At 63.8% G+C, this 50,425-nt stretch carries 42 protein-coding genes and 2 pseudogenes; 22 read left to right on the top strand and 22 right to left on the bottom strand.

Annotation, left to right across the window (positions count from 1 at the left end):
* The first annotated feature begins 151 nt into the window (after nucleotides 1-151).
* The 6 genes from recC to B4L76_RS01030 all read left to right on the top strand — a co-directional run bounded on the left by recC (nucleotide 152) and on the right by B4L76_RS01030 (nucleotide 11,774).
* Nucleotides 152-3,634, top strand: a complete 3,483-nt coding sequence (recC, locus tag B4L76_RS01055) for an exodeoxyribonuclease V subunit gamma (protein WP_296229890.1) — start codon at nucleotides 152-154, stop codon at nucleotides 3,632-3,634.
* Nucleotides 3,631-7,308, top strand: coding sequence for an exodeoxyribonuclease V subunit beta (recB, locus tag B4L76_RS01050; protein ID WP_296229889.1), 3,678 nt, complete (start codon nucleotides 3,631-3,633; stop codon nucleotides 7,306-7,308). The genes recC and recB overlap by 4 nt, the downstream gene beginning before the upstream one ends.
* Complete coding sequence (gene recD / locus B4L76_RS01045; protein WP_296229887.1) at nucleotides 7,305-9,380, top strand: exodeoxyribonuclease V subunit alpha; 2,076 nt, start codon at nucleotides 7,305-7,307, stop codon at nucleotides 9,378-9,380. The genes recB and recD overlap by 4 nt, the downstream gene beginning before the upstream one ends.
* Nucleotides 9,381-9,457: 77 nt before the next feature.
* Nucleotides 9,458-10,024, top strand: a complete 567-nt coding sequence (locus tag B4L76_RS01040; protein ID WP_296229886.1) for a YfiR family protein — start codon at nucleotides 9,458-9,460, stop codon at nucleotides 10,022-10,024.
* Nucleotides 10,021-11,286, top strand: coding sequence for a diguanylate cyclase domain-containing protein (locus B4L76_RS01035; RefSeq protein ID WP_296229885.1), 1,266 nt, complete (start codon nucleotides 10,021-10,023; stop codon nucleotides 11,284-11,286). The genes B4L76_RS01040 and B4L76_RS01035 overlap by 4 nt, the downstream gene beginning before the upstream one ends.
* Nucleotides 11,283-11,774, top strand: coding sequence for an OmpA family protein (locus B4L76_RS01030; RefSeq protein ID WP_296229883.1), 492 nt, complete (start codon nucleotides 11,283-11,285; stop codon nucleotides 11,772-11,774). The genes B4L76_RS01035 and B4L76_RS01030 overlap by 4 nt, the downstream gene beginning before the upstream one ends.
* Before the next feature lie 47 nt (nucleotides 11,775-11,821).
* On the opposite strand, the gene B4L76_RS01025 is transcribed toward B4L76_RS01030, so the two are convergent.
* Complete coding sequence (locus B4L76_RS01025) at nucleotides 11,822-12,772, bottom strand: LysR family transcriptional regulator (protein WP_296229882.1); 951 nt, start codon at nucleotides 12,770-12,772, stop codon at nucleotides 11,822-11,824.
* A gap of 132 nt (nucleotides 12,773-12,904) precedes the next feature.
* Between B4L76_RS01025 and B4L76_RS01020 the strand changes: the two genes are divergently transcribed.
* Together B4L76_RS01020 and mmsB are read left to right on the top strand one after the other, a co-directional pair.
* Nucleotides 12,905-14,431, top strand: coding sequence for a CoA-acylating methylmalonate-semialdehyde dehydrogenase (locus tag B4L76_RS01020; protein WP_296229880.1), 1,527 nt, complete (start codon nucleotides 12,905-12,907; stop codon nucleotides 14,429-14,431).
* Nucleotides 14,432-14,459: 28 nt separating this feature from the next.
* Complete coding sequence (mmsB, locus tag B4L76_RS01015) at nucleotides 14,460-15,347, top strand: 3-hydroxyisobutyrate dehydrogenase (protein ID WP_296229879.1); 888 nt, start codon at nucleotides 14,460-14,462, stop codon at nucleotides 15,345-15,347.
* 213 nt (nucleotides 15,348-15,560) lie between these two features.
* Here mmsB and B4L76_RS01010 read toward each other — a convergent pair whose 3' ends face one another.
* A complete protein-coding gene (locus B4L76_RS01010; protein ID WP_003258412.1) occupies nucleotides 15,561-15,905 on the bottom strand; it encodes a cupin domain-containing protein in 345 nt (114 codons plus the stop codon).
* Nucleotides 15,906-16,001: 96 nt separating this feature from the next.
* A complete protein-coding gene (gene dmeF, locus B4L76_RS01005) occupies nucleotides 16,002-16,937 on the bottom strand; it encodes a CDF family Co(II)/Ni(II) efflux transporter DmeF (RefSeq protein WP_296229874.1) in 936 nt (311 codons plus the stop codon).
* 70 nt (nucleotides 16,938-17,007) lie between these two features.
* Between dmeF and B4L76_RS01000 the strand changes: the two genes are divergently transcribed.
* A complete protein-coding gene (locus tag B4L76_RS01000; protein WP_225779277.1) occupies nucleotides 17,008-17,283 on the top strand; it encodes a metal/formaldehyde-sensitive transcriptional repressor in 276 nt (91 codons plus the stop codon).
* A 203-nt stretch (nucleotides 17,284-17,486) separates the two neighbouring features.
* On the opposite strand, the gene B4L76_RS00995 is transcribed toward B4L76_RS01000, so the two are convergent.
* The 7 genes from B4L76_RS00995 to B4L76_RS00965 form a co-directional block, all read right to left on the bottom strand.
* Nucleotides 17,487-18,419 carry a phosphatidate cytidylyltransferase gene (locus B4L76_RS00995; protein WP_296229873.1) on the bottom strand — a complete coding sequence of 311 codons (933 nt, stop codon included), beginning with the start codon at nucleotides 18,417-18,419 and terminating at the stop codon, nucleotides 17,487-17,489.
* 1 nt (nucleotide 18,420) lies between these two features.
* Nucleotides 18,421-19,044, bottom strand: a complete 624-nt coding sequence (locus B4L76_RS00990) for a lysophospholipid acyltransferase family protein (protein ID WP_296229872.1) — start codon at nucleotides 19,042-19,044, stop codon at nucleotides 18,421-18,423.
* Nucleotides 19,045-19,054: 10 nt separating this feature from the next.
* Nucleotides 19,055-19,486 (bottom strand): hypothetical protein, encoded by a 432-nt coding sequence (locus B4L76_RS00985; protein ID WP_296229871.1) that lies wholly within the window; start codon nucleotides 19,484-19,486, stop codon nucleotides 19,055-19,057.
* Nucleotides 19,483-20,790 carry a phosphatase PAP2/dual specificity phosphatase family protein gene (locus tag B4L76_RS00980; protein ID WP_296229869.1) on the bottom strand — a complete coding sequence of 436 codons (1,308 nt, stop codon included), beginning with the start codon at nucleotides 20,788-20,790 and terminating at the stop codon, nucleotides 19,483-19,485. The genes B4L76_RS00985 and B4L76_RS00980 overlap by 4 nt, the downstream gene beginning before the upstream one ends.
* Nucleotides 20,791-22,545 (bottom strand): bifunctional alpha/beta hydrolase/class I SAM-dependent methyltransferase, encoded by a 1,755-nt coding sequence (locus B4L76_RS00975; RefSeq protein WP_296229868.1) that lies wholly within the window; start codon nucleotides 22,543-22,545, stop codon nucleotides 20,791-20,793. It abuts the gene before it with no gap.
* A 30-nt stretch (nucleotides 22,546-22,575) separates the two neighbouring features.
* Nucleotides 22,576-23,181: a CDP-alcohol phosphatidyltransferase family protein gene (locus B4L76_RS00970; protein ID WP_296229894.1), complete on the bottom strand. Its 606-nt coding sequence runs from the start codon at nucleotides 23,179-23,181 to the stop codon at nucleotides 22,576-22,578.
* Between the two features lie 330 nt (nucleotides 23,182-23,511).
* On the bottom strand, nucleotides 23,512-24,387 hold the full coding sequence (locus B4L76_RS00965; RefSeq protein ID WP_296229866.1) for a LysR family transcriptional regulator: 876 nt from the start codon (nucleotides 24,385-24,387) through the stop codon (nucleotides 23,512-23,514).
* A 77-nt stretch (nucleotides 24,388-24,464) separates the two neighbouring features.
* On the opposite strand from B4L76_RS00965, the gene B4L76_RS00960 reads away from it, so the two are divergent.
* On the top strand, nucleotides 24,465-25,229 hold the full coding sequence (locus tag B4L76_RS00960) for a sulfite exporter TauE/SafE family protein (RefSeq protein ID WP_296229892.1): 765 nt from the start codon (nucleotides 24,465-24,467) through the stop codon (nucleotides 25,227-25,229).
* Here the strand turns inward: B4L76_RS00960 and B4L76_RS00955 are convergent.
* Entirely contained in the window at nucleotides 25,219-25,533 is a 315-nt protein-coding gene (locus B4L76_RS00955; RefSeq protein ID WP_225779269.1) for a putative quinol monooxygenase, read from the bottom strand. The two genes, B4L76_RS00960 and B4L76_RS00955, sit on opposite strands and share 11 nt — an antisense overlap.
* Before the next feature lie 154 nt (nucleotides 25,534-25,687).
* Here B4L76_RS00955 and B4L76_RS00950 point away from each other — a divergent pair, with 154 nt between their 5' ends.
* From B4L76_RS00950 to ggt, 3 genes are all read left to right on the top strand, one after another.
* Nucleotides 25,688-26,278, top strand: coding sequence for an NAD(P)H-dependent oxidoreductase (locus B4L76_RS00950; RefSeq protein WP_296229864.1), 591 nt, complete (start codon nucleotides 25,688-25,690; stop codon nucleotides 26,276-26,278).
* A 120-nt stretch (nucleotides 26,279-26,398) separates the two neighbouring features.
* A complete protein-coding gene (locus tag B4L76_RS00945; RefSeq protein ID WP_296229862.1) occupies nucleotides 26,399-27,295 on the top strand; it encodes a LysR family transcriptional regulator in 897 nt (298 codons plus the stop codon).
* Nucleotides 27,296-27,412: 117 nt separating this feature from the next.
* Nucleotides 27,413-29,080 (top strand): gamma-glutamyltransferase, encoded by a 1,668-nt coding sequence (ggt, locus tag B4L76_RS00940; protein WP_296229860.1) that lies wholly within the window; start codon nucleotides 27,413-27,415, stop codon nucleotides 29,078-29,080.
* 127 nt (nucleotides 29,081-29,207) lie between these two features.
* Here the strand turns inward: ggt and B4L76_RS24260 are convergent.
* The 3 genes and pseudogenes from B4L76_RS24260 to ypfJ all read right to left on the bottom strand — a co-directional run.
* Nucleotides 29,208-29,807: pseudogene (locus B4L76_RS24260) on the bottom strand (methyl-accepting chemotaxis protein); the annotation flags it as partial.
* Between the two features lie 303 nt (nucleotides 29,808-30,110).
* Nucleotides 30,111-30,992 (bottom strand): annotated as a pseudogene (locus B4L76_RS24255) (methyl-accepting chemotaxis protein); the annotation flags it as partial.
* A gap of 434 nt (nucleotides 30,993-31,426) precedes the next feature.
* Entirely contained in the window at nucleotides 31,427-32,311 is an 885-nt protein-coding gene (gene ypfJ / locus B4L76_RS00930) for a KPN_02809 family neutral zinc metallopeptidase (RefSeq protein ID WP_296229856.1), read from the bottom strand.
* Between the two features lie 201 nt (nucleotides 32,312-32,512).
* On the opposite strand from ypfJ, the gene pcaH reads away from it, so the two are divergent.
* On the top strand, nucleotides 32,513-33,232 hold the full coding sequence (gene pcaH, locus B4L76_RS00925; protein WP_186685470.1) for a protocatechuate 3,4-dioxygenase subunit beta: 720 nt from the start codon (nucleotides 32,513-32,515) through the stop codon (nucleotides 33,230-33,232).
* Nucleotides 33,233-33,242: 10 nt separating this feature from the next.
* Nucleotides 33,243-33,848, top strand: coding sequence for a protocatechuate 3,4-dioxygenase subunit alpha (gene pcaG / locus B4L76_RS00920; RefSeq protein ID WP_296229853.1), 606 nt, complete (start codon nucleotides 33,243-33,245; stop codon nucleotides 33,846-33,848).
* 42 nt (nucleotides 33,849-33,890) lie between these two features.
* On the opposite strand, the gene trmA is transcribed toward pcaG, so the two are convergent.
* The 3 genes from trmA to B4L76_RS00905 all read right to left on the bottom strand — a co-directional run bounded on the left by trmA (nucleotide 33,891) and on the right by B4L76_RS00905 (nucleotide 37,688).
* Nucleotides 33,891-34,976: a tRNA (uridine(54)-C5)-methyltransferase TrmA gene (gene trmA / locus B4L76_RS00915; RefSeq protein WP_296229852.1), complete on the bottom strand. Its 1,086-nt coding sequence runs from the start codon at nucleotides 34,974-34,976 to the stop codon at nucleotides 33,891-33,893.
* A complete protein-coding gene (locus B4L76_RS00910; protein WP_225779262.1) occupies nucleotides 34,973-36,268 on the bottom strand; it encodes an NCS2 family permease in 1,296 nt (431 codons plus the stop codon). Before B4L76_RS00910 ends, trmA begins: the two co-directional genes overlap by 4 nt.
* A 199-nt stretch (nucleotides 36,269-36,467) precedes the next feature.
* Entirely contained in the window at nucleotides 36,468-37,688 is a 1,221-nt protein-coding gene (locus B4L76_RS00905; RefSeq protein ID WP_296229851.1) for an MFS transporter, read from the bottom strand.
* Nucleotides 37,689-38,044: 356 nt separating this feature from the next.
* On the opposite strand from B4L76_RS00905, the gene B4L76_RS00900 reads away from it, so the two are divergent.
* Genes B4L76_RS00900 through B4L76_RS00890 form a run of 3 tightly spaced genes read left to right on the top strand, consistent with a single transcriptional unit; the run spans nucleotide 38,045 to nucleotide 40,657 of the window.
* Complete coding sequence (locus B4L76_RS00900) at nucleotides 38,045-39,481, top strand: cytochrome ubiquinol oxidase subunit I (protein ID WP_296229850.1); 1,437 nt, start codon at nucleotides 38,045-38,047, stop codon at nucleotides 39,479-39,481.
* 3 nt (nucleotides 39,482-39,484) lie between these two features.
* Entirely contained in the window at nucleotides 39,485-40,492 is a 1,008-nt protein-coding gene (cydB, locus tag B4L76_RS00895; protein ID WP_225779259.1) for a cytochrome d ubiquinol oxidase subunit II, read from the top strand.
* Nucleotides 40,493-40,501: 9 nt separating this feature from the next.
* The gene (locus tag B4L76_RS00890; RefSeq protein WP_016713451.1) at nucleotides 40,502-40,657 is read left to right on the top strand and encodes a DUF2474 domain-containing protein; all 156 of its coding nucleotides are present in this window, start codon (nucleotides 40,502-40,504) and stop codon (nucleotides 40,655-40,657) included.
* 127 nt (nucleotides 40,658-40,784) lie between these two features.
* Here the strand turns inward: B4L76_RS00890 and B4L76_RS00885 are convergent, their stop codons facing one another.
* Entirely contained in the window at nucleotides 40,785-41,909 is a 1,125-nt protein-coding gene (locus B4L76_RS00885; RefSeq protein ID WP_296229844.1) for a methyltransferase, read from the bottom strand.
* 96 nt (nucleotides 41,910-42,005) lie between these two features.
* Nucleotides 42,006-42,713, bottom strand: coding sequence for an autoinducer binding domain-containing protein (locus B4L76_RS00880; protein WP_296229843.1), 708 nt, complete (start codon nucleotides 42,711-42,713; stop codon nucleotides 42,006-42,008).
* 213 nt (nucleotides 42,714-42,926) lie between these two features.
* On the opposite strand from B4L76_RS00880, the gene B4L76_RS00875 reads away from it, so the two are divergent.
* Nucleotides 42,927-43,703 (top strand): ferredoxin--NADP reductase, encoded by a 777-nt coding sequence (locus B4L76_RS00875; protein ID WP_296229842.1) that lies wholly within the window; start codon nucleotides 42,927-42,929, stop codon nucleotides 43,701-43,703.
* Between the two features lie 33 nt (nucleotides 43,704-43,736).
* Here the strand turns inward: B4L76_RS00875 and mscL are convergent, their stop codons facing one another.
* Nucleotides 43,737-44,156, bottom strand: coding sequence for a large-conductance mechanosensitive channel protein MscL (gene mscL, locus B4L76_RS00870; RefSeq protein WP_296229840.1), 420 nt, complete (start codon nucleotides 44,154-44,156; stop codon nucleotides 43,737-43,739).
* Nucleotides 44,157-44,332: 176 nt separating this feature from the next.
* Between mscL and radA the strand changes: the two genes are divergently transcribed.
* The gene (gene radA / locus B4L76_RS00865) at nucleotides 44,333-45,703 is read left to right on the top strand and encodes a DNA repair protein RadA (RefSeq protein WP_186675249.1); all 1,371 of its coding nucleotides are present in this window, start codon (nucleotides 44,333-44,335) and stop codon (nucleotides 45,701-45,703) included.
* Nucleotides 45,704-45,797: 94 nt separating this feature from the next.
* Here the strand turns inward: radA and B4L76_RS00860 are convergent, their stop codons facing one another.
* Together B4L76_RS00860 and B4L76_RS00855 are read right to left on the bottom strand one after the other, a co-directional pair.
* Nucleotides 45,798-47,315: a nucleobase:cation symporter-2 family protein gene (locus tag B4L76_RS00860; RefSeq protein ID WP_296229839.1), complete on the bottom strand. Its 1,518-nt coding sequence runs from the start codon at nucleotides 47,313-47,315 to the stop codon at nucleotides 45,798-45,800.
* A 263-nt stretch (nucleotides 47,316-47,578) separates the two neighbouring features.
* Entirely contained in the window at nucleotides 47,579-47,941 is a 363-nt protein-coding gene (locus tag B4L76_RS00855) for a PilZ domain-containing protein (RefSeq protein WP_296229838.1), read from the bottom strand.
* Nucleotides 47,942-48,106: 165 nt separating this feature from the next.
* Here B4L76_RS00855 and B4L76_RS00850 point away from each other — a divergent pair, with 165 nt between their 5' ends.
* Nucleotides 48,107-50,173, top strand: a complete 2,067-nt coding sequence (locus B4L76_RS00850) for a carbon starvation CstA family protein (RefSeq protein ID WP_296229836.1) — start codon at nucleotides 48,107-48,109, stop codon at nucleotides 50,171-50,173.
* Nucleotides 50,174-50,186: 13 nt separating this feature from the next.
* Complete coding sequence (locus B4L76_RS00845) at nucleotides 50,187-50,384, top strand: YbdD/YjiX family protein (RefSeq protein WP_029614786.1); 198 nt, start codon at nucleotides 50,187-50,189, stop codon at nucleotides 50,382-50,384.
* Nucleotides 50,385-50,425 lie beyond the last annotated feature (41 nt).

The raw sequence follows: 50,425 nt of genomic DNA, 5'->3' as shown, positions 1-50,425 counted from the left end.
TTGTCTTTGTGGCGCAAAAAACTTCCGCGGTATGCGCTGTTCCTGTGGGAGCGGGCGCGGATGCTCCCATACCGGTCGCGACACCAGGCCACTTTTCTGTTCGCGTGATATCGTTCCCCCTCAGCCACCAGCGCCTTGCAGAGACCTGTCGATGCCCAGCACCAAGCACCTCCATCCCGGCTTCATGATCGTCCATGGCAACCGCCTCGACGACCTGCGTAGCCTGGTGGTGAGCTGGATGCGTCGCTATCCCCTGGCGCCGCTGGAAAATGAAATCGCCCTGGTACAAAGCAATGGCATCGCCCAATGGCTCAAACTGGCCTTGGCTGAAGACCCATTGGAAGACGACCTTGGCGGCTGCGGCATCGCTGCCGCAATCGACGTACAACTGCCAGGCAGTTTCATGTGGCAGCTGTACCGGAGCGTGCTGGGGCGCGACGAGATTCCCCAGGTTTCGCTGCTCGACAAGGCACCGCTGACTTGGCGCCTGATGCGCCTGCTGCCGGCCTTGATCGAACGTCCCCACTTCGAGCCGCTGCGGCGCTTCCTTGTCGACGACAGCGACCTGCGCAAGCGCTACCAACTTGCCGAACGCCTGGCCGACCTGTTCGACCAATACCAGGTCTACCGCGCTGACTGGCTTAAGGACTGGGCTGCCGGTGAGCACATCCTCAACACCGCCCGTGGCGAGCGCAAACCGTTGCCCCCGGGGAACCGCTGGCAAGCCGAGTTATGGCGGGCATTGCTTGAAGATGTCGGCGAGCAGGGCATGGCGCAGAGCCGAGCCGGCGTCCATCAGCGCTTCCTCGAACGCATCAACGGCCTGGAGCAGGCACCGCCAGGGTTACCGCCCCGGGTGATCGTGTTCGGCATCTCCTCGTTGCCAGCCCAGGCCCTGGAGGCACTGGCCGGCCTGGCACGCTTCAGCCAAGTGTTGCTGTGCGTGCACAACCCATGTCGCCACCACTGGGCCGATATTGTTGCCGACAAGGACCTGCTGCGGCATCAGTACAAGCGTCAGCAGCGCAAGCAAGGCATGCCCCTGCAACTGGACGACCAGTCGCTGCATCAACATGCCCACCCTCTGCTGGCTGCCTGGGGCAAACAGGGCCGCGACTATATCAACTTGCTCGACAGTTACGATGACCCTGCCAGTTACCTGGGTGTGTTCAGCGATGGCCGCATCGACCTGTTCAGCGACGGCTCGCCTGCAACGCTGCTCAACCAGTTGCAGGACGACATCCTCGAACTGCGCCCGCTCACCGAAACCCGAGACTTGTGGCCGGCAGTCGACCCAGTACAGGATCGCTCGATCCGCTTCCACATTGCCCACAGCCCGCAACGGGAAGTGGAGATACTCCATGATCAGTTGCTGGCCCGCTTCAGTGCCGATCCTACCCTGCGCCCTCGTGACGTCATCGTCATGTTGCCGGCCATCGATACCTACGCGCCGCACATACGCGCCGTTTTCGGCCAGTTGCAGCGCAACGACCCGCGGTATATCCCGTTCACCCTGACCGACCAGGGGCAACGCGGCCGCGAGCCGTTGCTGATTGCGCTCGAACACCTGCTCAAGCTGCCCGACAGCCGTTTCGCGGTCAGCGAAGTGCTGGACCTGTTGGACGTGCCGGCCGTCCGCGCCCGTTTCGGTATCCGCGAAAGCGACCTGCCCACGCTGCACCGCTGGATCGAAGGCGCCGGCATCCGCTGGGGCCTCGATGCCGAGCAGCGGGCCAGCCTCGGGTTACCCGCCGGGCTGGAACAGAACAGTTGGCGGTTCGGCCTGCGGCGGATGCTGCTGGGTTACGCAGTAGGCGTGGGGGAAGCCTGCGACGACATCGAACCCTACGATGAAATCGGTGGGCTGGATGCAGCACTGATAGGCCCGCTGGCCGCCTTGCTCGAGGCCCTCGATGTGGCCTGCCAGGCCTTGTCCGAACCTGCCACGGTCAGTCAGTGGGGAGAGCGCCTGCATGCCCTGTTGCAGGTATTCTTCCTGGCCGAGGGCGAGCGTGACGAGTTTCTGCTGATGCAATTGCAGGATCTGCGCGATAGCTGGCTTGAGGTATGCCAGGCCGTTGGCCTGCAAGACCCGCTGCCGTTGACTGTCGTACGCGAAGCCTGGCTGTCGGGCCTTGACCAGGGCAAGTTGTCCCAGCGCTTCCTCGCCGGTTCGGTGAACTTCTGCACCCTGATGCCGATGCGCGCCATCCCGTTCCGGGTGGTCTGCCTGCTGGGCATGAACGATGGCGACTACCCGCGTACCCAGCAACCGCTGGACTTTGACCTGATGGCCAGTGACTACCGCCCGGGCGACCGCTCGCGTCGCGAGGATGACCGTTACCTGCTGCTGGAAGCGCTGCTCTCGGCACGCGACCAGCTCTATGTCAGTTGGGTCGGGCGTAGCATCCGTGACAACAGCGAGCGCCCGGCCTCGGTACTGATCGGCCAGCTACGCGACCACCTCGCGGCCGGCTGGCATCTGGCCAATGAACTGCAGGGGCAGCCAGCTGAGCCAGGCGAGCAACTGCTGCATGCCCTGACCCAGGAGCACCCGTTGCAACCGTTCAGCCCGCGCTACTTCGAAAAAGGCAGCCCGCTGTTCAGCTTTGCACATGAATGGCAGGTGCTGCACCAGCAGGGGCAGGAAGACGAGCTGGACCACCCCGGCCTGCCGCCCTATCAGAACGATGAAGCCCTGAGCCTGCCCATGCTGGGTGACTTCCTGCGCCACCCGGTGCGGCACTTCTTCAGCCAGCGCCTGAAAGTGTACTTCGAAGCGTTGGAGGCACCGCCCCCGGACGAAGAGCCCTTCGTTCTCGATGCCCTGCAACGCTACGGTGCGAGCGAAAGCCTGCTCGGCGCAGCGCTGGCCGAGCCGGACAATCCCGAACAGGCCCTGCAGGTGCAGGCCCGGCGCCTGCAGGCCTGTGGCCTGCTGCCACTGGCAGGCTTCGGCGAGTTGCTGCAGCGCGAGCTGATCGAGCCGCTGCCAGACCTGCTGCAACGCCACCGCCAGTTGTTGCAGCGTTGGCCGCACCTGGTCGAGGGCGCGTTACCGGTGCATTTCGAGCATGGCCAGCACCGCCTCGAAGGCTGGCTGGGTCGGGTATTCCAGGCGGCTGACCAGAGCCTGCTGAGCATCTCGACCGTGCCCAACACCATCAGCGCGGGGCGCAATGCCCTCAAGTGGCACCGCCTGATCATGCCCTGGGTCAACCACTTGGCCGCCTGCGCGGCGGGCTATTCCTATCACAGCGCACTGGTGGCCAGCGACCTGACCCTGCTACTTGCGCCATTGCCGCAGGCGCAGGCGGCGCAATTGCTGGGCGATTTGCTGGTGGCCCGTCAGGCGGGGATGAACGCACCATTGCCGGTCGCGGCCAAGACCGCATTCGCCTGGCTGGCCCAGGACGACAGTGACAAAGCCCTGGCCGCCGCAACCCGCGCCTACGAAGGCGACGGGCGCACCAGCTTCGGCGAGCGCAGTGAAAGCGTCGCCCAGGCCCGCCAGTTCCGCGACTTTGCCGCGCTCACTGCTGACGAAACCTTCGAAGGCTGGTGCGAAACGTTGTACCGCCCCTTGTTCGACGCCGCTTGGCAGACCCTGGGCAACCCGGAGAAAGGCGCATGACCCAGGACCGTCCCCTGGCACTGAGATTCCCCCTGCATGGCAGCCAGTTGATCGAGGCCAGCGCCGGCACGGGCAAGACGTTCACCATTTCGGCGCTTTACCTGCGCCTGATCCTCGGCCACGGCGGCGAGCAGGGCTTCGATCGCGAGCTGCTGCCCCCGCAGATCCTGGTGGTGACCTTCACCGACGCCGCGACCAAAGAGCTGCGCGAGCGCATCCGGGCCCGCCTGGGCGAAGCTGCGCGGTTCTTCCGCGGTGAACTGCAAGCTGCTGATCCGCTGTTGCATCAGTTGCGTGATGACTACCCGGAAGAGGCCTGGCCGCGCTGTGCCGGCCGCCTGGAAATCGCTGTGCAGTGGATGGATGAGGCTGCCGTGTCGACCATCCACGGCTGGTGTCAGCGCATGCTCCGCGAGCACGCCTTCGACAGCGGCAGCCTGTTCACCCAAACCCTGGAAACTGACCACAGCGACTTGTTGGCGCAAGTGGTGCGCGATTACTGGCGGCGCTTCTGCTATGGCATGCAAGGCGATGCGCTGGCCTGGGTGCGCAACCACTGGGGTAGCCCTGACGCCTTGCTGTCGCGCATCCGCCCGCTGTTCGGCCGGGTGCGCGCCCAGCAGGAAGGGCTGGAACCGGCGGCGCTGATCGAGGCGTCGCTGCAGCAGCGTGGCGAGCAGTTGGCCCGGCTCAAGGCACCGTGGACGCAATGGGCCGAGGAGCTGCGGCAGATCTGCCATGCTGCGGTGGCCGCCAAGCAGGTCGACGGCCGCAAGATGCGTGCGCAGTATTTTGATTCCTGGTGCGACAAGCTCTGCGCCTGGGCTGCTGACGAGCAGTTGGTCGAGCTGGAGCTGGGCAGCGGCTTCAGCCGCCTGACGCCGGCGGGCATGCTTGACGCGTGGAAGTCCGGTGAGCCACCTGCCCACCCGGCACTCGATGCCATGCAAGCCCTGCAACAACAGTTGCAGGCTTTGGAGAGCCCGGAGGCACCCTTGCTCGAGCATGCGGCCAGCTGGGTATCGGCACGTTTCGAAGTCGAAAAGCGTCGGCGTGCGGAAATGGGCTTCGACGACATGCTCATGCGCCTGCAGCAGGCCTTGGCCAGCGAGGCTGGCGAGCGCCTGGCCGGGTTGATCCGCGAACAGTTCCCGGTCGCCCTGATCGACGAGTTCCAGGACACCGACCCGGTCCAGTACGGCATCTTCGAGCGCATCTACCAGATCAGCGAAAACCGCAATCAGACCGGCCTGTTCATGATCGGCGACCCCAAGCAGGCGATCTATGCCTTCCGTGGCGCCGACATCTACACCTACCTTGCTGCGCGCCGCGCCACCAGTGGTCGCCTGCACAGCCTGGATACCAACTACCGCTCCAGCAAGGCCATGGTCGCAGCGGTCAATCAGCTGTTCCTGCAGGCCGAGGCGCGTGAAACCGGGCGGGGTGCGTTCCTGTTCCGCGAGGCTGACGACAACCCGCTGCCGTTCATCGAGGTTCGTGCCAAAGGCCGGGGCGAGCAATTCCTGATTGATGGTGAGCCCTGTGCAGCCCTGCAATGTTGGCAATTGGAAAGCGAGGAACCGGTTTCCGGCAGCGTCTACCGCCAGCAGCTTGCCGCCAGTTGCGCCAGCCACATTGTCGCCTTGCTCAACGGCGGCCAGCAGGGCAGTGCAGGTTTCCGTGATGCCGAGGGCGAATTGCGCCCGTGCCTGCCCTCCGACATTGCCATCCTGGTCCGTGATGGGCACGAGGCGCAAATGATCCGTGCCGAGCTGGCCGCGCGCGAGGTGCGCAGCGTCTACCTGTCCGACAAGGACTCGGTGTTCGCCGCTCAGGAAGCGCATGACCTGCTGGCCTGGCTGAAGGCCTGCGCCGAACCCGATTCGGAACGCCTGCTCAAGGCGGCCCTGGCCAGCCTGACTCTCAATCTGTCGCTGGCGGCACTGGACCGGCTGAACCAGGACGAGCGCGTCTGGGAAGCCTGGGTCATGCGTTTTCGCCGCTACCGCGATATCTGGCAGCGCCAGGGCGTGCTGCCAATGCTGCGGCACCTGCTGCATGACTTCCAGTTGCCGCGCACGTTGATCCGTCGCAGTGATGGCGAGCGGGTGCTGACCAACCTGCTGCACCTGGCCGAGCTGCTGCAGCAGGCCGCTGGCGAACTGGATGGCGAACAGGCGCTGATTCGGCATCTGGCCGAGCACCTGGCCAGTTCCGCCCAGGCCGGCGAGGAGCAGATCCTGCGCCTGGAGAGCGACGAGCAACTGGTCAAGGTGGTGACCATTCACAAGTCCAAGGGCCTGGAATACCCCTTGGTCTATCTGCCGTTCATCTGCACCAGCAAACCGGTCGATGGCAGCCGTCTGCCACTGGCCTGGCATGACAGCCTGGGTAACGCTCATCTCACCCTCACGCCGGACCCGGAACAGATCGAGCGCGCCGATGACGAGCGCCTGGCCGAGGACCTGCGCCTGCTTTACGTGGCCCTGACCCGTGCCCAGCATGCCTGCTGGCTGGGCGTTGCCGACCTCAAGCGCGGCAATCAGAAAAGCTCGCAGTTGCACCGTTCGGCGTTCGGCTACCTGCTCGGTGGCGGCCTCGCCTTGCCGGGCTCGGAGCAACTGGGGAGCTGGTTGCAGGCCCTGGCGGCAACCAGCCCGCACATCAGCTGCCCAGGCCTGCCGCAAGCGGATCAGCAGCTGTATCGCATGCCGCATGCCACGCGGGAGTTGCTGCCGGCACGCAAGCCACGCCGTGCGGCGGCCGAGCATTGGTGGATCGCCTCGTACAGCGCCCTGCGCATCGGCGAACAGGCGCTCGGCGCCGACAGCTCACAGGCGCAGCAGTTGTTCGACGACGAAAGGGCCGATGCGCAGATGTTGCGTGAGGTCCCGGCCGACAGTGGCGATATCCACCGCTTCCCGCGTGGGCCCAACCCCGGCACCTTTCTCCACGGCTTGCTGGAGTGGGCGGGCCGTGAGGGCTTCAGCCAGGTGAGTGGCAACCCGCAGCTGATCCAGGAAACCGTTGGCCAGCGCTGCAACCGGCGTGACTGGACCGGCTGGATCACCACCCTCAGCCAATGGCTGCAACGCCTGCTGGGCGAGGCGTTACCGTTGGCAGGCAAAGGCCTGAGCGTGACCCTTGGGCAATTGCGCCACTATCAGGTGGAAATGGAGTTCTGGTTCGCCAGCCGTCAGGTCGATGCCGAACAGCTCGACCGCCTGGTGGCTCGCCATACCCACCCCGGCCTGGCGCGCCCGGCGGCGCAACCAACCTTGCTCAACGGCATGTTCAAAGGCTTCATTGACCTGGCGTTCGAGCTGGACGGGCGCTACTACGTGGCCGATTACAAGTCCAACTGGCTGGGCCCGGACATCCAGGCCTACGATGGCCTGGCCATGGAGAAAGCCATTCTCGAACACCGTTACGACCTGCAGTACGTGCTGTACGTGCTGGCCCTGCATCGCCAGCTGCGCGCGCGTCTGCCCGATTATGACTACGACCGCCATGTCGGCGGTGCTCTGTTCATCTTCCTGCGCGGTGCCAGCAGCAGCGGCCACGGTGTGTACCACACCAAGCCGCCGCGTGAGCTGATCGATAGCCTCGATGCGCTGTTCCGCGGCGAGCACCCGCCCATGCAGCAGGACCTGTTTGCCGGAGCCATGATATGAGCCGCAGCCTAGTCGACCTGTTGCCAACCCCGCTGCAGGCCGAGCATTTGCTGGCCCTGAAGCCACGACACGACAGCGCTGACCTGCTGCAACTGCTCGACCGTTGGGTGGAGCGCGGCTGGTTGCGAGCCCTGGACCGCGCGTTCGTGCTGTTCCTGGAAGAGCGCGCTCCCGGTAGCGATCCCTTGCTGTTGCTGGCCGCTGCCCTGGCGAGCCATCAGCTGGGCCATGGCCATGTCTGCCTCGATTTGCAGCAAACCCTGGCAGAGCCCGACTTCGCGCTGTCGTTGCCGCCCGAAGGCGATGCCCTGACTGGCCCCTTGCTGCTCCCCTCGCAATTGCTGGCCAACCTCGACCTGCACGCCTGGCGCCAACGGATTGCCGCCAGCGCCCTGGTGGCTGCCGGCAATACCCCAGGGCAGCAAGCGCGGCCGCTGGTGCTCAGCGGCGAGCGCCTGTACCTGCGCCGCTACTGGAATTACGAGCGGCGCATCGACCATATCCTGCGTCAGCGTCTGACCCAGGCCGACGCTGCAACGGCCGACTTGCCGGCTCGTCTGGCGCAGCTGTTCGACGGGGGAGTGCCAGTGGGCCAGGTCGACTGGCAGAAGCTCGCCTGCGCCCTGGCCACCCGCGCCGGCTTCAGCATCATTACTGGCGGCCCCGGTACCGGCAAGACGACCACCGTGGTACGCCTGTTGGCCTTGCTGCAGGCGCCGGCGGTGGAGCAGGGCAGGCCGCTGCGCATTCGCCTGGCCGCGCCGACCGGCAAGGCGGCGGCGCGCCTGACCGAATCCATCGGCCAGCAAGTCGAACGCCTTCAGGTCAGCGCCGAGGTACGCGGGCAGATCCCTACCGAGGTCAGCACCGTGCACCGCCTGCTCGGTAGCCGACCAGGCTCGCGACACTTCCGCCACCATGCCGGCAACCCGTTGCCCCTGGACGTGCTGGTGGTCGACGAAGCCTCGATGATCGACCTGGAAATGATGGCCAACCTGCTCGATGCCCTGCCGCCACGGGCGCGCCTGGTGCTGCTGGGTGACAAGGACCAACTGGCCTCGGTCGAAGCCGGCGCGGTACTGGGCGACCTGTGCCGTGACGCCGAAGACGGCTGTTACTCACCGGCGACCCAGGCATGGTTGGAACAGGTCGGTGGCGAGTCGCTGGCCGGCAGCGGCCTCAAGACCGGTGACGAGCAGCGCCACCCGCTAGCCCAGCAGGTGGTGATGTTGCGCTTCTCACGGCGTTTCGGCGAGGGCAGCGGCATTGGCCAGCTGGCCCGGCTGGTCAACCGCCAGGAAGCGCATGCGGCGCGTAAACTGCTGGCCATGCCGCCTGCCGACGTGCACAGCCTGGCCCTGAAGCACGAGCACGACCGCGCCTTCGACCGCCTGCTGCTCGACGGCCTTGACCGGGGCAGCGATGGCCCGCAGGGCTACCGCGGTTATCTGCGTACCCTCGGACGCTACCGTCCGGCGCTCGATACCGCCGTTGATGACCCTGCATGGGAGCAATGGGCAGGCAAAGTGCTGCACAGCTTCGAGGACTTCCAGCTACTGTGTGCGGTACGCCGCGGGGCCTGGGGCGTCGAAGGCCTCAACGAGCGGGTGGCACAGGTGCTGCACAATGCCGGGTTGATCGACAACCAACAGCCCTGGTACGAAGGACGTCCGGTGCTGGTGACGCGCAACGATTACGGCCTGGGCCTGATGAACGGTGACATCGGCATCGCCTTGCGCCTGCCGGACGAGCACGGTGAGCCCCTGCTGCGCGTGGCCTTCCCGCGCAACGACGGCAGCGGCGGGGTACGCTTCGTCCTGCCCAGCCGGTTGAACGAGGTGGAAACGGTATTCGCCATGACCGTGCACAAGTCGCAGGGCTCGGAGTTCGGCCACACCGCCCTGGTGCTGCCCGAAGCGCTGAACCCAGTGCTGACCAAGGAGCTGATATACACCGGGATTACCCGCGCCAAGCACTGCTTCAGCCTGGTCGAACCGCGCCAGGGCATTTTCGAAGAAGCGGTGGCACGCAAGGTTCGGCGTATTTCCGGGTTGATGCTCGAGCAGGTCTGAATCCGCACGCGGTCCTGGAGGGCGGCCATATGCTATCGTTGCGCCGTAATCCGATAGGATCCTGAGGGATTTCCCGCATGAAGCTGGCCGCAAGGCGAGTGACAAACTGTGCGCTTTCGCTATTGCTGGCCGCCCTGTTCCTTGCAGCAGGTCTTGCCCGGGCGGACACCGCAGCAACTGTCGCCCAGGCGCAGCAACGCGCCAAGGCCGTCACCCAGGTAGTACTTGGCATCTTCAGCTATGCCCGCTGGCCCGTCGAACCCTCACCCTTGCGGCTGTGCCTGGTCGGCCCGACCGAGTACGCCGATGACCTGATCAAAGGCCACCTCCAGGAGTCCGGCCAGCCGCTGCAGGTGCGGCGTCTGCTGGCGACGGAAAGCCAGGTTGCCCAGGCCTGCGATGCCCTGTATATCGGCAGGCTCGACCAGGGCCAGCGTGACCGGCTGTTCGAGCGCATCAGCGGCCACCCGGTACTGAGCATCAGCGAAGCGGACGACCCCTGTACGGTCGGCAGCCTGTTCTGCCTGCGGGTCAGCGACCGACAGGTCGCCTTCGAGGTCAACCTCGACTCGGTGGCACGCTCCGGTGTGCGCATTCACCCCAGCGTGCTGCAGTTGTCGCAGCGCCGGGCGGTGCAGCCATGAAGCCGGTGCACAAGCGCGGCGCCCGCCCGACCCTGCGCTCGGTGCTCGGCCGTGGCCACCTGAGCGTCGCTTTGCTCGCCGTCGGCCTGGCGGGTGTTGCCCTGACCCTGCTGGGCGTGCTCGCCCTGCGCGTTTACGCCAACCAAAACCTGCACCTGATCGCCCGCTCGATCAGTTACACCGTGGAAGCAGCCGTGGTGTTCGACGACGGTGCTGCGGCCAACGAAGCGCTGGCACTGATTGCCAGGGCCGAGGAAGTGGCCGAGGCCAGGGTATTCGACAACGAAGGCCAGCAACTGGCGTATTGGCGGCGCAGCGATAGCGGCCTGCTCGCGCAGCTGGAAGGGCAGGTTGCCAGCGCCTTGCTCGATGAGCCGGTCAACCTGCCGATCATCCATCAGCAGCGGCAGGTCGGGCGCATCGAACTGGTCGGCCAGGGGCGTAGCCTGTTGCTGTTCCTGCTCAGTGGCTTGGCCGGCATCCTGTTCTGCACGTTGCTCAGCGCCTTGGCTGCGCAATACCTGTCGCGTCGTTTGCTCGGTGATATCGTCCGCCCGCTGCGCGGCCTGGCCAGTGTCGCCCATGCCGCCCGCCGGGAGCGCAGCTTCGACCGGCGCGTACCGGAAGCAGCGATTGCCGAGCTCAACGAGCTGGGCAACGACTTCAATGCGTTGCTGGACGAACTGGAGGTGTGGCACAGCCACCTGCAGAACGAAAACCAGACGCTGGCCCACCAGGCCAGCCACGACAGTTTGACCGGCCTGCCCAACCGCGCCTTTTTCGAGGGGCGCCTGACCCGCAGCCTGCGCAATGCCGAGCGGCAGCAGGAGCACCTGGCGCTGCTGTTTCTCGACAGTGACCACTTCAAGCAGATCAACGATACCCTCGGCCATGCCGTGGGCGACGAAGTGCTGATCAGCGTGGCTGACCGTGTGCGCGCCCAGCTGCGTGAGCACGACCTGGTGGCGCGCCTGGGTGGCGACGAATTCGCCGTGCTGCTGACACCAGTGCATTCGCGTCAGGATGCCGAGCGCGTTGCCGAGAAGATCGTTGCCAGCATGAAGCTGCCGGTGCAACTGGACAGTGGCCGCACTATCGCCACCTCGGTGAGTGTCGGTATCGCCTGTTACCCGGATGACGGCACCGATCCTGCCAGTCTTCTGAATGCTGCCGACGCTGCGATGTACCAGGCCAAGCGCAATCGCCGCGGGCACTGGCACGTCGCGCAGATGCAAATCAACAAACAGGAGTTGAACCCGTGAAGCAGGCTGTACGTTTCCCCCTATGGGCCTTGCTGCTGGCACTGCTGGCCTTGGCTGGTTGCCAGAGCACGCCACCCAAAGGCCTGAGCGCCGAACAGATCGCGATGCTCAAGCGCGAAGGCTTTACCCCGACCGACGAAGGTTGGGCCTATGACTTGTCCGGCAAGGTGCTGTTCGGCAGCGACCTGGATAGCCTCAATAGCCAGAGCCAGGCGATTGTCCAACGTATCGGCAAGGCATTGCTCGGCGTTGGCATCCAGGGCGTGCGGGTGGACGGGCATGCCGACGCATCGGGCAAGGCGGTGTACAACCAACAGCTGTCCGAACGGCGTGCGCAAAGCGTGGCCAAGACGTTGGTCGCGGTTGGCATGCCGGCACAGAATATCCACAGCCGTGGCCTGGGCAGCAGCCAGCCGGTGGCGGACAACCGCACCAGCGCCGGGCGTACCGAGAACCGGCGGGTGTCAATCGTGGTGGCCTCTTACTGACTCCAGCCCTACGGGTACGCACTGTCCATGTTTGCGGCCAAGCATGATCACTTCTGGGCAAAGCGCATCTCCCGCGTCTCGCCCATCAACAACGGCGCGTTCGCCTCGGTCACCTGACGGATGTAATCCCATAGCAGGGTAATTCGCTTCAATTTGCGCAGATCTTCCCGGCAGTACATCCAGAACTGCCGCGTCACCTCGACCTCCTCTGGCAGCACTGTCACCAGCCGCGGGTCCTGAGCGGCCAGGAAGCAGGGCAAGATCGCCAGGCCTCGTCCTTGCAACGCCGCCGTGTACTGGGCAATCACGCTGGTACTGCGCAAATGCGCACTGGCGCTGGGAATCAGGTTGGCCAGGTACAGCAGCTCCGAACTGAACGCCAGGTCGTCCACGTAGCTGATGAACGGGTGTCTGGCCAGGTCCGCGATCTGGCGGATGGGGGCGTGGTTATCGAGGTATTCCCGGGTGGCGTACAGGCGCAAGCGGTAGTCGCACAGCTTGCAGCACACATATGGCCCATGCTCGGGTCGCTCCAGGGCGATGACGATGTCCGCCTCGCGCTTGGACAGGCTGATGAAGTGCGGCAGCGGCAGTATGTCCACCGAGATTGCCGGGTAGGCGTCGACGAAGTGGCTCAGTTGCGGGGTGACGAAGAAACTGCCGAAACCTTCGGTGCAGCCCATGCGCACGTGCCCGGACAACGCCACGCCCGACCCGGAAACCTGTTCGCAGGCCATGTGCAGGGTGCTCTCGATCGACTCGGCATAGCCCAGCAGGCGCTGCCCCTCGGCGGTGAGGACAAAGCCGTTGGTCCGCGACTTTTCGAACAGCAGGGTGCCGAGTGCCCCTTCCAGCGAGCTGATGCGCCGCGACACCGTGGTGTAGTCGACGCTCAGGCGCTTGGCGGCGCTACTGGCCTTGCGGGTGCGGGCCACTTCGAGGAAGAACTTCAGGTCGTCCCAGTTCAACGCGCTCAGGGATGTGAGGTCTTTTTGCATGATGATCCGGTTTTTTTGTGCGTTCTTGTTGGATGTTTGCACATCTATACTCGAAACAAGCCTCAGGACGCCACCTCGCGTTTGCCCGGCGCTGGCGATCTCGTCCCGACAATAATTCCAAGGAGAACGCAGATGAACGCACCGCAATCCCCTAACCAGACCAGGATCGACCAGGTCAAGCTGCTGATCGACGGCCAGTGGGTCGAGTCCAGGACCTCTGAATGGCGCGATATCGTCAACCCGGCCACCCAGGAAGTGCTGGCGCGCGTACCGTTCGCCACCGCCGAGGAAGTGGACGCAGCCGTCGCCGCTGCACAGCGCGCCTTCAAGACCTGGCGCGACACCCCGATTGGCGCCCGCATGCGCATCATGCTCAAGCTGCAGGCGCTGATTCGCGAACACACCAAGCGTATCGCCCAGGTGCTCAGTGCCGAACAAGGCAAGACCCTGGCCGATGCCGAAGGCGATATCTTCCGCGGCCTGGAGGTGGTCGAGCATGCCGCCTCGATCGGTACCCTGCAGATGGGCGAATTCGCCGAGAATGTCGCCGGTGGCGTCGATACCTATACGTTGCGCCAGCCCATCGGTGTATGTGCCGGTATCACCCCGTTCAACTTCCCGGCCATGATCCCGCTGTGGATGTTCCCGATGGCCATCGTCTGCGGCAACACTTTTGTGCTCAAGCCGTCCGAGCAGGACCCGCTGTCGACCATGCTGCTGGTCGAGCTGGCGCTGGAAGCCGGCGTACCGGCTGGTGTGCTCAACGTGGTGCACGGAGGCAAGCAAGTGGTGGACGCCATCTGCACCCACCCGGACATCAAGGCAATTTCCTTCGTCGGTTCCACCGAAGTGGGCACCCACGTGTACAACCTGGGCGGCCAGCACGGCAAGCGCGTGCAGTCGATGATGGGCGCCAAGAACCACGCGGTGGTGCTGCCCGATGCCAACCGCACCCAGACCATCAACGCCCTGGTCGGTGCCGCTTTCGGCGCGGCGGGCCAGCGCTGCATGGCCACTTCGGTAGCGGTACTGGTCGGCAAGGCGCGCGAATGGCTGCCGGACATCAAGGAAGCGGCCAGCAAGCTCAAGGTCAATGCCGGTTGCGAGCCTGGCACCGATGTCGGCCCGGTGGTTTCCAAGCGTGCCAAGGAGCGGGTGCTGGGCCTGATCGAAAGCGGTATCAAGGAAGGTGCCAAGCTGGAACTCGACGGCCGTGACGTCAAGGTACCGGGTTACGAGCAAGGCAACTTCGTCGGCCCGACCCTGTTCTCGGGCGTGAAGACCGACATGCAGATCTATACCCAGGAAATCTTCGGCCCGGTGCTGGTGACCCTGGAGGTCGACACACTTGACGAGGCCATCGCCCTGGTCAACGCCAACCCGTTCGGCAACGGCACCGGCCTGTTCACCCAGAGCGGCGCGGCCGCGCGCAAGTTCCAGAGCGAAATCGACATTGGCCAGGTAGGTATCAACATCCCGATCCCGGTACCGGTGCCGTTCTTCAGCTTCACCGGCTCGCGTGGCTCCAAGCTCGGCGACCTCGGCCCGTACGGCAAGCAAGTGGTGCAGTTCTACACCCAGACCAAGACCGTCACCGCCCGCTGGTTCGATGACGACAGCGTCAACGACGGTGTGAACACCACCATCAGCCTGCGCTAAGCCATCAGCCTGCGTTAAGGAGAGAGTCATGCGTATCGCATTCATCGGCCTCGGCAACATGGGCGCACCCATGGCCCGCAACCTGATCAAGGCCGGGCACCAACTGAACCTGTTCGACCTGAACAAGGCCGTGCTCGCCGAGCTTGCCGAACTGGGCGGGCAGATCAGCCCTTCGCCCAAGGACGCGGCGGCCAACAGCGAGCTGGTGATCACCATGCTGCCGGCGGCTGCCCATGTGCGTAGTGTTTACCTGAACGGAGACGGCGTGCTGGCGGGTATTCGTCCTGGCACGCCAACCGTGGATTGCAGCACCATCGACCCGCAAACCGCACGCGATGTCTCCAAGGCGGCTGCAGCCAAGGGCGTGGACATGGGCGATGCGCCGGTGTCTGGCGGCACCGGTGGCGCGGCGGCAGGCACCCTGACCTTCATGGTCGGTGCCAGTACCGAGCTGTTCGCCACCCTCAAGCCGGTACTGGAGCAGATGGGCCGCAACATCGTGCATTGCGGTGATGTCGGTACCGGGCAGATCGCCAAGATCTGCAACAACCTGCTGTTGGGTATCTCGATGGTCGGTGTGTCCGAAGCCATGGCCCTGGGCAATGCTCTGGGCATCGACACCAAGGTGCTGGCAGGCATCATCAACAGTTCGACCGGACGTTGCTGGAGCTCGGATACATATAATCCTTGGCCCGGCATCATCGAGACCGCGCCGGCATCGCGGGGCTATACCGGTGGTTTTGGCGCCGAGCTGATGCTCAAGGACCTGGGCCTGGCCACCGAGGCGGCACGCCAGGCGCACCAACCCGTGATCCTCGGGGCAGTGGCCCAGCAGCTGTATCAGGCCATGAGCCTGCGCGGGGAAGGGGGCAAGGATTTCTCGGCCATCGTCGAGAGTTACCGCAAGAAGGATTGACGCGCGAGATGGACTTCATCGCGGGCCAGGTGGCCTTCCCTCTGTAACTGCGCACCAGAGGGAAGGGCGCCTGATCCGCGATTTTTTTGCTTCCGATTCAGCGGGCAGCATATGACCCTGTGGGAGCGGGTTTACCCGCGAATGCGGCGGTAAAGCTACTGCAGCATTCGCGGGTAAACCCGCTCCCACAGGGGGCGATGTCAGTCTTTGAAATCAGGCGAAGACGAAATACTTGCGCACAGTTTCGACCACTTCCCAGGTACCTTTCATCCCCGGCTCGATCACGAACACGTCGCCCGCTTTCAGGTGTTTCGGCTCTTCGCCTTCCGGGGTGATGATGCAGTAGCCATCGAGGAAGTGGCAGAACTCCCACTTCTCGTAGTTGACCTCGAACTTGCCCGGGGTGCAGATCCAGGTACCCATGATCTTGCTGCCGTCGGCCGACAGGTAGGCGTTGAGATTGACGGTGTGCGGATCGCCGCCGATGCGCTTCCACTTGGTGGCGTCCACGACCGGTGTCGGGCAGGTTTCGCGCAGGACGGTGATGAAATCGGACATGGCACAACTCCTGATGACTGGCTGAATGACTCGTCACCATAGGGCCATCGGCCGAGCGGCAGTTGCCTGGGCTCGACGTCCAGCTGTCTGGTCGCGCTATGCCAGGCGGTTGACCTCGACGGTGACATGCGCCAGTTCCTCGTGCACGCCCAAAGCCTGGCGCACGCTGTCGGCGCTGAGTTCGCCAGCGGCGGCGAGGCCGAGGATGCAGGCGTACTGGTCCTTGCCGACCCGCCACACGTGCAGGTCGGTAATGCTGGCCGGTACCGGCAGCTGTGCCACCACTTCGCGTATTTCCGCCACCACCGGTGCATCCATCTCCGCGTCCAGCAGTACCCGGCTGGTGTCGCGCAGCAACCCCCGGGCCCACAGCGCCACCAGCAGCGCACCCACCAGGCCCATGACCGGGTCGAGCCAGCCGGCACCCCAGAACTTGCCAGCCAGCAGGGCGGCGATGGCCAGCACCGAGGTGGCGGCATCAGCGACCACATGCAGGTAGGCCGAGCGCAGGTTCAGGTCGTGGTGATGATGACCGTGGTCGCGCCGATGATCGAGGCCGTGGTGATGATGGTGATCGTGATCGTCCCGCAGCAGCCAGGCACAGGCCAGGTTGACCGCCAGGCCCACGGCGGCGATCAAGATCGCCTGGTCATAGTGGATCGGCCCCGGTGCCAGCAGGCGCTCCACCGACTGGAAGGCCATCAGCCCCGCCACCCCGAGCAGCAGCAGGGCACTGGAATAACCGCCGAGAATCTCGATTTTCCAGGTGCCGAAAGCAAAGCGCCGATCGCCGGCATAGCGCCGGGCAGCGGCGTAGGCCAGCAACGACAGGCCCAAGGCCAGCGCATGGGAACTCATGTGCCAGCCGTCGGCCAGCAATGCCATGGAATTGAAGAACCAGCCGCCGGCAATTTCCGCCACCATCATCACGGCAGTCAGCCAGACCGCCAGGCGGGTCTTGCGCTCGGCACCCAGGCTACCGGTATGGAACTGGTGGCTGTGCTGCCAACGGTCTGAGGTTTGTGTCGCCATGGTTTATCATGCTTCCGGAATGTCGAGAAATATACTATACCCCAGTATACCTAGCATGGTGCGAAACCCAATGGCACATACCCTGAAGAGCAAGAAGCAACTGCTGACCCGGGTGCGCAAGATCAAAGGCCAGGCCGCCGCCCTGGAGACGGCGCTGGAGCAGGACAAGGATTGCCTGGCGATCCTGCAGCAGATCGCCGCCGTGCGCGGCGCGGTGAACGGGCTGATGGCCGAGGTGATGGAAGGGCATATCCGCGAACACCTGGTGGCGGACGGGCTGAGCACCGAGGAGCGGCAGGACGAGGCGGACAAAGTGGCGGCGTTGTTGCGGTCGTACCTCAAGTAGCCTGTTGGAGCGATCGGGCATCCCAGGGGTTCACGGAAGGGTGGGAATTAGCAACCGGCATGTGCTCGTCGGAAGATAGGCTCTAGGCTACCAGGTGTTGGTCTTGAGTTTTGAGGGGATGCGTAAATCGAGCGCCGCTCGCGATGCGCCGCGCGGGCGGCGCTCGCTCTTGCAGGCACCAGAAAACTGAAGGTGAACACCTACTAAGCCCACCAATACCGCACAAAGTGGAAGAACACCGGCGCGGCAAAGCACACCGAGTCCATGCGGTCGAGCATGCCACCATGGCCTTCGATCATGTGCCCCCAGTCTTTCACTCCGCGGTCGCGCTTGGTCGCCGACATCACCAGCCCGCCGAAGAAGCCCATGGCGTTCACCGCCAGCGCCATCAGCGCGGCCTGCCAGAACGTGAACGGAGTGATCCAGCACAACAGGGCACCGATCAGGGTAGCCAGCGCCACGCCACCGGCGAGGCCCTCGACAGTTTTCGACGGTGACAGGTTGGGCGCCACCTTGTGCTTGCCGAACAGCTTGCCGCACACGTACTGCAGCACGTCGCTGATCTGCACCACCAGGATCAGCCAGGCGATCAGCAGCAGGTTACGGCCCTCGTAACCGGGGATATCGAGGGTCATCAGTGCCGGCACCGACGACACGCAGTACACCGCGATCATCAGCCCCCACTGTACCTTCGAGGCACGTTCGAGAAAGCGTGTGGTGTCGCCACCGAAGCTGGCCAGGATCGGCAACAACAGAAACAGGTATACCGGGATGAAGATACTGAACAGCCCGTACCAGTCCATGGCGATAAGCACGTACTGCACCGGCAGCGCCACATAGAATGCCGCCACCAGCGCCGGGTAGTCGCTGCGCCGGGTCGGGGTGAGGGTCATGAACTCACGCAGGGCATAGAACGACACACCATAGAACAGCACGATCACGCCGTACTTGCCGAACAGGAAGGCGATGCCGATTACCAGCACCATGACCCACCAGGCGTTGATGCGGGCGTTGAGGTTGTCGATCACGGCATGCGGTGACGGGCCGGCGCGCCATTTCAGCAGGCGGCCGATGACACTTGCAAGGAGCAGCAGGGCGCCGATGCCGGCGAACAGTGAAAGGGTGTTGTCATCCATGTCAGGCATCCTTGGGGGCCAGGTTCAGCAGGGCCTTGCTGGCCCGCTCGAGAAATACCTGCTTGCTTTCATCAGCCTCCAGGTGCAGCGGTTCGCCAAAGCTCAGCGTGCACAGCAAGGGCAAAGGCAAGGCGCGGCCCTTGGGCATCACCCGGTTGAGGTTGGCAATCCATACCGGCACCAGTTCGACGTCGGGGTTGGCCGCAGCCAAGTGGTACAACCCACTTCTGAATGGCATCAGTGGCTCGTCGCCCAGGTTGCGCGTGCCCTCCGGGAAGAAGATCAGCGAGTCGCCCTGGGCCACGGCTTCGAGAATCGGCTGCAGCGGGTTGCCCTGGCCTTCACTGCGTTGCCGGTTGATCAGCACGCCATTGAACACCTTGCGAATGAGGAAGTCGCGAATACCTGGCCGGGCCCAGTAGTCCGCGCCGGCCACCGGGCGGGTGCGCTTGCGTAGCGGTGCTGGCAATGACGCCCACAGCAACACGAAATCGCCGTGGCTGCTGTGATTGGCGAAATACAGGCGCTGCACCGGCAGCGGCGTGCAGCCCAGCCACAGGGCGCGCGCGCCTGTGATCAGGCGGGCAGCGGAAGTGATGAGGTAAGCGGTCAGGCTGGCGAGCATGGGGCGGTCGTTATCCCTTCAAAGGCAGTGTCAGCAGGGTAGCCAAGGCCAGCGACAACTGCAGGCCCAGGCATACGGCCTGGCGGCGCAGCAGGGCCAGTGCAGCCTGGCTGCGGGCAGGCCAGGCGCGGGAATCGGCGGCTTGTGGTTTGAGTTTCAATTCGAACAGGGCGCGGTCCAGGGCGCGGGTGTCTGCCGACAGGTCGGAGCTTTTGACCAGGTGGGCAAACAGGTCGGCATCTACCGCCACGCGGATGGCCCAGTACTTGTGTAGTACGCCCAGTATCAACAGTACGCCGCACAGCAGGCTGGCCAGTGGTTGCAACGGCGCATTCAGCAATGGCGCCAAGCCGTAGGCGAGCGCCAGCAAGGTGAGACCGTCGGACAGCCGCTCCAGCTGTTTGCCACGGCCCAGCAGGCTGGCTACCACCAGCAGGTTCATGGTTGTGCTCCCAGTTGCTGCAGGGCTTGGTGGTGTGCGTGACGCAGAACCACCCCCGGGCGAGCTTTGCCGATCAGCGCTTCGGCCTGCCGGGCGTCGCTGCAGCGGCCGCTGAGCACCAGCCAGGCAGCCACGGCGCTGGCGCTGCGCGAGTAACCCAAGGCACAGCAAACCAACACCGGGCCGCTGCTGCGCAAGCGCTCGATGGCGTCGGCGGCTTGATGTAACAGGGCGCTGTCCGGGGCTATCAGGTCGAGCGCAGGGAAACACCTATAGTCAACAGCGCCGCGAACACTACACGGCAGCTCCGCGCACAGGTCGACGATCCCGGAAAATGACGCCCTGCTCCGTGGAATCCGCCCCAGATAGACGCCATCACACACTTCATTCGCCTGCGGATGCCGCCAGGTCCACAACCGCGAATTGGCCCATGCCCCCAACAGATAAGGCGCCAGCAGCCAGCGGGCGGCATTCGACAAGCGCCCATCGGCACCTTTCTGAAAGCCCCCAGCGCCGAACACGCCGTAACTCAACGCCACCAGCGCCAGCGACACGGCCGGCCAGGCCAGCCACAGCCAGGCACCACCCAGGCCCATGGCAAGCACAACGCACAACAGCGCGCCCGCGGCGTAGCTCAAGGCCATTCGCCAACGCTTGGTATCCTGCGCAAGGCGGGCCTGCTGCCAGGGCAGCCGACCCTGGTGCGGCCACAGCCAGATACAGACGAACCCGGCCAACGCCCCGGTTGGCACGTCGATGAAATGGTGCTGCCAGGTGGTCAGCACCGACACCCCGATCAGCGCCATCCAGCCATGCATCAGCCAGCGCCAGGGCTGGCGTTGGACATGCCGGGCAAACATGGTCCAGATGATCACCAGCAGGGCGATATGCAGCGATGGCGCCTGGTTGAACGGCTTGTCGAACCCCATCAGCACATCGAACATCCAGCCGTACACGCCTCCCAGTTCCGGCCGCTCGAAGGTGAAGCGCAGCGGCCAGAGCAGGAAGCAGCTGACGCTGATCACCTGTGCTGTCAGAAGGGCCAGGGCATGCCGGTCCATTTCCTGGCGCGTGCGCGGCAGCAGGAAGGACAGCCCGTAGAGCAGGTCGATCGACCAGTACGGGATGATCGTCCACGGCCACAACGGCATGCGGCTTTCCCAGGCGAACACCAGGCTGCCGACATCATTGCGCCCCATCGTGTGGCTGTTGGCCAACCCGTAGCTGAGGAAAAACAGTGGCCCCAGCAGCAATAGCCAGAATACGCCCCGGCGGAGCAGCCCGGGCTCGCGCGATGGGTTCATTCAGCGCACCCGTTGGGCCAGGCTGACACTGAAAATGCCCCACTCATCGATGCGCTGGGCCAGCTTGCGGAAGCCCGCTGCTTCGACCAACTGGTCCATCTCGGCCTGGCTGCGCCGGCGCATCACCCAGGGCTCGCCGCCGCGGTGGCTGGTAAGGGCGCGGGCGATCATCTCCAGTTGCGGATGCCACGGTTGGCCGGTGTAGACCAGGTAGCCGCCATCCTCCAGCGCGTCGGCCAGGCCGGCCAGCGAGTTGCCCACCAGCTGGTTGCTGGCGAACAGTTCGTACAGGCCGGACACCACGGCCAAGGTCGGCGGTTGTTCCAGCGTAGCCAGGCTCTGGCGGTCGAAGGCATCGCCCTGGACGAAGCGGGCGATGTCAGCCAGGCCTTTTTCCGCGATCAGCGCGCTGCCTTGCTGCACGTTCAGCTCGCTGTAGTCGCGCAGCAGGATCGAATCCGGCAGTTGCTCCAGCTCCTGCAGGGCTTCGAGAATGTAGCGGCCATGGCCGGCTGCGATATCGACGATGTGCACCGGCCGTTGCTGTTCGCGCAGGCGGGCGATGGCCAGGCGCAGCAGCTCTTCGACGTGCAGCTTGCGCTGGCGGATGCCACGCCAGCCGATGGCATCGAGATAGTTGCGATCGACCAGGCGGCCCAGCTTGCCCTTGCCGGTTGGCTGGTTGCGGTACACGTAGTCAAGGGTACTGCCCGAGTCGAAACCGGTGTCGAACCCTAGCTTGACGCCTTCCGAAAGCCCCTTGCCCAGGCGCAGCCCGGCGCGGGTGGCGCGCCAGTAGAGGTCGCGGGGCGAGTAGTGCGGCAATGGCGCAGCCAGGCTTTCCGCCTCGGCGCAACTGGCGCCGACCTTGTCGGCATCGAGCAGCGACGGCAGTGCAGCAGGGCTGGCGAAGCAGTGCTCGACGAACCGCTCGATGCGCCGCAGGGCATGCGCCCGATCACGTTCACCCAGGGTGTCGTGGAAGAACCCCGGCAGGATGTGCATTTCCTTGCGCGCACTGCCTAGGCGCTCGAAGAAGCGTTGTTGCGGCTGGCGCTCGACCACGAAGTCGGCGCCGGACACCAGCAGCTGGGTCGGCACCTGGATGGCCTGGGCGTCCGCCACCACGCGGTCGGCGGCTTCGTACAGGCCTAGCAGCATGGTCACCGAAATCGGCCGGCTGATCAGCGGGTCGGCCACGTACGACATGACCCGCTCGGGGTCGTGGGTAAGCAGGCGTGGCTTGACGTAGCTGTTGACGAAGAAGTTGCCGCGCAAGGCCTTCAGCAGCTTCAGCCCGGGGCGGGCGAACGGTACATACAGCTTGACCTTGAACGCCGGCGAGGCCAGTACCAGGCAGCGCACCTTGGATGCATAGTCGTGGGCCCAGGTGGCGACCAGCACGGCACCGACACTCTGCGCCAGCACCACCAGGTCCTGCTCGGCGATACCGTGGCGGGCCTGGATATGCTCGATGAAGGTCTGTACATCGCGCACGCTGGTGGCGAACCCCGGGCTGTCGCCGCGTGCCCCCGGCGACTGGCCGTGGCCACGGGCATCCCAGGCGAAGAAGTCATAGCCCGGCATGTCCAGCTCATCGGCCAGATGGGCCATGCGCCCGCCATGTTCATGGCCGCGGTGGAACATCACCATGGCCCGGCGCGGCTGGTGTTCGTTGCGGGTGGCGGGCCAGTGACGGTAATGCAGCTCGACGCCGTCATGGGTAGTGAAATGCAGTGCTTGCGCTTGGCGCATGGTCAACATCCTTTTACGACGGCAGTAGGCTCAACGGGTTTCCGCCAGCCCCTGGCGAACCCGGTTGTAGAGGGTATAGAGCGAGAGTACGAGGATCACCAGCAACAAGCCGTTGATCCAGGCTCCGTTCAACAGGCCGAAGGCCACGCCGGTGCCCAGTACGCCGAAGGCGAAGGCCCGGTCGCTCTTGCCCATTGGGCCGTCGTAGCGCCGTGAGGCACCGGCCAGCGGGCCCATGACCCCGGCGTACTCGCTGAAGGTGGCGCTGAGCACCACGAGCACGACCAGGACTGGTGATACCCCCGGCAGCAGGGCGAAGGGCAGGTACAGGGCGGCGTCGGCGATCACGTCGCAGAGTTCGTTGAGGTAGGCGCCGAGGGTGGATTGCTGGCCGAATTCCCGGGCGAGCATGCCGTCCATGGCGTTCAGGGCCATGCGCAGCAGCATCCATACCGGTAGGAGGATGAACAGCCAGGCGGGATGGTGCCGGGTGGCCAGCAACAGGCCCAGCAGCACTGACACCAAGGCAGCTGCGACCGTGACCTGGTTGGCGGTGACACCCCGCTCGTGAAGGCGCTGCACCGTAGGGCGGAGCAGGGCCTGGAAGCGCGGTTTGAGCTGGTAGATCGAGGCCACCGTGACGTCCTTTTCGTTGGGCATTGGGGCGCTATTTTGTGTGAGTGTGCGTTGCGGGTAAAGCCGGCCCGGTATTGGTCTGGTGACAATGTAGGAAAGCTCTGATTTAGGGCCTTCGGCATCGAAAGCTTTTCCTTGGGTGTTAGGTTTTCAGTCCTGAATCATCGGGGCAAGGAGCTTCAGGGATGCGCGTCATTCTGCTTTCAGATACCGGTTAGTGTCAGGCCATTCAGTCCCCATCTGGTAGTCCAACACTGGCGGGAATCGCCAGGCCAAGATGTGTGGTCGAAATGCAGCGAAAAACCGCGGTAGCTAAGGGCACTTATTACCCTACATCGCAGCTACCAAACCCGCCGCATACCCCGGCAGTGCCGCAAAATCCCGCGCGCACACCAGCAACCTCCGGTTGGCCCATGGCTCCGCCAGCGCCACCCAGTGCAAGGGCAACATACCCTGCCAGCGCCGCACCGCTGCCAGTGGCACCACCCCCACGCCGGCACCGCCGGCGACCATGCGAATCACCCCATCAAACCCCTCGGCCCGCACGCGTACCTGCATCCGCCGCCCCTCGCGCAAGGCTTGCTCTTCAAGGTACAACGCCAACGCACTGCCAGCGCCGAGGCCGACATAGCCGTGCGCCAGGCTATCGATGAAGCTGGGCGCGACCGCACCGGCCAACGGGTGGCCGAGCGGCGTCACCAGCACCAGTGGGTCGTCGCGAAAAGGGCGGGTCTCCAGGTGCTCGCAAGGGGCTGCGGTCGAAACGATGCCCAGGTCGGCCATGCCTTGGGTAATCGCCTGCACGATGCGCAGGCTCGGCAGTTCCTGCACATCCACACTGATGCCGGGATTATCAGCCAGGTAGCTGGCCAGCAGTTCCGGCAGGTATTCGGTGAGTGCCGCCGTGTTGCACAGCAGGCGCACCTGGCCTTGCTGCCCTTGCGCATACTGGCCGAGGTCGAACTGCAGGCGTTCGACCTGCTGCGTGATCAGCCGGGCATGCTGCAGCAGTGCCTGGCCGGCCGGCGTCGGCTGCACGCCGCGGCGATTGCGTTCCAGCAGCGGGATACCCAACGAAGCTTCCATGGCCCGGATGCGCGCACTGGCTGCTGGCAGCGACAGGTGGCTGCGACTGGCGCCGGCAGTGATGTTGCCGCACTCCAGGGTGTGCTGGAACAGCCTGAGGTCGATCAGGTCGAAATGCATCTGGCTCTGTCCTGGCAAGAGTCTGCCTGAGTATATGACAGATGTTCAGCCAGGCCGGTGCGCGCCATCATCGGCTGATGAATACCTTGCTCGCTTTCTATCAGGACCTTGGCCCAGCCCTCGCATCGCTGGTGGTAATGACCTTTCTGCTGGCCGGTACGGTGAAAGGAGTGATTGGCCTCGGCTTGCCGACCATTGCCATGGGCCTGTTGGGCCTGGCTATGCCTCCGGCGCAGGCTGCCGCGTTGCTGATCGTACCTTCGGCCCTCACCAACCTTTGGCAACTGGCCAGTGGCGGGCACCTGCGGACGTTGCTGGTACGTTTGGGGCCGATGTTGGCAATGATCTTCATCGGCACCCTGCTGGGCAGCGCCTGGTTGGGGATAAACAGCGGCCCGTGGGCCAAACATGCCCTGGGCGTGGCCCTGCTGGCCTATGCGCTGTACGGGTTGGTCGGGGCGGGCCTGTGCCTGGCGCCGAGGCGCGAGCGTTGGCTGGGGCCGGCCTGCGGCCTGGTGACCGGCGTGGTCACGGCAGCAACGGGGGTATTCGTGATACCGGCCGTGCCCTACCTGCAAAGCCTGGCCTTGAACCGTGAGCAGATGGTCCAGGCCCTGGGCCTGTCGTTCACGGTGTCGACCCTGGCCCTGGCCGTTGGCCTGGCCAGGCAGGATGCCCTGGGTGGCCAGGCCCTGGGAGCCTCGCTGCTGATGCTGGCGCCGGCCCTGCTCGGCATGCTGGCCGGGCAATGGCTGCGTCAGCGCATCAGCGCACAATTGTTCAAGCGTTGCTTCTTCATCGGCATGGCCGCACTTGGTGGCCACTTGCTTATCAGCGGCTAGCGGACGAGGCGCTGAGCATGTCGATCATCTGGATGTCGAAATCGCGCTCCAGGTAGTCCATGCGCTTTTCGAAGAACGCGGTCATGTGTGGCAGGGCCGAGTGCACATCCAGCGCGGCCTTGTCGGCCCACACCTCGAAGAACACGAACAGGCTCGGGTCCTGTTTGTCGCGCAGCATGTGGTATTCGATGCAGCCCGGTTCCTGGCGGCTTGGCTCGACATACGCGCGGAACAGGGTTTCGAATGCCTCGGCCATTTCCGGACGGGTCTTGGCTTTGAGGATGAAGGCGTACTGCTCAGTCATGGGTCGCTACTCGTTGACGGAAGGTAGGGCGAGTCTAAGGCAATAATGTGCCAGACATTCGTGACTTTTGATCAATTGTTTTTTGCCCCTGCGCCACTGTATCCCCTGCCCGCGAGCCCCTAATCTGCCGACCTGAATTTTTCGCGAGGCTCATATGAAAAAGATCCTTCTGCTCAACGGCGGTAAACAGTTCGCTCACTCCGATGGCCGTCTCAACGCCACCTTGCATGAAGCGGCCTTGGCTCACCTGGATCACGCCGGTTTCGATGTGCGCCAGACCTTCATCGATGGTGGTTATGACATTCAGGAAGAAGTGCAGAAATTCCTCTGGGCCGATGTAGTGATCTACCAGATGCCAGGCTGGTGGATGGGCGCGCCATGGACCGTGAAGAAATACATCGACGAGGTGTTTACCGCAGGCCATGGCAGCCTGTATGCCAACGATGGTCGTACCCGTTCGGACCACTCGCAGAAGTACGGCAGCGGCGGCCTGGTGCACGGCAAGCGGTACATGCTGTCGCTGACCTGGAATGCGCCGCAGCAGGCATTCGATGACCCCAGCGATTTCTTCGAGGGCAAGGGTGTGGATGCGGTGTATTTCCCCTTCCACAAGGCCAACCAGTTTCTTGGCATGACTGGCTTGCCGACCTTCCTGGCGGTGGATGTGATGAAGCGCCCGGATGTGCCGGCGGCGCTGGCGGCCTATGCGGAGCACCTGGACAAGGTATTCGGCAAGGCACAGTGAGTTTCGCCTGTACCGCCCTTTTCACGGTCCGGCCTACGAAAAGGGCGGTACAGGCAGCGCTGGACTTGGCCTCGACAAGCGGCTATCTAGTCCCTGCAGAGACCAACCACAGGCGCCGATGTGAAAACCCGATCCGAAGAACTCCAGGTATTCGTCACCGTCATCGACTGCGGCTCGATTTCCGCTGCTGCCGAGCAGCTGGGCCAGACTCCGTCCGCCGTCAGCCGCACCCTGTCACGCCTGGAGGGCAAGCTGGGCACCACCTTGGTCAACCGCACCACCCGGCGCATGGACCTGACCGAAGAGGGCCGCTTTTTCCTCGAGCGTTCGCGCCTGATCCTGGAACAGATGGATGAGATGGAAGAGCGCCTGTCGATGAACCGCCAGACCCCTACCGGGCGTCTGCGCATCAACGCTGCCGCGCCGTTCATGCTGCACGCCATCCTGCCCTGGATCGGCGAGTTTCGCCGCCAGTACCCCGGCATCGAACTGGAGCTCAACACCGATGACCTGATCATCGACCTGCTGGAGCAGAGTACCGATGTGGCCATCCGCATCGGCGAACTGGCCGACTCCAGCCTGCATGCGCGCAGCCTGGGGTGCAGCCCGGTGCAGGTGCTGGCCAGCCCGGCGTATCTCGAACAGCATGGTACGCCGCAGCGGGTCGAGGACCTGGCCAACCATTGCCTGCTCGGCTTCAGCCAGCCCGAATCGCTCAACCACTGGCCATTGCGCCATGCCCAGGGCGACCGCTGGAGCATCCGCCCGGCACTGATCGCTTCCAGCGGCGAGACCTTGCGCCAGTTGGCCCTGGCGGGCGAAGGCATCGTCAGCCTGTCGCACTTCATGACCCACGAAGACATCCGCAGCGGGCGATTGCGGGTGTTGCTCAGCGAAGCCAACAACGGCTATCGCCAGCCGATCCATGCGGTGTACTACCGCAATACCCAGTTGGCACTGCGCATCCAGTGCTTCCTCGATTTCATCCAGCGCAAGTTGGCGATGTACGCCTGCTGAGTTGCCTGAACGCGACAAAGCCTGCCCACAGGCGGCGAAACTTCCTGCTATTGATTGCGCAGTGGACACGCTTCGGCCTTACTGACTGCTCAACAAAAACAACACCAAGGAAGTGTCATGCGTATGGTTCCGTTCCAGTACCTGGCTCTCGCAGCCGCAATCCTGAGCTGTTCCTCGGTTCATGCCGCCACCCTGGAGGGCGGTGCAGTGGCCGCGCCCGATCAATATGGTGCACAGGTGGCCGCTGATATCCTCAGGAAGGGCGGCAACGCGGTGGATGCGGCAGTGGCCACCGCGTTCACCCTGGCGGTGACTTACCCCGAGGCCGGCAACATCGGCGGCGGCGGGTTCATGACCCTGTTCGTCGACGGCAAACCCTATTTCCTCGACTACCGCGAGGTGGCGCCCAAGGCTGCCACGCGCAACATGTACCTGGACGACAAGGGCGAGGTCATCGAGAACCTCAGCCTGGTCGGGGCCCGCGCAGCTGGCGTACCCGGCACGGTAATGGGGTTGTGGGAGGCGCACCAGAAATTCGGCAAGCTGCCCTGGAGCGAGCTGCTGACCCCGGCTATCGGCTATGCGAAAAACGGTTTCAAGGTGGCTGAAAAGCAGTACCAGTACCGCAACGATGCCCAGGGCATGTTCAAGACCGCGACCAATTTCAACGACTACTTCGGCAACATGAAAGTCGGCCAGCTGTTCAAGCAGCCAGAGATGGCGCAGACCCTGGAGCGCATCGCCGACAAGGGCGTGAGTGAGTTCTACCAGGGCAAGACCGCCGACCTGCTGGTGGCGCAGATGCAGGCCGACAAGGGCCTGATCACCAAGCAGGACCTGCACGACTACAAGGCGGTATGGCGTGAACCGATGGCTGTCAGCTGGCGTGGCAATGTGGTCTATACCGCGCCTCCGCCAAGCTCCGGCGGCGTCGCCCTGGCCCAGTTGCTGGGCATCAAGGAAGACCGCGCCGCGGACTTCAAGGGCGTGGCGCACAACTCGGCGCAGTACATCCACCTGCTGGCCGAAATTGAAAAACGGGTGTTCGCCGACCGTGCCGACTACCTCGGCGACCCGGCCTTCACCCAGGTGCCAGTGGCGCAGCTGGTGGCCAAGGACTACCTGGCCAAGCGTGCCGCGCAGGTCAATCCGAAGGCCATTTCCGCGACCGACAAGGTCAGGCCGGGCCTGGAACCGCACCAGACCACGCACTTCTCGATCGTCGACAAGCAGGGCAACGCGGTCAGCAATACCTACACCCTGAACCTTGATTACGGCAGTGGCGTGGTGGTGAAAGGTGCCGGCTTCCTGTTGAACGACGAAATGGATGACTTCAGCGCCAAGCCGGGGGCGGCCAATGCGTTCGGCGTGGTAGGCGGGGATGCCAATGCCATCGCACCGGGCAAGCGCATGCTGTCGTCGATGAGCCCCAGCCTGATGACCCGCGATGGCAAGGTCGAGTTGGTCATCGGCACGCCGGGCGGCTCGCGGATCTTCACCTCGATCTTCCAGGTCATGAACAACCTGTACGACTACGGCATGCCACTGGACAAGGCGGTAGCGGCGCAGCGTGTGCACCATCAGTTGCTGCCCAAGGACACCATCTACTTTGACAGCTACGCGCCGTTGACCGGGCCGGTGGCTGACGAGCTGAAGAAAATGGGCTATGTGCTGGAGGACCAGGGCTGGGAGATGGGCGACATCCAGGCGATCCGGGTGAACGGTGCGAAGCTGGAGACAGCTTCGGACCCACGTGGGCGTGGGGTCGGGATGATCGTCAAGTAGTAACTGTTCCATCGCCGGGAGGGCTTTGCCCTCCATCGCGACACAAGGCCACTCCTACAGGAAGACATAGCCTTGCAGGAGCGGCCTGATGTCGAATGGGCCGCAAAGCGACCCCATCGGCTTCAAATCAGACGCGGAACTGGCTGACCAGCGTCTGCAACTGCCCACCAAGGCGCGCCAGCTCCACGCTGGATGCGGCCGTCTCGTCGCTGGCCGCCGCCGTCTGCTCCGACACATCGCGCACATTGAGGATGCTGCGGCTGATCTCTTCCGCCACCGCACTCTGTTGCTCCGCCGCTGCCGCAATCTGCTGGTTCATCGACTGGATGCTCGATACCGTGCTGGTGATGCTTTCCAGCGAGGCCCCGGCCTTGCGCGCCAGCTCGACGCTGCTGTCGGTCAGGGTACGGCTACCGTGCATGGCCGCAGCCACTTGCTGGGTTCCGTGCTGCAGGCTGGCGATCAGTTCCTCGATCTCTTCGGTGGATTTCTGCGTGCGCTGGGCAAGGCCGCGCACTTCATCGGCGACCACGGCAAAGCCACGCCCGGCCTCACCGGCGCGCGCCGCTTCGATCGCAGCGTTCAGCGCCAGCAGGTTGGTCTGTTCCGCCACCGACTTGATCACGTCCATCACGCTGCCGATCTTCTGGCTTTCCTGCTGCAGCAGGTTCATGGCCTCGGTGGAGCGGTGCATGTCCTCGGCCAGGCGCTCGATCTGGCCAATCGCCTCGCCCACCACGCGATCGCCGGCGCGGGCTTCGTCATCGGCACCGGTGGCCGCATCTGATGCCTGTTCGGCGTTGCGCGCCACTTCCTGAACGGTAGCGGCCATTTCGTGCATGGCGGTGGCCACCTGGTCGGTCTCGACCTTCTGGCTGTTGGCACCGGCGCTGGTCTGCTCGGTCACTGCTGACAGCTCCTCGGCGGCGCTGGCGATCTGGGTAACGCCGTCGCGGATACCGCTGATCAGCTCGCGCAGGGTGGTGCCCATGCGCGCGATGCCTTGCTGCAGCACGCCCAGTTCATCGCGGCGGGTAACCCGCAGCTGCTGGGTGAGGTCGCCGCTGGCGATCTTTTCCACCGCCACCAGCGTGTCGCGCAGAGGCCGGGTGATCTGCCTGGTGATGAGTACGGCCGCCAGCACGCCGACCAGCAGCGCCAGCAAGGTGGCGATAGCCTGCAGGGTGCGGGCCTGGGCGCTCTCGATGTCGCGGCGTTCCAGCTGGATCTGGTACAGCGCGTCGCTGCGCTTGACGATGTCGGCACCCTGCACGGTCATTTCGGCACGCGCGGTGGTGATGTTGGCGACCGCATCGCGGAACTGGCGCACTGCATCACGGTAGGCCAGCACCGAGCCTTCGAACTGTTGCAGGCGCGTGTCTTCGCCGGGCAGCTGGCGCTTGAGGCTGTCGATGCCGGCCAGGGCGGCATCCAGCTGGCGCAGGGCGGCCTGTTCGTTGGCGGCGCTGTTGTCGGCGATATAGCCGCGCACGTCGATGCGCACCTGCAGCAGTTGCTGGCGAGCCTTGCTGATCAGTTGGTACTGGGCCAGGCGCACGCTGTCGGCTTCGGCGCGTGCCGTGACTTCCTGGCTCAGCGCGTCCATCGCCTGGTCTGCCTTGCTGGCCGAGCTTTCCATGGCCGCACGCGCGGTGCGGGTGGCGTCGTAGCCTTGGCGCATCTTGTTCAGCGATACCTTGTAGGCACTGATGGTCTCGCCCAGCTCACCCAGCAGCTTGACGTTCTCCGGGCTCTTGAACGTGCTTGCCAGATACGCTTGCTGCTTGCTGAAGGCATCCAGCTTGGCCTGGGTGTTGGCGGCGGCGGCATCGTCACCGTTGGCGATCATGTACTGCAGGCGGGCAATACGCAGGTCGGTCAGGTCCTTGTTGAGCTGGCCGATATCACCCATCCAGTTGCTGCGGTCGATCAGGCTGCCCAGGCTGGTCCAGCCGGTCAGGGCCAGCAGGCCGGTGAGGATCAGTACCAGACCGAAGCCCAGGCCCAGTTTGAGGTTGACGCTGATGTTGGCGAACCAGCTATTCATGCACGCTCTCCAGAAGTTGATTTCGCTCGATTTGTTCGATCGCCAGGCGTTGTTGTTCTGGATGCCCGCTGATTCGTGCAGGGGTTATCGGCAGTGATGGGCGAAGCTGAAACGCTTTTTCAGCAGGGTTGTAACAAGAGAACTACTGAGGACAGCTTGCGGCCGTTGGCGGGCAAGCCTGCGCCTGCCGTCGTGGAAGCGGCTTTGCCCGCGAAGCAAGCGACGCGGAGGATGGCACCGGCTTTGCCGGTGTCGCGGCTAGAGTCGCACCTAACGTCCGCGCCAGCTTGGCGGGGGTATCAAAGGGTACGGGCGCTGAAGGTATCGCAACTGTTCACCTCACCCTCGGCGAACCCTGCCTTGAACCAGCGAACCCGCTGTGCCGAGGTACCGTGGGTGAACGAGTCCGGCACTACGCGCCCGCGGCCCTGCTGCTGCAAGCGGTCATCGCCAATGGCATTGGCGGCGTTCAGGGCCTCCTCGACGTCGCCCGGCTCCAGCCAGTTCAGGCGCTTTTGCGCCTGGTAGGCCCACACCCCTGCCAGGCAGTCGGCCTGCAGCTCCTGGCGTACCAGCAGGCCATTGTCGCCCTCCAGGCGTTGGCCACTGCGGCGCGCGGCGTCGACCTTGGCCGACACGCCCAGCAAGGTCTGCACGTGGTGGCCGATTTCGTGAGCGATCACGTAGGCCTGGGCAAAGTCGCCGGCGGCCGCGAAACGGGTTTCCATCTCGCGGAAGAACGACATGTCCAGGTATACCCGCTGGTCGGCGGGGCAGTAGAACGGCCCCACTGCCGCTGAAGCAAAGCCACAGGCCGAATTGACCTGGCCGCTGAACAGCACCAGCTTGGGATCGCGGTATTGCTTGCCAGCCTCGGCAAACAGGGCTTTCCAGGTATCTTCGGTGTCACCCAGGATCGAGGCGACGAACTCGGCCTGCTGGTCGTTGGCTGGTGGGGCCTTGCCGCCCACGCTGCTGGGCGCCTGTCGTTGCTGTTGCTCCATCTGGCCCGTGAGCTGGCCAAGAATCTGCAGCGGGTCCTGCCCGGTGAGCCAGCCGATACCGACGATCAGCAGTACCGCGCCAAGCCCCAGCCCCTTGCCGCCGCCGAAACGCATGCCACCGCCACCTTCGCCTCGGGCATCGACCACATTGTCGCTGCGCCGGCCTTTTCGCCATTCCATGAAATGCTCTCCGGAGCGTGAAACAAGAAGACAAAGATTAGTCCACCACCGCAGGCGGTGTCAGACAAACGTGTTCACCCATAACCTTCTGGTTATGTTTAAAGCGGCTGATTTCAATATTCACAGCGCTCAGCTTGCCCGAAACTGCAAGTCCGCCTGCCACGCCCAGGCGTTCACATAATTCCAAGAGAGGAAACCGGCATGCCCGCCCAGGACACCAGCCGCTTCGTGATCCGTGATCGCAACTGGCACCCTAAAGCCCTTACGCCTGACTACAAGACATCCATTGCCCGTTCGCCGCGCCAGGCGCTGGTCAGCATTCCGCAGTCGATCAGCGAAACCACCGGCCCGGACTTTTCCCACCTGGGCTTCGGCGCCCACGACCATGATCTGCTGCTGAACTTCAACAACGGTGGCCTGCCGATCGGTGAGCGCATCATCGTCGCCGGGCGCGTCGTCGACCAGTACGGCAAGCCTGTGCCAAATACCCTGGTGGAAATGTGGCAGGCCAATGCCGGTGGCCGCTACCGGCACAAGAATGACCGTTACCTGGCACCGCTGGACCCGAACTTCGGTGGTGTCGGCCGCTGCCTGACTGACCGTGACGGCTACTACAGCTTCCGCACCATCAAGCCGGGCCCGTACCCCTGGCGCAACGGGCCGAACGACTGGCGTCCGGCGCACATCCACTTCGCCATCAGCGGCCCTTCGATCGCCACCAAACTGATCACCCAGCTGTATTTCGAGGGTGACCCGCTCATCCCGATGTGCCCGATCGTCAAGTCGATCGCCAACCCGCAAGCCGTGCAGCAACTGATCGCCAAGCTCGACATGAGCAACGCCAACCCGATGGATTGCCTGGCCTACCGCTTCGACATCGTGCTGCGTGGCCAGCGCAAGACCCACTTCGAAAACTGCTGAGGACCCCGCCATGCCAATCGAACTGCTGCCGGAAACCCCTTCGCAGACTGCCGGCCCCTACGTGCACATCGGCCTCGCCCTGGAAGCGGCCGGCAACCCGACCCGCGACCAGGAAATCTGGAATCGCCTGGCCAAGCCGGACGCGCCGGGCGAGCATATCCTCCTGCTCGGCCATGTGTACGACGGCAATGGCCACCTGGTGCGCGACTCGTTCCTGGAACTCTGGCAAGCCGATGCCAATGGTGAATACCAGGACGACTACAACCTGGAAAACGCCTTCAACAGTTTTGGCCGCACGGCTACCACCTTCGATGCTGGCGAGTGGACTGCACATACGGTGAAGCCAGGCGTGGTGAAAAACGCTGCCGGCGTGCCAATGGCACCACACATCAACATCAGCCTGTTTGCCCGGGGTATCAACATTCACCTGCACACGCGCCTGTATTTCGATGATGAAGCGCAGGCCAATGCCAAGTGCCCGGTGCTTAACCTGATCGAGCAGCCGCAGCGGCGCGAGACCGTGGTGGCCAAGCGTTGCGAGGTGGACGGGAAGACGGCGTATCGCTTCGATATCCGCATTCAGGGGGAGGGGGAGACGGTGTTCTTCGACTTTTGAGTGAAGCCTGGGGTTGCAAAGCAGCCCCAGGCTATCTGCAGGTCAGCGCCGAACCAGCAAAACCCCACTCTCCATGTGGTGGGTATACGGGAACTGATCAAACAACGCACAGCGCTCGATGCGGTGGGTGTCGTGCAACTGGGCAATGTTCGCCGCCAGCGTCTCCGGGTTGCAGGAGATGTACAGGATCCGCTCGAAACGCCGGGTCAGTTCGCAGGTATCCGGGTCCATCCCCGCGCGTGGCGGGTCGACGAATACCGTGCCGAAGTCATAGCGCTTCAGGTCGATGCCTTCCAGCCGGCGGAACGGCCGCACCTCATTCAGTGCCTGGGTCAGTTCTTCCGCCGACAGGCGCACCAGCCGCACATTCTCCACAGCGTTCTCGTCAAGATTGCTCAGCGCGGCATTGACCGAAGTCTTGCTGATCTCGGTGGCCAGCACCTGGCGCACGCGGGTGGCCAGCGGCAGGGTGAAGTTGCCGTTGCCGCAATACAGCTCCAGCAAGTCATCTTCGCGTTCGCCCATGGCCTCGTAGGCCCAGCTCAGCATTTTCTGGTTCACCGCGCCGTTCGGTTGGGTGAACGCACCTTCCGGCTGGCGGTAGCTGAACACGCGGCCAGCCACGTCGAGTTTTTCCACAGCGTAGTCGCGGCCGATCACCAGGCGTTTACCCTTGGAACGGCCGATCACGCTGATGCCCAACTCGGCCGCCAGTTGCTGTGCAGCCACCTCCCAAGCCTCGTCCAGCGGGCGGTGATAGCACAGGGTGACCATGGCATCGCCGGCCAGGGTAGTGAGGAACTCTACCTGGAACAGCCGGTTGCCGAGTTCTTCGCTGGCCTGCCAGGCCGCCTTGAGGCGCGGCATCAACTCGTTGATTCGCTGGCTGGCGATGGGGAAGTCGTCGATCAGGATCGCCTTGTGCTTCTCGCCCGGGGCGAACATGGCGTAATGACGCTGGCCGTCTTCGCGCCACAGGCGGAATTCGGCGCGCAGGCGGTAGTGCTCGCGCGGCGAGTCGAAGACAGCCGGCTCTGGCGCAGCGAACGGCGCCAGCAGCTCGCGCAGCCGGGCCACCTTGGCGTCCAGCTGGGTGGCGTAGGAAGAGGGGTCGAAAGCAGCACTCATGCGTTGAACCAGCCCAGCTTGATGACGAACAGGATGGAAAGGATCACCAAGGCCGGGTTCAGGTCGCGGTGGCGACCGGAGATCAGCTTGACGGCGGTCCAGGAGATGAAGCCGAAGGCGATGCCGTTGGCAATCGAGTAGGTCAGCGGCATGGCCAGGGCGGTCACCACCACCGGTGCGGCTTCGGTGACGTCGTCCCAGTTTATTTCCGCCAGGCCCGAGGCCATCAGCACCGCGACGAACAGCAGCGCCGGGGCGGTGGCGAAGGCTGGCACGCTACCGGCCAGCGGAGCGAAGAACAGCGCCAGCAGGAACAGCACGGCGACCACGATGGCAGTCAGGCCGGTGCGGCCACCGGCGCTCACGCCGGCGGCGGATTCGATGTAGCTGGTGGTGGTCGAGGTACCCAGCAACGAACCGGCCATGGCCGCGGTGCTGTCGGCGATGAGCGCACGGCCCATCTTCGGCATGTGCCCGTCCTTGCCCATCAGCCCGGCGCGCTTGGCCACGCCGATCAGGGTACCGGAGTTGTCGAACAGGTCGACGAAGAGGAAGGCGAAGATCACGCTGACCAGGCCCACGTCCAGCGCACCGGCGATGTCCAGCTGCAGGAAAGTCGGGGCCAGCGACGGAGGCATGGAGACGATGCCGCCGAACGGCGTCACGCCCATCACGATCGAGGCGATGGTCACGGCAAGAATGCCGATCAGCACCGCGCCGCGCACTTTCAGCGATTCCAGGCCGACGATCAGGAAGAAGCCCAGGGTAGCGAGGATCGGTGCTGGCTGCTTGAGGTCGCCCAGGCCCACCAAGGTAGCCGGGTTATCGACGACGATGCCGGCGTTATGCAGGGCGATCAGCGCCAGGAACAAGCCGATACCGGCGGCGATGGCCGATCGCAGCGGCAGCGGGATGCTGTTCACGATCCACTCGCGGATACGGAAGATCGACAACAGGAAGAACATCACCGCCGACAGGAACACTGCGCCCAGTGCCACCTGCCAGGTGTGGCCCATGTGCAATACCACGGTATAGGTGAAGAAAGCGTTCAGGCCCATGCCCGGTGCCAGGGCGATCGGGTAGTTGGCGATCAGGCCCATGGTCACCGAACCGATGGCCGCGGCCAGGCAGGTGGCGACAAAGATCGCGCCCTTGTCCATGCCGGTCTCGCCGAGGATGCTCGGGTTGACGAACAGGATGTAGGCCATGGCCAGGAAGGTCGTGACGCCCGCTAGAATCTCGGTGCGCACATTGGTGTTGTGTGCTCTCAGTTGAAACAGCCTTTCCAGCATGCCCGCTCCCCGAGGCGCCCCAGGCGCCATCAATCTATCGACCCCAACAGCAAAGCACAGACCGTACCGGTTGCCGTGGTTTTGTGTGGGGCGGAAAAAAGCCGCGCATCATACCAGCATGCTTGGCAGGGGCCTATGGCCGTTGGGGAATGGGTTCTGTATAGCCCGTACCGGCCTCTTCGCCGGCACAGGCTGTATTTCAACCGTTATGCAACCGGTCCCGTCTGGCCAGTGTCGGGAACAGTTTTATCCACACCCCGGTCACCAGCAGGGTACCGACGCCGCCCATCACCACCGCTGGCACTGTGCCAAACCAGTGCGCCGTAACCCCCGATTCGAACTCGCCGAGCTGATTCGAGGCACCAATGAACAGGCCGTTCACCGCACTCACCCGTCCGCGCATCTCATCCGGCGTTTCCAGCTGCACGAAGGCGCCGCGGATGACCATGCTGATCATGTCCGCTGCGCCCAGCACCACCAGGACCGCGAGCGAGAACCAGAACGAGGTCGACAGGCCGAAGGCAATGGTCGCCACGCCGAATACACCCACTGCCGTGAACATCGTTCGCCCCACGTTGCGCTCGAACGGGAAGCGCGCCAGCCACAGCGACATCAGCAACGCCCCCACCGCCGGTGCCGAGCGCAGCAGGCCCAGGCCCAGTGGCCCGGTCAGCAGGATGTCCTTGGCGAACACCGGCAACAGCGCGGTGGCGCCACCGAGCAGCACGGCAAACAGGTCGAGCGAGATGGCGCCAAGAATGTCCGGCCGGCTGCGGATGAACCGGATGCCGGCCAGCAGCGATTCGATGCTGGCACGCCCTCGCTGGGCTACCTGGCCGCGTGCCTCCAGGCTCAAGGTCAATATGCAGGCGATGGCGTAAAGGGCCACGGTGGGGCCGTACACCCAGATGCTGCCGAAGGCATACAGGAAGCCGCCCAAGGCGGGCGCCACGATGGTTGCCGACTGGGTCGCCGATGCCGATGCCGCCACCGCTCGTGGGAACAGCCCGGCTGGCACCACGTTGGGCAGCAACGCCTGGGTCGCCGGCATCTCGAAGGCGCGCGTGGCGCCAAGCAGGAAGGCCAGGGCGAAGATCAGTTCGCGGGTGACGTTGTCGGTGGCGCTGCCCACTGCCAGTGCCAGGGCGATCAGGCCCTGCAGGCTCTGGCACAGGGCGGCGACCTTGCGCCGGTCATAGCGGTCGGCGACATGCCCGGTGTGCAGCATGAACAGCACACGCGGGGCGAACTCGACCAGGCCGACCAGGCCCAGGTCGAGCACATTGCCGGTCAACTGGTAGAGGTGCCAGCCAATGGCCACGGTGAGCATCTGGAAGCCGCTGGCAGTGAACACGCGGGCCAGCCAGAAGGCCAGGAAAGGTCGCTGGTGACGCAGCAACTGTGGAGCGGAATCGGACATCGGAAACCTGGGGCCTCGGCACGGTAGAGGGGTTCGCAGCGTATCACCTGTTTGTAACAAATGGTTGCTGTTTGCCTGGGTCGGCACTTTTCCAGGCCTTTTTGAAGAGGGTGGGGCAACCGGTCACGCGGCAATCAACCGCACGGCCCGGCGCGCCATTCAGGACTATGCTTCCTAGCATTCGTTGATCTGGATCAATCGTTGCTTTTGCAACGGCTGGCCAACGACGTGGCCCTCCGGGCCGGAATCCCTGCGATCGAACAGAACAATTCCAACACGCCACACTCGATAACCGTGGGGGCAGTGGGCGACGGGGCCAGCGGCCCGGACGCCGGATTATCTGAAGAGGAAGCACCATGTTCGGAATAGAGGCCCTAGAGCTCGCCCGAATGCAGTTTGCCTTTACCGTTTCGTTCCACATCCTGTTCCCGGCCATCACCATCGGCCTGGCCAGCTACCTGGCAGTTCTCGAAGGCCTCTGGTTGCGGACCGACAAACAGGTCTACCGTGACCTGTATCATTTCTGGTCGAAGATCTTTGCCGTCAACTTCGGCATGGGCGTGGTCTCCGGCCTGGTCATGGCCTACCAGTTCGGCACCAACTGGAGCCGCTTCTCCGACTTTGCCGGTGCCATCACCGGCCCCTTGCTTACCTACGAGGTGCTGACCGCGTTCTTCCTCGAGGCGGGCTTCCTCGGCGTCATGCTGTTCGGCTGGAACCGTGTCGGCCGCGGCCTGCATTTCTTCTCCACGGTGATGGTAGCGCTCGGCACGCTGGTCTCGACGTTCTGGATCCTCGCCTCCAACAGCTGGATGCAAACCCCGCAAGGCCACGAAATCATCGATGGCCGGGTGGTGCCGGTGGACTGGCTGGCAGTGGTGTTCAACCCTTCGTTCCCCTACCGCCTGATGCATATGGCCACCGCCGCGTTCGTTGCCACGGCGTTCTTCGTCGGTGCATCGGCGGCCTGGCACCTGCTGCGCGGGCGTGACAATCCGGCGGTGCGCAAGATGCTGTCGATGGCCATGTGGATGGCCCTGATCGTGGCGCCGATCCAGGCGGTGATCGGTGATTTCCACGGCCTCAACACACTCAAGCACCAGCCGGTGAAGATCGCCGCGATCGAAGGCCACTGGGAGAACGTGCCCGGTGAGCCGACCCCGCTGATCCTGTTCGGCATTCCTGACATGCAGGCCGAGACCACCCGCTTCAAGCTGGAAATCCCGGCGCTCGGCAGCCTGATCCTGACCCACAGCCTGGACAAGCAGGTGCCGGCGATGAAGGAGTTCCCGGCGCAAGACCGGCCCAACTCGACCATCGTGTTCTGGTCGTTCCGGATCATGGTCGGGCTGGGGTTGCTGATGATTTTCGTTGGCCTGTGGAGCCTCTGGCTGCGCAAGCGCGGCACGCTCTATACCTCGCGCCCGTTCCTGCATCTGGCCTTGTGGATGGGCCCGTCGGGGCTGATCGCCTTGCTGGCTGGTTGGTTTACTACCGAAATCGGCCGCCAGCCGTGGGTGGTGTACGGCCTGATGCGTACGGCGGACGGTGTGTCCAACCACAGCTACGCCCAGCTCGGCTTCACCCTGGTGGCCTTCGTGGTGGTGTACTTCGCCCTGTTCGGTACCGGCCTTGGCTACATGATGCGCCTGGTGCGCAAGGGCCCGCAGACCGGCGAAGGAGACCAGCACAGCAGTGGTGGCCCAGGCACCAAACGCACCCCGGCGCGGCCGCTGTCCGCCGCCGATGATGGCCGTGAGGCCAACTCCGCCAGCCTGAGCAAGGAAAACTGAGCCATGGGTATCGACCTTTCGCTGATCTGGGCCGTGATCATCATCTTCGGCGTGATGATGTACGTGGTGATGGATGGTTTCGACCTGGGAATCGGCATGCTCTTCCCGTTCGTCAAGGGCGAGCGTGACCGCGATGTGATGATGAACACCGTCGCCCCCGTGTGGGACGGTAACGAAACCTGGCTGGTACTGGGTGGTGCCGGGCTGTTCGGCGCGTTCCCGATGGCCTACTCGGTTGTCCTCGAGGCGCTGTACCTGCCGTTGATCCTGATGCTGATCGGGCTGATCTTCCGCGGCGTGGCCTTCGAGTTCCGTTTCAAGGCCAAGGACGACAAGCGCCATATCTGGGACAAGGCGTTCATCGGCGGTTCGCTGGTGGCCACCTTTTTCCAGGGCGTGGCCCTGGGCGCGTTCCTGGAGGGTTTCAAGGTCGTCGACCGGCATTTCGCCGGTGGCACGCTCGACTGGCTCACCCCGTTCAGCCTGTTCTGCGGCCTGGGGCTGATCGTTGCCTACACCCTGTTGGGCTGCACCTGGCTGATCATGAAGACCGAAGGGGCGCTGCAGCAGAAAATGCACGACATTGCCCGCCCGCTGGCGCTGGTGTTGCTGGTGGTGATCGGTATTGTCAGCCTGTGGACGCCGATCGCCTACCCGCAGATCGCCGACCGCTGGTTCAGCATGCCTAACCTGGTGTGGTTCATGCCGGTACCGATCCTGGTGCTGGTGACCTTCTACGGCTTGCTCAAGGCGGTGGCGCGCAATGCCCACTACACCCCGTTCCTGCTCACCCTGGTGCTGATCTTCCTCGGCTACAGCGGCCTCGGTATCAGCCTGTGGCCGAACATCATCCCACCGTCGATCTCGATCTGGGATGCCGCGGCGCCACCGCAGAGTCAGGGCTTCATGCTGGTCGGCACGCTGTTCATCCTGCCGTTCATTCTCATGTACACCTTCTGGAGCTACTACGTGTTCCGCGGCAAGGTTACCCACGAAGACGGCTATCACTAGGAGGGCCGCATGATGACCGGCAAGCATGGTTTGGAAGAGAAAAAGCCCCTGTGGCAGCGGCTGGGCTGGCTGCTGCTGATCTGGGCCATGAGCGTGGCAGCGCTGGGCGTGGCGGCCTGGGTGATGCGCCTGTTCATGGGGGCGGCGGGGTTGACCACCCATTGAACTGGGGCGCCTTGCGCCCCTTTCGCGACACGAGGCCGTTCCTGGAGGGATCGCGATCATTCGGATAGTCGCGTCTCCCCGTAGGGGCGGCCTTGTGTCGCGATAGGTTACAAAGCAGCCCGAAAGCCTACTTGCGGGCTTTCAGAATGACGAACTTGGGCGTAGCCGCCACCTGCTCGACGCCACGGAACAACCGCGCCAGCTTGCTGTGATAACCCAGGTGCCGGTTACCCACGATATACAGCGCCCCACCCACCACCAGCGCCTCGCGCGCCTGCTGGAACATGCGCCAGGCGAGGAAGTCGCCCACGACCTGTTGCTGGTGGAACGGCGGGTTGCACAGCACCACCTCCAGCGACTGTTTTTCTACCCCGGCCAACCCATCGGCTGCCTCGAACACCGCCGGGCGTTCGCCCAGTGCGGCCTGCCAGTTTTCCCGCGCCGATTGCACAGCCATGTACGACTCATCGACCAAGGTGTATTGCGCATCCGGGTTGGCCATGGCGCTGGCAATGGCCAGCACACCGTTGCCGCAGCCCAGGTCCGCCACCCGGGCTCGGCCGAGGTCGCGTGGCAGGTGCGGCAGGAAGGCGCGGGTGCCGATGTCCAGGCCTTCACGGCAGAACACGTTGGCGTGGTTGACCAGCTCCAGCGCTGGCGTGTCCAGGCGATAGCGGCTGGGGTAGGGCGAACGCGCGGCAGGCCGTGTGGCCACTGTCGCGGTGAGCAAGCGGGCTTTTTTCTGCGCCAGCGAGGCCTGCACCGGGCCGATGTATTTCTCCAACAGGTCACCGGCGGCCCGAGGCAGGTGCTTGATCATCGCCGCGGCAATCACCTGGGCATCGGGTGCCAGGTGGCCTTGCAGGCGGATCAGTTGCTCTTCAAGCAGGGCCAGGGTCTTGGGTACGCGCACCAGCACGCGGTCGAACGGGCCTTGCCAGGTTTCGCTGGCCGGTACGAAAGGCACGCTGTCGAACGGCAGGCCATTGCGTGCCAGGTTTTTTTCCAGGGCCAGATGCGCCAGGTGCGAGTCGCCACTACTCACGACCTGCAGCTTGCCCGCCAGGCTGGCCGCCAGGGCGCCGAAGCTGTCATTGAGCACCAGTACCCGGCAATCGGTCGCCGGGGCCTGTTCGTGCAACTGCGCAAGCAGGTACTCGTCGGCTGCATCGAAAGCCTGCAAGGGGTCGTTGGCCTGTTCTGGCTGGCGGATCAGGTCGAGTTCGGCGTACGGGGTGGTCAACAGGGGCATGGCGTCAGGCTCGGCAACGAATCTGCCCGTTGCGGTTCGCCGCGGGCTTTGCCGGGCGATTCTACAGGGCTTTGCCCAAGGTCGCAGATTTGCCGCTCAGATCCAGCCGCGCAGGGCGGCAATGGCAATGGCGCCGGTCTTGTTGGCGGCATTGGTCTTGGTGATCACGCTGCGGATATGGAAATTCACCGTGCTTTGCGACAGTGACAGGATGGAGGCCACGTCGGCAGCGGTCTTGCCGGCGGCTGACCATTTCAGTACTTCCAGTTCCCGCTCGCTCATCCTCGGCTGATGCGGGCACAGTGCATTCAGGTGGTGTTCGCCAAGCACTGCATGCAGGATGTGGCACAGCCACTGGACACTGCCGGCCTTGAGATAAAATTCCTCTTCGTCGATGCGCCCGGTGGGCCTGGCCACGCTGATCTGGCTTTCGTTGTGCTGCAAATCGTGCAGTGACTGGGTCCAGCCATGGCGCAAGCCGCACTGGCAGGCCATTTCACGAAACTGCGGGGCCTCGCGGTACAGGTCGTCGGTCCAGAGCACGGGCATTGTCGAGTTGTGGCATGCGTTGGCAACCGGGTCCTGCATGTAGAGCTCGTCGCGCTGGTACCGCTCGATCCACTTGTTCGGATAGTTGCTGTAAAGGTACAGCCGCGGCGTTTGTGTGGCGACCTGGATGCGAATGTTCAACCCGAGGTATTCCATGCCCAGGTTCTGAGCCAGGTGCACAGCGATATCGAATAGTTTCTTGGGGCTGCGCTCACTGACAAATGCTTGAAGATGTTCGGGTTTCCAGTGGTGCATCTGAAATACTCCCTGTTGGTGCCGTACTCAATCCGTTTGGGCACCCGATTCATTGTAGGAAAAGACCTGCCAAAGCGTTGGGAATTTTTTGTTATAGCGGGACAGTTTTCTACGATTCTGGCACCTTCAGCTTTGACGAGGCCTTACAAAGCAGTGGTTTTTATCCGCGCCACTTTGCGCGACACTGTGCACACGCCAAACCTGGAGCCCGACATGACCGCTAGCGCCGAAAAGTTCACCCGCCAGACCCTGCTCGATGTTCAGCCGCTGACGGCGAACCTCTTCAGCCTGCGGGTTACGCGCGATGCGGGGTTCCGCTTCCGTTCCGGCCAGTTCGCCCGCCTGGGCGTGACCAAGGCTGATGGCAGCGTGGTCTGGCGCGCCTATTCGATGGTCAGCGCCCCGCATGACGAGTACCTGGATTTTTTCTCCATCGTGGTGCCAGGTGGCGAATTCACCAGCGAGCTGAGTCGGCTGGAAGCGGGCGATACCTTGCTGATCGACCGCCAGGCCTTCGGCTTCCTCACCCTCGACCGCTTCGTCGGTGGTCGCGACCTTTGGCTGCTGGCAACCGGTACCGGCATTGCGCCGTTCATGTCGATTCTGCAGGACTTCGAAGCCTGGGAGCGTTTCGACAACATCAAGCTGGTGTACTCGGTGCGTGAAGCGAAAGAGCTGGCGTATGTGGAGGAAATCGCCGGGCTGGAGCAGCGCGACTACCTGGCCGAATTTGCCGGCAAGTTGCAGTTCATTCCAGTGGTCACTCGCGAGCAGCATCCGGGGGCCCTGAATGCGCGGATTACCAGCCTGATCGAGAATGGCGAGTTGGAAAAGGCAGCGGGGCTGGAGCTGTCGGCGGAACATTCGCGGGTTATGCTGTGTGGTAACCCGGAGATGGTCGACGAGACGCGCAAGGTGCTGAAGGCGCGGGACTTGCAGCTGAGCCTGAGCAAGCGACCGGGGCAGGTAGCAGTGGAAGCCTACTGGTAAGGTGATTGGGGCTGCAAGGCAGCCCCGGCGATATCAAGGCAGGCGGTTCTGGTTTTGTGCCCTGAGCAGGTCGCGAATCTCGGTCAGCAAGGTTTCTTCAGCGCTCGGCACTGGTGGTGCAGTCGGCGCCACGGCCTCCTCGCGCTTGAGCCGGTTGATGGCTTTTACCCCCATGAAGATGGCAAACGCCACGATCAGGAAATCGATCACGGTCTGGATGAACTTGCCATAGGCCAGTACCACCGCCGGTGCATCACCTTCGGCCGCCTTCAGGGTGATGGCCAGATCGCTGAAGTCGACACCACCGATCAACAGGCCCAGCGGAGGCATGACCACGTCACCAACGAAGGACGAGACGATCTTGCCGAAGGCTGCGCCGATGATGATACCGACTGCCATGTCGACGACATTGCCTTTGACCGCGAAGGCCTTGAACTCACTGATCATGCCCATGTTTGGTTCCTTGTAACAAAAGGTAAGGTTTACGCAGTGTAAGCCACTTAAACGCTTCATGCGTTATGTCCAGCGCTTCCGACTGCGGTTAGAACGAATAGTTTTGTCGCACCTGGAGGCGTTCGGGACACGTCCAGCTCGGCTATCATGGCGATTTTTCCCAGGAGACCCCAGCCATGGCCAAGGCCAAGCGCTTGTACGGCTGCACCGAGTGTGGTGCGACTTTTCCCAAATGGGCCGGCCAGTGTGGCGAATGCGGGGCCTGGAACACCCTGGTCGAAACCATGATCGAAAGCGGCGCTGCCGCCGCGCCCGGCAACGGCCGCACCGGCTGGGCCGGGCAGCAGGCGCAGATCAAGACCCTGGCCGAAGTCAGCGTCGAGGAAATCCCACGATTCACCACCAGCAGCACGGAACTGGACCGCGTGCTGGGCGGCGGCCTGGTGGATGGCTCGGTGGTGCTGATCGGTGGCGACCCCGGTATCGGCAAGTCGACCATCCTGCTGCAGACGCTGTGCAACATCGCTGTCGGCATGCCGGCACTGTACGTGACCGGCGAGGAATCGCAGCAGCAGGTGGCGATGCGCTCGCGGCGCCTGGGTCTGCCGCAGGACCAGCTCAAGGTCATGACCGAAACCTGCATCGAAACCATCATCGCCACGGCCCGTCAGGAGAAGCCGCGGGTGATGGTGATCGACTCGATCCAGACCATTTTCACCGAGCAGCTGCAATCGGCACCAGGCGGCGTGGCCCAGGTGCGCGAGAGCACGGCTTTGCTGGTGCGCTACGCCAAGCAGAGTGGCACGGCGATCTTCCTGGTGGGCCATGTGACCAAGGAAGGTTCGCTGGCTGGCCCACGGGTTCTCGAGCACATGGTCGACACCGTGCTGTATTTCGAAGGCGAGTCCGATGGTCGCTTGCGCCTGCTGCGGGCGGTGAAGAACCGCTTCGGTGCTGTCAACGAACTGGGCGTGTTCGGCATGACCGACCGCGGCCTGAAAGAAGTGTCCAACCCGTCGGCGATTTTTCTCAACCGCGCCCAGGAGGAAGTGCCAGGTAGCGTGGTGATGGCGACCTGGGAGGGCACCCGGCCGATGCTGGTGGAGGTGCAGGCGCTGGTCGACGACAGCCACCTGGCCAACCCGCGTCGGGTGACCCTGGGCCTGGACCAGAACCGCCTGGCCATGTTGCTGGCGGTACTGCACCGGCATGGTGGCATTCCAACCCATGACCAGGACGTGTTCCTCAACGTGGTAGGCGGGGTGAAGGTGCTGGAAACTGCGTCGGACCTGGCGCTGCTGGCGGCGGTGATGTCGAGCCTACGCAACCGGCCACTGGCCCATGGCTTGCTGGTGTTTGGCGAAATCGGCCTGTCCGGCGAGGTACGACCGGTGCCCAGTGGCCAGGAACGCTTGAAGGAAGCGGCCAAACATGGTTTCAAGCGGGCCATCGTGCCCAAGGGCAACGCGCCGAAAGAGGCCCCGGCGGGGCTGCAGGTGATTGCCGTTACCCGGCTGGAGCAGGCGCTGGATGCGCTGTTCGAGTAGCGCCTGACCTTACCGGCCCGATCGTCGGTACAGGCCAACAAAAAAGGGGCCGACGATGCGCATCGGCCCCCCCACCTCACCGCTCAGTCAGCGGTCAATGTTCGGCGACCGGCGTGCGTCTGACCGTCTCATTGCCATGCTCATCCAGCTCCAGCATCGGCACTTCAATACCCTCGGCATCGAACAGCTTGCCATCCTTGAAGTAGTCGCCATCACGCAGCGCAGAAATGTCCGAGTACTGGATGGTGCGCTCATAGGCGGCAGCGAACACCGACTGGTTTTCCGAGTTGCCGGCGGTGAAGTGGTTGAAGATCAGGTTCAGCAGGATGGCCATGATTGCCGCCGAGCTGATGCCCGAGTGGAAAATGGTCTCGAACCAGTTCGGGAAGTGATGGTAGAAGGTCGGAGCGGCAATCGGGATCATGCCGAAGCCCAGCGACGCGGCGACAATGATCAGGTTGACGTTGTTCTTGTAGTTGACCTTGGACAGGGTGCGGATACCGCTGGCGGCTACGGTGCCGAACAGCACGATGCCCGCGCCACCCAGTACCGGCGTCGGCACGGCAGCGATCACCCGGCCCATGATCGGCAGCAGGCCGAGCACCACCAGGATCACCCCGCCGGTGGCCACCACGTAGCGGCTCTTGACCCCGGTCACCGCCACCAGGCCCACGTTCTGGGCGAATGCACTCTGGGTGAACGAACCGAAGAACGGCGCCAGGATGCTCGACGCCATGTCGGCGCGCAGGCCGTTGCCCAGGCGCTTGGAGTCGACCTTGGTATCGATGATCTCACCCACGGCGAGGATATCGGCCGAGGTTTCTACCAGGGTCACCATGATCACGATGCACATCGACAGGATCGCGGCGATGTGGAATTCCGGCATGCCGAAGTGGAAGGGCGTTGGGAAGGCGAACACCGGGCCTTCGGTGACCTTGCTGAAGTCGGTCATGCCCAGCGCCCAGGCGATCAGGGTGCCGACCACCATCGCCAACAGGATCGACAGGCGCGAGATGGTCGCACTGCCCAGCTTGCTCAACAGCAGCACGATGGCGAAGGTCAGGCCTGCCAGGCCGATGTTGGCCATGCTGCCGAACTCCGGCGAGGCACTGTTGCCACCCATCACCCAGCGGGCTGCGACGGGCATCAGGGTCAGGCCGATGGTGGTGATGACGATACCGGTCACCAGCGGCGGGAAGAACTTGGTAATGCGCGAGAACACCGGGGTGATGAGAAAACCGATCAACGATGCGGCCATGACTGCACCCAGTACGCCCGGCAGGCCACCGCCACCCTCGCTGCTGAGAATGGCCCCCATGGTCGCCACGCCAGCGAACGACACGCCCTGCACCAGCGGCAGCTGGCAGCCGAAGAATGGCAGGCCCAGTGTCTGCAGCAGGGTGGCCAGGCCACCGGCAAACAGCGAAGCGGCGATCAGCATGCCGATTTCGGCACCGTTCAGGCCCGCGGCCTGCCCCAGGATCAGGGGTACCGCGACGATTCCCCCATACATGGTCAGCACATGCTGCAGACCATAGGCCAGGTTGGCCCCAAGGCCGAGGTTTTCATCCTCGGGGCGCTTGGCGGGAGACGTGCTAGGGGACGTAGTCATGGAGCAGGCTCTCTGTTTATTGTTGTGTCGCTACTGTAGACAGTTCCTACAATTGATTGCCACAAGAATTGTATACAATTTTTTGATCCGAGCGCGCGCAAGAGCGCTGGCACGAGGCATCGAAAGCCAATGCAGAAGGCGTACCAAGTTGGAAAAGGCTGGACTAGAGGGCTGTGTACAAAGTGCCGCAACCCAGGACTAAAGCTGTCTGAGTAGACAGGAAACAGTCGATGAGGAATCTCTTAGCTAGCTAAGAGATTTCATTATTCGATCAATTCACGCAGTTCGCGCATCATTTCGGTGCTGTCGGCCAGGTTCAGTTCCACAAGACGGTGCAAATGGCTCATCGACTCGACGTCGATGTACAGGCAGATGAAGCCCAGGCGGGTGTCTTCCTCGTGGCGCAATTCCACCTGCATCTGCACGCGCACATCGCAGTCAAGGTGGATGATCGCATCGAAGTCCTGTGTCAGGTCAGCGTCCCACGGCTCGGGGCGCCTGACCAGAAGGCCTTTCAGCGATACGTCCAGGAGTTTTACCGGCCAGCGGCGGTCGCCCTGGCGCAGCTCGGTGGGGGCGTCGAAATCGATGCGCTGGAAGCGGCGGCGCTCATCGTGGTCGGTCATGAGAAAACCCTCGGGTGACATCCTGACTATAGTTAGCTTGATCTGTGCACCAGGTTCCGCAATCTTGCCGCAGAGGCTCTAGACCAAAGCAAGTGTGGCAATGCGCGATGACACGCCCTAGACTCGATGGGCGGTCTTTTCCAATCCACCAGCTGGAAGCAAACCATGAACAACAATAATAGCCTGCTACGCCACATTCCGTGGTTGGCGCTGGCAGTCATAGGAGCCTGCGCGCTGGGTGTGGTTGCCCTGCGTCGCGGCGAGGCGATCAATGCCTTGTGGATCGTGGTCGCGGCAGTGGCCATCTACCTGGTCGCCTATCGCTACTACAGCCTGTTCATCGCCACCAAGGTGATGCAACTCGACCCGCGCCGCGCCACCCCGGCGGTGCTCAACAACGACGGCCTGGACTACGTCCCGACCAACAAACACATCCTTTTCGGTCACCACTTTGCCGCCATCGCCGGCGCTGGCCCGCTGGTCGGCCCGGTACTGGCTGCGCAGATGGGCTACCTGCCCGGTACCCTGTGGCTGATCGCCGGCGTGGTGCTGGCCGGTGCGGTGCAGGACTTCATGGTCCTGTTCCTGTCCACCCGTCGCAACGGTCGCTCTCTGGGCGACATGGTGCGCGAGGAGATGGGCCGAATCCCTGGGACCATCGCCCTGTTCGGCTGCTTCCTGATCATGATCATCATCCTCGCGGTGCTGGCGCTGATCGTGGTCAAGGCCCTCGCCGAGAGCCCGTGGGGCATGTTCACGGTGATGGCTACCATCCCGATCGCGATGTTCATGGGCATCTACATGCGCTATATCCGCCCGGGCCGTATCGGCGAGATCTCGGTCGTGGGCGTGGTCCTGCTGCTGGTCTCGATCTGGCTGGGGGGCCAGATCGCCGCGGATCCGGTGTGGGGGCCGGCGTTCACCTTCACTGGCGTGCAGATTACCTGGATGCTGGTGGGCTACGGTTTCGTCGCCGCCGTGCTGCCGGTATGGCTGGTACTGGCGCCGCGTGACTACCTGTCGACCTTCCTCAAGATCGGCACCATCGTTGGCCTGGCCATCGGTATCCTGATCATCGCGCCCGAGCTGAAAATGCCGGCGCTGACGCAGTTCACCGACGGCACCGGCCCGGTGTGGAAGGGCACCCTGTTCCCGTTCCTGTTCATCACCATCGCCTGTGGTGCGGTGTCCGGCTTCCACGCGCTGATCTCCTCGGGAACCACGCCCAAGCTGCTGGACAACGAAACCAACGCCCGCTACATCGGCTACGGCGGCATGCTGATGGAATCGTTCGTCGCCATCATGGCCATGGTTGCGGCCTCGGTGATCGAGCCAGGCGTGTATTTCGCCATGAACAGCCCGGCCGCCGTGGTCGGTGCCGACGTGGCTTCGGTGGCGCAAACGGTCAGCAGCTGGGGCTTCCTGATCACCCCTGAACAGCTCGAGGCCACAGCCCGCGACATTGGCGAGCACACCATCCTGGCGCGTGCCGGTGGTGCACCGACGCTGGCGGTGGGTATCGCGCAGATCCTGCACCAGGTGCTGCCGGGTGAGAACACCATGGCCTTCTGGTACCACTTTGCGATCCTGTTCGAAGCGCTGTTCATCCTTACCGCGGTAGACGCCGGTACCCGTGCCGGGCGCTTCATGCTGCAGGATCTGCTGGGCAGCTTCGTGCCGGCGCTCAAGCGCACCGAGTCGTGGACTGCCAACCTGATCGGCACCGCCGGCTGCGTGGCACTGTGGGGCTACCTGTTGTACCAGGGCGTAATCGACCCGCTGGGTGGCATCAACACGCTGTGGCCGCTGTTCGGTATCTCCAACCAGATGCTGGCCGGCATTGCCCTGATGCTCGGCACCGTGGTGCTGATCAAGATGAAGCGCCAGCGCTATGTCTGGGTCACCTTGCTGCCGGCCGTGTGGCTGCTGATCTGCACCACCACCGCGGGCCTGATCAAGCTGTTCGATCCGAACCCGGCAGTCGGTTTCCTGGCCTTGGCCAAGAAGTACAGTACTGCGCTGGACGCCGGTCAGGTCCTGGCTCCGGCCAAGGACATCGGGCAGATGCAGCACGTGATCTTCAACGCCTACACCAACGCCGGCCTGACCGTGCTGTTCCTGGTGGTGGTGTTCAGTGTGCTGTTCTTCGCCGTCAAGGTCGGTTTCGCCGCCCTCGGTCGCAAGGAGCGTAGCGACAAGGAAACCCCGTTCCAGGCTCTGCCTGACGCTTGAGAGGACTGCTGCGATGTTCAACGACCTGGGTCGACTGGGTAAGTACCTGGGGCAGGCAGCCCGCCTGATGGTCGGCATGCCCGACTACGACAACTATGTCGAGCACATGCAGAAGACGCACCCGGACCAGCCGGTGATGAGCTACGAGGCGTTCTTCCGTGAACGCCAGGAAGCTCGTTACGGTGGCAAGTCCGGGCCCAAGTGCTGCTAAGTCCAGGCTAGCGCAGTACTGTGTAGGAGCGGCCTTGTGCC

The organism is Pseudomonas sp. UBA4617 (assembly GCF_002386445.1).
In the GTDB taxonomy this organism is placed as follows: Bacteria; Pseudomonadota; Gammaproteobacteria; order Pseudomonadales; family Pseudomonadaceae; genus Aquipseudomonas.
Note: the sequence above shows the minus strand (reverse complement) of the source record. Positions and strands in the feature narration are given on the sequence as shown.

Coding starts and splice junctions, on each gene's coding strand:
- recC (WP_296229890.1), top strand. CDS start 152: ATGCCCAGCACCAAGCACCTCCATCCCGGCTTCATGATCGTCCATGGC.
- recB (WP_296229889.1), top strand. CDS start 3,631: ATGACCCAGGACCGTCCCCTGGCACTGAGATTCCCCCTGCATGGCAGC.
- recD (WP_296229887.1), top strand. CDS start 7,305: ATGAGCCGCAGCCTAGTCGACCTGTTGCCAACCCCGCTGCAGGCCGAG.
- B4L76_RS01040 (WP_296229886.1), top strand. CDS start 9,458: ATGAAGCTGGCCGCAAGGCGAGTGACAAACTGTGCGCTTTCGCTATTG.
- B4L76_RS01035 (WP_296229885.1), top strand. CDS start 10,021: ATGAAGCCGGTGCACAAGCGCGGCGCCCGCCCGACCCTGCGCTCGGTG.
- B4L76_RS01025 (WP_296229882.1), bottom strand. CDS start 12,772: ATGCAAAAAGACCTCACATCCCTGAGCGCGTTGAACTGGGACGACCTG.
- B4L76_RS01020 (WP_296229880.1), top strand. CDS start 12,905: ATGAACGCACCGCAATCCCCTAACCAGACCAGGATCGACCAGGTCAAG.
- mmsB (WP_296229879.1), top strand. CDS start 14,460: ATGCGTATCGCATTCATCGGCCTCGGCAACATGGGCGCACCCATGGCC.
- B4L76_RS01010 (WP_003258412.1), bottom strand. CDS start 15,905: ATGTCCGATTTCATCACCGTCCTGCGCGAAACCTGCCCGACACCGGTC.
- dmeF (WP_296229874.1), bottom strand. CDS start 16,937: ATGGCGACACAAACCTCAGACCGTTGGCAGCACAGCCACCAGTTCCAT.
- B4L76_RS01000 (WP_225779277.1), top strand. CDS start 17,008: ATGGCACATACCCTGAAGAGCAAGAAGCAACTGCTGACCCGGGTGCGC.
- B4L76_RS00995 (WP_296229873.1), bottom strand. CDS start 18,419: ATGGATGACAACACCCTTTCACTGTTCGCCGGCATCGGCGCCCTGCTG.
- B4L76_RS00990 (WP_296229872.1), bottom strand. CDS start 19,044: ATGCTCGCCAGCCTGACCGCTTACCTCATCACTTCCGCTGCCCGCCTG.
- B4L76_RS00985 (WP_296229871.1), bottom strand. CDS start 19,486: ATGAACCTGCTGGTGGTAGCCAGCCTGCTGGGCCGTGGCAAACAGCTG.
- B4L76_RS00980 (WP_296229869.1), bottom strand. CDS start 20,790: ATGAACCCATCGCGCGAGCCCGGGCTGCTCCGCCGGGGCGTATTCTGG.
- B4L76_RS00975 (WP_296229868.1), bottom strand. CDS start 22,545: ATGCGCCAAGCGCAAGCACTGCATTTCACTACCCATGACGGCGTCGAG.
- B4L76_RS00965 (WP_296229866.1), bottom strand. CDS start 24,387: ATGCATTTCGACCTGATCGACCTCAGGCTGTTCCAGCACACCCTGGAG.
- B4L76_RS00960 (WP_296229892.1), top strand. CDS start 24,465: ATGAATACCTTGCTCGCTTTCTATCAGGACCTTGGCCCAGCCCTCGCA.
- B4L76_RS00955 (WP_225779269.1), bottom strand. CDS start 25,533: ATGACTGAGCAGTACGCCTTCATCCTCAAAGCCAAGACCCGTCCGGAA.
- B4L76_RS00950 (WP_296229864.1), top strand. CDS start 25,688: ATGAAAAAGATCCTTCTGCTCAACGGCGGTAAACAGTTCGCTCACTCC.
- ggt (WP_296229860.1), top strand. CDS start 27,413: ATGCGTATGGTTCCGTTCCAGTACCTGGCTCTCGCAGCCGCAATCCTG.
- ypfJ (WP_296229856.1), bottom strand. CDS start 32,311: ATGGAATGGCGAAAAGGCCGGCGCAGCGACAATGTGGTCGATGCCCGA.
- pcaH (WP_186685470.1), top strand. CDS start 32,513: ATGCCCGCCCAGGACACCAGCCGCTTCGTGATCCGTGATCGCAACTGG.
- pcaG (WP_296229853.1), top strand. CDS start 33,243: ATGCCAATCGAACTGCTGCCGGAAACCCCTTCGCAGACTGCCGGCCCC.
- trmA (WP_296229852.1), bottom strand. CDS start 34,976: ATGAGTGCTGCTTTCGACCCCTCTTCCTACGCCACCCAGCTGGACGCC.
- B4L76_RS00910 (WP_225779262.1), bottom strand. CDS start 36,268: ATGCTGGAAAGGCTGTTTCAACTGAGAGCACACAACACCAATGTGCGC.
- B4L76_RS00905 (WP_296229851.1), bottom strand. CDS start 37,688: ATGTCCGATTCCGCTCCACAGTTGCTGCGTCACCAGCGACCTTTCCTG.
- B4L76_RS00900 (WP_296229850.1), top strand. CDS start 38,045: ATGTTCGGAATAGAGGCCCTAGAGCTCGCCCGAATGCAGTTTGCCTTT.
- cydB (WP_225779259.1), top strand. CDS start 39,485: ATGGGTATCGACCTTTCGCTGATCTGGGCCGTGATCATCATCTTCGGC.
- B4L76_RS00890 (WP_016713451.1), top strand. CDS start 40,502: ATGATGACCGGCAAGCATGGTTTGGAAGAGAAAAAGCCCCTGTGGCAG.
- B4L76_RS00885 (WP_296229844.1), bottom strand. CDS start 41,909: ATGCCCCTGTTGACCACCCCGTACGCCGAACTCGACCTGATCCGCCAG.
- B4L76_RS00880 (WP_296229843.1), bottom strand. CDS start 42,713: ATGCACCACTGGAAACCCGAACATCTTCAAGCATTTGTCAGTGAGCGC.
- B4L76_RS00875 (WP_296229842.1), top strand. CDS start 42,927: ATGACCGCTAGCGCCGAAAAGTTCACCCGCCAGACCCTGCTCGATGTT.
- mscL (WP_296229840.1), bottom strand. CDS start 44,156: ATGGGCATGATCAGTGAGTTCAAGGCCTTCGCGGTCAAAGGCAATGTC.
- radA (WP_186675249.1), top strand. CDS start 44,333: ATGGCCAAGGCCAAGCGCTTGTACGGCTGCACCGAGTGTGGTGCGACT.
- B4L76_RS00860 (WP_296229839.1), bottom strand. CDS start 47,315: ATGACTACGTCCCCTAGCACGTCTCCCGCCAAGCGCCCCGAGGATGAA.
- B4L76_RS00855 (WP_296229838.1), bottom strand. CDS start 47,941: ATGACCGACCACGATGAGCGCCGCCGCTTCCAGCGCATCGATTTCGAC.
- B4L76_RS00850 (WP_296229836.1), top strand. CDS start 48,107: ATGAACAACAATAATAGCCTGCTACGCCACATTCCGTGGTTGGCGCTG.
- B4L76_RS00845 (WP_029614786.1), top strand. CDS start 50,187: ATGTTCAACGACCTGGGTCGACTGGGTAAGTACCTGGGGCAGGCAGCC.